The following is a 57,671-nucleotide window of genomic DNA, read 5'->3' on the forward strand; positions in this document are numbered from 1 at the left end:
CGGTATTGCCAAAATGGGCGATGCCAAAACTCTGGGACGTATATTTTCTAAAACTTTTTTCCTGTTTATTTGCGCCTCACTGGTGTCAATTGCACTGGGCTTGGTTATCGTCAATATCTTCCAGCCAGGTGCGGGCATTAACTTTGTTCCGCATGACGTAGGCGCTGTTGCTGCCGTTAAGTCAGAGCCGTTCACGCTGAAAGTGTTTATCTCTCATGCGGTGCCGACCAGTATCGTTGACGCGATGGCACGTAACGAAATCCTGCAGATCGTGGTGTTCTCAATTTTCCTCGGTTGCAGCCTGGCCGCCATTGGCGAAAAAGCCGAGCCTATCGTGAAGGTTCTGGATTCACTGGTACACGTGATGCTGAAGCTGACTGGTTACGTCATGCTGTTTGCACCGCTGACCGTTTTTGCTGCTATTTCAGGTCTGATTGCCGAACGTGGTCTGGGTGTGATGGTGAGCGCCGGGATCTTCATGGGTGAGTTCTACCTGACACTGGGTATGCTGTGGGCCATCCTGATTGGCCTGTCGACAATGATTGTCGGTCCTTGCATCAGCCGTCTGACCAAATCCATTCTTGAACCGGCGCTGCTGGCCTTTACCACCTCCAGTTCTGAAGCCGCCTTCCCGGGCACGCTGGATAAACTGGAGAAGTTTGGCGTCTCTTCCAAAATTGCCAGCTTCGTGCTGCCTATCGGTTACTCGTTTAACCTGGTCGGCTCCATGGCCTACTGCTCCTTCGCCACTGTCTTTATTGCCCAGGCGTGCAACATCGAACTGAGCATGGGCGAGCAAATCACCATGCTGTTGATCCTGATGCTGACCTCCAAAGGGATGGCGGGTGTACCGCGTGCGTCAATGGTCGTTATCGCCGCTACGCTGAACCAGTTCAACATTCCGGAAGCCGGTCTGATCCTGCTGATGGGCGTCGATCCGTTCCTTGATATGGGTCGTTCTGCCACCAACGTCATGAGTAACGCCATGGGCGCTGCCATTGTCGGTCGCTGGGAAGGTGAACACTTCGGCCAGGGTTGTCGTGGCACTGCACCAGTGAAAACCCCGGAACAGGAACGTCCGGTTACTGAAACGGAAGTTGCTTTGTCTTGATAGTTTTATAACTGCGATCTGTAGACCGGATAAGGCGTTTACGCCGCTATCCGATAAGAGAGCCACACCTGATGGCGACGCAAAGCGTCTTACCAGGTCGATAAGGTTTTTCCGGTCTACGGATCTTTTTTCACAACACCAACAGGAATACACAATGAACAAAACACTTCTCGGCGTGAGTCTTTTTTCTTTCAGCGTCTTGTTTAGCGCAACCACGTTCGCGCAAACCACGCCGGATTACGCCAAACTGATTGAACAGGCACACCAGAAATATAAAAGTAACAATGATGGAAAAGTCGCCGACTACATCCCTGCCCTGGCGACCTATAGCCCGAAAAATTTTGCCATCACCATCGCCACGGTTGACGGTAAAATCTACCAGGTTGGCGATGTCAACAAACCCTTCCCGATGGAATCCCTGAGTAAAGTCTTCACCATGGCGCTGGCCATGGAGCAGCACGGCCCGCAGGTGGTTCTGGATAAGCTCGGCGCTAATGCCACCGGTATGCCATTCAACTCAGGTTTAGCCGTTGAACTGACCAAAGGCGCACCGGAAAACCCACTGGTTAACGCCGGCGCGATGAGCACCGTTAGCCTGATTGAAGCCAAAGACAAAACCGATCGCTGGAACAAAATTCTCGACAACCTGAACGTCTGGGCAGATGCCACGCTCACCGTTAACGAACCGGTTTTCAAATCTGAGATGGAAACTAACCAGCACAATCAGGCGCTGGCGAAGCTGATGGAATCCTATAACAGCTTCTATGGCAACACCGACGAAGCCGTTGAAATTTATACCCGTCAGTGTTCAGTCGATATCACTGTGGAGCAACTGGCCAAAATGGGTGCGGTACTCGCCAACAAAGGCAAATCTCCGTTCAACGGCAAGCAATTACTGAATGAAAAATATGTTCCGCAGGTGCTGGCAGAAATGGCCATTGCCGGATTGTACGACGGCAGCGGTAAGTGGCTGTACACCGTCGGCATCCCTGCGAAAAGCGGCGTCGGCGGCGGAATGGTTGCTGTTGTCCCGGGTGAATATGCAATTGCCGTCTATTCTCCGCCACTGGATGAAGCCGGTAACAGCGTTCGCGCCCAGCAAACTATCGAATATGTCGCCGAAGCGACAAAAGCCAACGTCTTTTTAGCGAAATAAGCTCGCGCCGGAGGTATCCGGCCTACTCGCTGAAGCTTCTCCGGCCTGCAAATTGTGCATTTTTGTAGGCCGGAACCGACGTTACCTAAAAACCTAAAGGTGAGAAGTAAAAATGTCTAAACCATTTGTCTGGCAGGAGCTCTTTGTTCAGAGTAAAGATAATACAGAATATGAATTACTCACTAACCAATACGTTACGGTAACAGAGTTAGACGGAGAGGAAGTGATCAAGGTGGCACCTGAGGCGTTAACCTTGTTAGCACAGCAGGCATTTTATGAAGCATCTTTTTTCCTGCGCGCCGGACATTTGAAACAGGTAGCCAGCATTCTGCACGATCCTCAGGCCAGCAGTAACGATAAATACGTCGCGCTCCAGCTGCTGCGCAATGCAGAAGTCTCCGCCAAAGGCGTACTGCCCAACTGCCAGGACACCGGCACCGCGACCATTGTCGCCAGCAAAGGACAGCAGGTATGGACCGGCGGCGATGACGCCGAAGCATTAAGCAAGGGCGTGTATACCACCTTCACGGAAAACAACCTACGCTACTCACAAAACGCCGCGCTGGACATGTACACCGAGGTCAATACTCAGACTAACCTGCCTGCACAAATTGACATCAGCGCCACGCCGGGTAACGAATACCGATTCCTGTTCGTCAACAAAGGCGGCGGCTCAGCCAATAAAGCAGCGCTGTTCCAGGAAACCAAATCCATTCTACAGCCGGAAAAGCTTACCGCCTTCCTGATCGAAAAAATGAAATCGCTGGGAACCGCTGCCTGCCCGCCGTATCACATCGCGTTCGTGGTCGGGGGACTCTCCGCCGATCAATCGCTGAAAGTGGCGAAGCTGGCCTCAACCAAATATTACGATAATCTGCCGACCTGCGGGAACGAACTGGGTCAGGCGTTCCGCGATACGGCGCTGGAAGCCGAGTTGCTCAATGCCAGCCGTGAGTTTGGTATTGGCGCACAGTTTGGCGGTAAATACTTCGCGCATGACATTCGCGTGATTCGCCTGCCACGCCACGGAGGCTCCTGCCCTATCGCCATGGCCCTCTCCTGCTCGGCCGACCGCAACATTAAAGCCAAAATTAATAAGCACGGTATCTGGCTAGAAAAACTTGAACACAATCCTGGCAAATTTATTCCCGATTCTCACCGTGTAGAAAACAGCGGCCAAACCGTGCAGCTCAATCTCGATCGTCCGCTGCGAGAGATCATGCACGATCTCTCGCAACTGCCGATAGGCACTCGGCTGTCGCTCAGTGGCCCGATTGTTGTCGCCCGCGATATCGCCCACGCCAAGATCAAAGAGCGTCTGGATAACGGCGAACCCATGCCGGAGTACATGAAAAATCATATCGTTTATTACGCAGGTCCTGCCAAAACGCCTGGCAATATGGCCTGCGGCTCAATGGGCCCCACTACCGGCGGGCGCATGGACGGTTACGTCGATGCTTTCCAGGCAGCGGGCGGCAGTCTGATCATGTTGTCAAAAGGCAATCGCAGCAAGCAGGTGACCGATGCTTGTCACACGCATGGCGGGTTTAACCTTGGCAGTATCGGCGGCGCGGCGGCCCTCCTGGCCCAACAGTATGTGAAGAGTCTGAACTGCCTTGAATATCCGGAACTGGGTATGGAAGCGGTCTGGATGATGGAAGTCAAAAATATGCCTGCCTTCATATTAGTGGATGACAAAGGCAACAACTTCTTTAGTCAGTTTGAGCAGCAACATCGCTGCACAACCTGCCCTGCCGGTCATTAAGGAGCAACAATGGAAGCGCGAGCCAACAATGACAGACACCGCCAACGTCAGCAGAAGCTGAAAGAGCAGGTTGATACCCGCGTGGCGGCGGCAACGGAGAAGAAAGGCATTTTGATCGTCTTCACCGGCAACGGTAAAGGTAAATCCACCGCCGCCTTTGGTACGGCAACGCGCGCGGTCGGTCACGGAAAAACCGTTGGCGTCGCGCAGTTTATTAAAGGCCAGTGGGATAATGGCGAGTACAACACGCTACATCCGCTCGGTGTAGAATTCCACATTATGGGTACCGGCTTTACCTGGGAAACCCAGAATAAGGAAGCTGACATCGCGGCAGCGACAGCGGTCTGGCAGGAAAGTAAGCGCATGCTCGCCGATGCACACTATGACCTGGTGGTGCTGGATGAACTCACGTATATGTTGGCTTATCACTATCTGGATACGCAGGAGGTGATCAGTGCCATCGAGAATCGTCCCGCCGAACAGAGCGTGATCGTCACGGGACGCGGATGCCACGCGCTTTTACTGGAACTTGCCGATACAGTTAGTGAGATGCGCCCAGTCAAGCACGCGTTTGATAGCGGTATTCAGGCACAGGTTGGTATCGACTGGTAGGAACAACATTCCGGCCTACAAGACTGTAGGCCGGAGTATCCATCAACTTATTGACACTACGGATTTACTGAGTAACCAGTTACGGAATGTCTGTAAATGTGGGGATTCCGCTTTCTCTTCTCGCAACGTCATGATGAAACGATTCCCGGTACGCATCGGGACATCGCAGGGAATGACCATATCACCGCAGTCCAGATCGTGCTGAATGGCAAATCGGGGTAACAGTGCGACCCCCAAATTCGAGCGTACCGCCGCGATCAGCATCGAGAGTAAATCAAATCGCGGGCCTTTATTGACCAGCGGACTGCTGACATCAGACAGTGCAAACCATTCCTGCCAGCCTTTGATGCGCGTACTTTGGTGTAACAGGGGAAATTCATTCAGCAGATCGTTTACTGCCAGCTTCCGTTCGGCTTCGTTCAGCAAGCTGCTGCTGCATACAGGTAAAATTTCCTCTTCAAACAGATACTCCACCCCTGACCATGGCGAGTAAAAATCTTCGCGCATGATTGCCGCATCATACTCACGGTTGAGGAAATCACCGATATTCGCCAAAGAATGGATATTAACGATAATATCAGGGTTAAGTTTATTGAACTCACGCAAGTTAGGGATCAGCCAGTGCGTGCTAAATGTCGGATTCACCGCCAGCTCAATAACCTGTACGGTTGGCTGCCAGGTCATTATCGTCGTCGTATCTCGTTCGAGTTTATTTAACGTTTCTTTAACGATATTTAAATAGTGTTTACCTGCCGCATTTAAAAAAATACGCTTTTTGGCATGATTAAATAGTGCGGTATTTAGGAAATCCTCCAGCGCATTCACCTGGCGGAAAACAGCACTTTGTGTCAAAGCAAGTTCTTCTGCTGCCCGGGTATAACTTTCGTGACGCGCAACTACTTCAAAAGTTACCAGCAACTCCGTCTTCGGTATTTTTCCTCTCATAACCTCTTCCATATGCAGCGTACAAAAATAGTTTAATTTATAAAAAATAATTCAAGCTACCCAGATAAGCACCGAGAGTTATATTTTATTTTGTCCATTGATGTCATTGATCCAATCCATGATTTACTCATACTGATGGCGGATAAATATTAACCAATAATACTCAAGCACAACAATAAACACAATTTAAATAAGGTTAAATCCAAGCAAATGGTGCCAATAAGTTCTTAATAATTTTTCAAGTTATCTTGTTTATTGCAGAAAAAACTTTGCGAGATTAATCAATATTACCCATGCAATAATTTTGGATAATTTCACGTTATAACTTACGGGCAAACGACTGCTTTAAATCATTCCCTGATGTAGTTTCTGCCTTTTTTTGATAGATGTGATAAAGGATACAATGTGAAAACTTTCGGAAAGGTCTGGCTCGTTGGCGCAGGTCCCGGTGATATATCGTTACTCACCCTCAAAGCGATGATGTGCATTAAGCAGGCTGATGTCATTATTTACGATCGGCTGGTCAACCCTAAAATTTTGGAATGGGCCGCTCCTGACTGCCAGCTTATCAATGTTGGCAAAAATCCAGGCTTCCATTGTGTGCCGCAGGATGAAATCAACGCGCTGCTCGTCCAGTATGCCCAAACCCATCACCGCATCGTTCGTTTAAAAGGCGGCGATCCTTACGTGTTTGGCCGCGGGGCTGAAGAAGTTGAGGATCTCGTTGAAATCGGCATTCCTTTTGAAGTCGTGCCCGGCATCAGCTCCACCATTGGCGGCCTGACCTGCGCAGGTATCCCGGTCACACATCGTGATTACGCCTCCGGATTTCACGTGGTGACTGGCCATACGCGGGAAGGCAATCAGCAGCAGGACTGGCGCCAGTTGGCCAAACTTAACGGTACGTTGGTCATCGTAATGGGGATCGCCAATCTGGCGTTTATCTGCGAGGAGTTGCTAATGGGAGGGAAATCAGCAGACACCCCCGCCGCCATTATCATGTCTGCCACGCGGGAGAATCAGCGTCGTCTGACCTGTACGCTGGGTTCATTATTGAACAAAGCACAGGAGGCGAACATCGTGCCGCCTGCGCTTATCGTCATTGGTGATGTCGTGACGCTGAGCGACAGACTGTCTTTTATTCCAGAAGCCCTCTCGATCCCGCAAAGCCTCTACTGCGAAAGCCTTGCGTGACGAAAAGACTGGGGTGACGTTTGATGCGCCGCCCGGAAGACACGGCAAAAGTAGCTGGTTTGCGCGTATTGAAGTTTCCGGGCAATGCTGTCTATTGAATGCACAGGATCATGCAATAATTCGCCCGCTTTTTGCATTTTCTTCTGATTCACCCATGTTTTAAAATTCACCCCCTGACGTTTTTTAAAGAAACGGCTGAAATAATTAGCGCTCAGGAAAACATGCGCCGCCACGGATTCCAGAGATAACTCACCATATAGATTATCATCAATATAACGTAACGCTTCCATGAGCTTTTTCTCGTGACGGGAAAGTTCTGTAGAATATGATTTCGGGTTTCTTACTTCAGGAAAGCTAACTGTTTCAGCAGCATTATTGTGTTCAAAATTATCAACAATAAAATTAAGCAAGTTCGCAGACGCGGTCAGCACATTATTATCTACAACAACCACCTGGTCCCACTCTCTTTTTATTTCAGAATTATTCATCCATTGTTGCTGTCCATTAGCCACGATCGTTTTGTATTCCTGATATTTTGCCCGCACCTGACCACAGATAATAAAACCGTAAAGGTTTCCTTCACGAATGAGTGGCATTGAGAACAGGCTTAATCCTGCATAACAGCAGAGTATTCTGGGTTTAACCTGTTTTAACCCTTCAAATGCGCAATACTTATCACATTTTTGACAACTCGCGCGATACAGTTCATTCTTACGCATTAGTGTGCAGAATGAATTAAAATTATGGCAATCAGATATAACCTTGCCCGTAACATCAATCACTACTGTCGCTAACCCTGTCGCACGAGCAAAAACTTCGGCGATGGAGAAAAAACTCTGTAAGTAGTCATCCTGAATTTTCAGCGACACGCCATCCTCCGGCAAAGTTGATATTTAAGCCGGTAATATGCAGAATTTACCCTAAAGAAAGAATGATGCTTACCGCAAAAAATAATCTCATTTGTGAAGATGATTATGATCAAATTGCAAGAGGCATAATGCGTCTTCTTAGCCACGAAGACCCGGTGAGCACAGCGGCGTCACCGGGCAATCTTGTAATTTATTATATTTTGTCTTTTACCCGTGTAATGGCATTTTCATACACTGGCTTATTCTTTTGCACATTGGCGAGTTGGTAATGCTGCAATGCCTCAGCATACTGTCCGGCATTTTCGTAAATCTTCGCAATATTGTAATACGAATTGGCGCGGGTGGTCGCCGCATTTGCGCCACTGGCTAACGAGATAGCTTTCCGGTTGGCCCAGATGGCTTCGGCAATTTTACCGTCTTTCTGATACACCAGCCCCAGGTTGCTGAAAGCCTGGCCGTAACCGTTGTCTGCTTCCGTCGCCTGCTGGAAGGCCTGAATCGCGTTCTCCAGCTCCCCAGCCTTATAGTACGCTTCACCGTCGCGGTTATATTCTTTCGCCAGCATCACGTTACCGTCTTCCAGAACAACCGGCATAGCACGGCTGTTCGCTTCGGCGATAATGGCTGCTAAGTCATTGACGTCACGCCCCATGGTATTGAAATCATTGCCGGTAATGCTGTTAATATCTTCAAACTCGCCGTTGGGATTCAGCTTAAACACCGTCCAGATATTCCCCGCCATCCCCACCGGAACGGAGTAGGTTCTCACCAGTGAACTGCCCACATAGACAAACACTCGCGCCTTACTTTCAGAGAGCATTTTACGCGTCGGTTGTCCCTTATGACTGTAATCCACGACGGCGTAGGTATAACTCTCGCCAAAATGCTTTTTACTGATAGTGATGGTTTCCGGGCCATAGCTGTCGGTATCATCGACGTCGAGGTTCGCATCCTGCCCCTTTTTATTGACAAAATAGACGTGTCCGCTGGGGAACATCAGATGCGAGTCCAGATCGGCCGGGAATTTTGCCCAGGTCAACACCACGCGCATACCATCAAGGTTGGTCATCACCGGGCTTATAGCATAGGTCATCCCTGCGCATGGACATTGCGCCACCAGATTCGAATACCCCTCTTTTTTCACAATCAGTAACGCATCCTTATCGTCAGGAAAAGACGATGTCAGTATCGCCTGACCCGAAGCATTAGTGCTGCTGGTTACGGATTGCTCGCCATTACGCTGTAGCGTTACCGTTGCGCCGTCAATGCGTTGATCCTTAACGGTAGCGCCCAGTACATCAACATGAACAGGTTCGGCATAACTGTTTGCGCAGACGACAGCCAGCGCAATGGCAGCGGGTACGAAAATCTTTTTCATAAATAATTCCTTTTAATTAACAGCATTACGCCGCTGATAAATATTACGGGCTGGATAATAACGTCACGTTTTCAGAGAACGGGTGACAGATTACAGATATTCCCCAGAAACAAAAGACGAATGACAGACACAAAAAAGGCCATCATCAGATGGCCAACCATGTCGAAACTAACCAGCCCTGCGTCCTTCGCGCCACGCGCAGTGATTGTTGCGTGAAGGAGGTCGGGCTTTATTACTGCTTTTTGAGAATTACTTAATCACCGACTTCAACGCTTCACCGATGTCAGCCAGGCTGCGCACGGTTTTCACGCCAGCCGCTTCCAGTGCAGCGAATTTCTCATCCGCCGTACCTTTACCGCCAGAGATAATCGCGCCCGCGTGTCCCATACGTTTGCCTTTCGGCGCAGTCACACCGGCGATATAGCCGACGACCGGTTTGGTCACGTGATCTTTAATGTAGGCCGCAGCTTCTTCTTCCGCGCTACCGCCGATCTCACCGATCATAACGATCGCTTCAGTCTGCGGATCTTCCTGGAACAGCTTCAGGATGTCGATGAAGTTGGAGCCCGGGATCGGGTCGCCACCGATACCCACGCAGGTAGACTGACCGAAACCGTAGTCGGTGGTCTGCTTAACAGCTTCATAGGTCAGCGTACCGGAACGGGACACGATCCCCACTTTACCCGGCTTATGGATGTGACCCGGCATGATGCCGATTTTGCATTCGCCCGGAGTGATAACGCCTGGGCAGTTCGGGCCAATCATACGTACGCCAGCTTCATCCAGCGCCACTTTCACGGTCAGCATATCCAGCGTCGGAATACCTTCAGTGATGGTGATGATAAGCTTAATGCCCGCGTTGACAGCTTCCAGAATGGAATCTTTGCAGAACGGTGCCGGAACGTAGATAACAGACGCGGTCGCGCCGGTCGCTTCAACGGCTTCACGCACGGTGTTGAACACCGGCAGGCCCAGATGAGTCGTGCCGCCTTTGCCCGGCGTTACGCCGCCAACCATTTGCGTACCATAAGCGATAGCTTGTTCAGAGTGGAATGTCCCCTGGCTGCCGGTGAAACCCTGGCAAATGACCTTGGTATTTTTATTAATTAAAACAGACATTATTTCCCCTCCACTGCGGCAACAACCTGCTGAGCTGCATCCGTCAGACTTTTCGCTGCAATAATATTCAGGCCGCTGTCAGCCAGTTTTTTCGCGCCGAGTTCGGCGTTGTTACCTTCCAGACGTACAACAACCGGGACGTTAACGCCCACTTCCGCTACCGCGCCGATGATACCGTCTGCGATCAGGTCGCAGCGTACAATACCGCCGAAGATGTTAACCAGAACGGCTTTAACATTGTCGTCAGAGAGGATGATCTTGAACGCTTCAGTAACGCGCTCTTTAGTTGCGCCGCCGCCAACGTCAAGGAAGTTAGCCGGTTCGCCACCGTGCAGCTTAACAATGTCCATGGTGCCCATTGCCAGGCCTGCGCCGTTAACCATACAACCGATATTGCCATCCAGTGCGACGTAGTTCAGTTCCCACTGTGCTGCCTGCGCTTCACGCGGATCCTCCTGAGACTGGTCGCGCATTTCACGCAGATCCGGCTGGCGGAACAGTGCGTTACCGTCAGCACCCAGTTTGCCGTCGAGGCAGATCAAATCACCCTGCTTGGTGACAACCAGCGGGTTGATTTCGATCAGCGCCAGGTCGCGCTCAAGGAAAATAGCCGCCAGGCCCATGAATATCTTGGTGAACTGCTGAACCTGTTTACCTTCCAGACCCAGTTTGAACGCCAGATCGCGGCCCTGATACGGCATTGGACCGGTCAGCGGATCAAGCGCCACTTTGTGGATCAGGTGCGGGGTTTCTTCCGCCACTTTTTCGATTTCCACGCCGCCTTCGGTCGAGGCCATAAAGACCACGCGACGGGAGCTACGGTCAACTACGGCGCCAAGGTAAAGTTCTTTACCAATGTCGGTCGCAGCTTCAACCAGAATTTGATTTACCGGTTGGCCATTGGCGTCTGTCTGGTAAGTGACCAGACGTTTACCCAGCCAGTGTTCAGCAAAAGCGCGAATGTCTTCTTTGCTGTTAACCACCTTCACACCGCCCGCTTTACCACGGCCACCAGCGTGAACCTGACATTTTACTACCCATGGACCTGCGCCGATTTTAGAGGCAGCTTCTTCGGCTTCACGCGGAGTAGTACAGGCATAACCCACCGGTGCCGGTAAGCCATAGCGGGCAAAAAGTTGTTTTGCCTGATATTCATGTAAGTTCATGTGTTCTGTCCATCCTTCAGGTAATCGTTATCTTATAACCCGTAGGCCTGATAAGGCCTACAGACCTACGGGGCAGGTGATACTCTTTATATTTACACGTCCAACAGCAGACGCGTTGGATCTTCCAGCAACTCTTTAATGGTTACCAGGAAGCCTACTGACTCACGACCATCGATCAGACGGTGGTCATAAGACAGCGCCAGATACATCATCGGCAGGATTTCAACCTTACCGTCTACTGCCATCGGACGATCTTTGATGGCATGCATACCCAGGATGGCGCTCTGCGGCGGGTTGATGATCGGCGTAGACATCAGGGAACCGAACACACCACCGTTGGTGATGGTGAAGTTACCGCCAGTCAGATCTTCGACCGTCAACTTGCCGTCACGACCTTTGACTGCCAGTTCTTTGATACTCTTCTCGATGTCAGCCATACCCAGCAGATCGACATCACGCAGAACCGGGGTCACCAGGCCGCGCGGCGTGGAGACCGCCATGCTGACATCAAAGTAGTTGTGGTATACCACGTCGTCGCCATCGATAGAGGCGTTGACTTCCGGGTAGCGTTTCAGCGCTTCAACCACCGCTTTCACGTAGAAAGACATAAAGCCCAGACGGATACCGTGACGTTTTTCAAACGCATCACCGTACTGCTTACGCAGATCCATAATCGGCTTCATGTTGACTTCGTTGAAGGTGGTCAGCATCGCGGTAGAGTTTTTCGCTTCCAACAAACGCTCGGCCACGCGCTTACGCAGACGGGTCATCGGAACACGTTTCTCGCCACGCGCACCCAGCGCAGGCTGAGCTGCAGGTGCGGCTGCTGGCGCTTTGGCCTCAGCTTTTGCTGCCGGAGCTTTAGCCAGATGTTTTTCAACATCTTCGCGAGTGATACGGCCGCCGACGCCGGTACCGTTAATAGCACTGGCTTCGAGGTTATGCTCACCCAGCAGGCGACGAATAGCCGGGCTCAGGGCATCGTTGTTCTGCTCAGTCAGAGACGCCTGCTGACGCTGTGCCGGAGTAGAATCTTTTTCTTCAGACTTAGCGCTGGTCTCTTTACCGGCGCTGTTGCCTTCACGCAGGCGACCGAGAATCTGGCGAGAAGTGACGGTGGTCCCTTCATCTTCCAGAACCGCATCAAGAATACCGTCCGCTGATGCCGGTACTTCCAGTACCACTTTGTCAGTTTCGATTTCTACCAGTACTTCATCACGACGTACTGCATCGCCCGGTTTTTTGTGCCAGGTTGCAACCGTTGCATCCGCGACGGATTCAGGCAGGTCGGGAACAAGAATATCTACGCTACTCATTATTTATCCTTTATTTAATCGACGTTCAGCGCGTCATTAACCAGATCTTGTTGCTGCTTCTGGTGAACGGACATATATCCTACTGCCGGCGAGGCAGAGGCCGGGCGACCTGCGTAACGCAGAGCAGACCCAAATGGAATCACTTCACGGAAATGATGCTGGCTGCAGTACCATGCGCCCTGGTTGAGCGGCTCTTCCTGGCACCAGACAAAATCATGTACGTGAGCGTACTGTTTCAACACGTCCTGCATCGCTTTGTGCGGGAACGGATAAAGCTGTTCGATGCGCACAATGGCAACATCTTTCTGACCATTCTTGCGGCGCTGCTCCAGCAGGTCGTAATAAACCTTACCAGAACACATCACGACGCGCTTCACGCCCTTCGGATCCAGGTCATCTACTTCACCAATGGCTGGCAGGAACGCACCGTTAGCCAGTTCGTCCAGCGTAGACACCGCCAGCGGATGACGCAGCAGTGACTTCGGTGACATCACCACCAGTGGACGGCGCATACCGCGCAGCGCCTGACGACGCAGCATGTGGTAAACCTGTGCCGGGGTAGACGGGACGCAAACCTGCATGTTCTGCTCAGCGCAAAGTTGCAGATAACGTTCCAGACGTGCGGAAGAGTGCTCCGGACCCTGACCTTCATAGCCATGCGGCAGCAACATCACCAGACCACACATGCGGCCCCATTTCTGTTCGCCAGAAGAGATGAACTGATCGATAACTACCTGTGCGCCGTTGGCGAAATCGCCAAACTGCGCTTCCCAGATGGTCAGCGTGCGCGGTTCAGCCGTGGCATAACCATATTCAAACGCCAGCACCGCTTCTTCAGACAGGACGGAGTCCCATACGCGGAACGGGCCCTGACCGTTATGGACATGCTGCAGCGGCGTGTAAGTTGAACCGTTCGCCTGGTTATGAATCACCGCGTGGCGGTGGAAGAAGGTTCCGCGACCGGAGTCTTCACCGGATAAACGCACCGGAATACCTTCGTCTACCAGCGTGGCGTAAGCCAGATTTTCTGCGCCACCCCAGTCGAACAGCTTCTCGCCTGCGGCCATGGCCTGACGGTCACCGTAAATCTTGGCGACGCGCGACTGCATTTCAACCGCTTCAGGTACGGTACTGATGCGTTTTGCCAGCTCTTGCAAACGCTTCATTTCAACCTTACTTGGGTAGTTTTCGTCCCATTCGTGGTTGAGGTACGGTGACCAGGTGAAAGAGTGCATATTCATTGGGCGCCACTCTTTCACCACGCATTCACCCGCATCTAACGCGTCGCGATACAGGTTGACCATTTCGGTCGCGTCTTCCAGCGTAACGACTTTATCTGTTTCCAGCTTGTCAGCGTAGATTTTGCGCGGCGTCGGGTGCTTTTTGATTTTCTGATACATCAACGGCTGGGTTGCGCTCGGCTCGTCGGCTTCGTTATGGCCGTGACGGCGGTAGCACACCAGATCGATGAACACATCGCGTTTAAAAGTATTACGGAAATCCAGCGCCAGACGCGTCACGAAAGCGACCGCTTCCGGGTCATCCGCGTTGACGTGGAAAATCGGTGCCATCACCATCTTACCGATGTCGGTACAGTACGGTGTAGAACGCGCATCCAGCGGGTTGGAGGTGGTGAAACCAACCTGGTTGTTGATCACGATGCGAACGGTACCGCCCACTTCGTAACCGCGCGCTTTCGACATGTTCAGGGTTTCCTGAACCACGCCCTGCCCGGTCACCGCCGCGTCACCGTGAATGGTGATCGGCAGAACTTTATTGCTGCTCGGCTCGTCCAGTCTGTCCAGACGCGCGCGAACGGAACCGATAACCACCGGGCTAACGATTTCCAGATGCGACGGGTTAAACGCCAGCGCCAGATGCACCAGACCGCCTTCGGTTTCGATATCCGATGAGAAGCCCATGTGGTACTTAACGTCACCGGTACCGAGGTGTTCTTTATGTTTGCCCGCGAACTCGTCAAACAGTTCCTGTGGGCGTTTACCCAGCACGTTCACCAGTACGTTCAGACGACCACGGTGCGCCATGCCCAGAACCACTTCGCGCGTGCCGCTGTTACCGGCATGGCGAATCATCTCTTTGAGCATCGGAATTAACGCATCACCGCCTTCCAGCGAGAAGCGTTTCGCCCCCGGGAACTTCGCACCCAGGTAGCGTTCCAGACCTTCTGCTGCAGTCAGTTCGCTAAGGAAGCGTTTTTTCTCTTCGCCGCTGAACGCCGCGCGACCGGATTCGATACGCTGTTGCAGCCAGCGTTTCTCTTCAGTACTGGTGATGTGCATGTACTCGGCGCCAATCGGGCCGCAGTAGGTTTGTTTGAGCGCAACGACCAGGTCGCTCAGCTTCATCGTATCTTTGCCACCGGCAAAAGAACCGACGTTAAAGCTTTCCTGGAAATCCGCATCGGTCAGATCGTGAAAAGACGGGTCCAGATCGGCCACGTTTTCTTGCTGCCACAGTCCCAGCGGATCGAGATTCGCATGCTGATGGCCGCGGAAACGGTAGGCGTTAATGAGCTGCAGGACTTTAACCTGCTTCACATTGGCATCAGGGTCGGAAATAGAAGAAGAGTAACGTGGGGTAACCAACGCCTGTCGACGGAAATAATCACGCGTTTTTGAATGGAGTTGATCCGGTTTGACTCCGGTACCAGGTAACTGCTGGAACGTCGAACGCCAGTTAGCATCTACCGAGTCAGGGTCGGTTAAGAAGTCTTCATAGAGCTGTTCTATCCAACTCTGGTTCGAACCAGAGAGGTAAGAAGAGTCCAACCAGGCTTTCAAAGCGCTGTTCTGCATCGTGATCCCTTAAGCATTTGTATGCTTACTTCGCCGTGGATACTACCACGCACACCCGGTGTGCGTGCCGGGGTTCACTTGTTGCGGACTGTCGTGTCATCTGCGTCCGCTAAGGAACCTTTAAAAACTGTCAGAGATAAAGGGCAGTTTTTAGAGGTTTCCTGCACTACCGGGGAATCGCTTCCCCGGCAACAACTACTTACGCACTGCGTTTCAGCAGCATCGACTTAATATGGCCGATGGCGCGCGTCGGGTTCAGCCCCTTAGGACAGACACTGACGCAGTTCATGATGCTATGGCAGCGGAATACGCTGAAAGCGTCACTTAATCCATCCAGGCGGCTGTCGGTTTCGGTATCGCGGCTGTCAATCAGGAAGCGATACGCGGCCAGCAGACCTGCCGGGCCAATAAACTTGTCCGGATTCCACCAGAATGACGGGCAAGACGTTGAGCAGCATGCACATAAAATACATTCATACAGCCCATCGAGCTTCTCACGCTGCTCTGGCATTTGTAAATGCTCGCGAGCCGGTGGATTTTTCCCATTATTCAACAAGTAAGGCTTAATCTTCTCATACTGTGCGTAGAATTGCCCCATGTCTACCACCAAATCACGCACTACCGGTAAACCAGGAAGCGGGCGGATGACAATTTTCTTGCCCGGCTGATTCAGCGCAGAAATAGGTGTGATACAGGCCAGACCATTTTTGCCGTTCATGTTCAGACCGTCGGAGCCACAGACCCCTTCACGGCAAGAGCGACGGAACGACAGCGACGGGTCTTTTTCTTTCAGCTGCATCAGCGCATCCAGCAGCATCATGTCGCGACCTTCTTCCGCTTCCAGGGTGTAATCCTGCATATGCGGAGCATCGTCTACGTCCGGGTTATAACGATAAACTGAAAACTCGAGTTTCATTTTCCTGTCTCCGCATTAATAAGTACGAATCTTCGGCGGGAATGCCGGGCGCAGTTTCGGTTCCATATTGACCTGACGTCGCGTCATGGATTCCGATTCTGGCAGGTACAGGGAATGGCACAGCCAGTTTTCATCATCGCGTTCCGGGAAGTCGAAGCGGCTATGTGCGCCACGGCTTTCGGTACGGAAGTTCGCAGACACCGCCGTGGCGTATGCAGTTTCCATCAGGTTATCCAGTTCCAGACACTCTACGCGCTGGGTATTGAACTCGCTGGAAGTATCATCCAGACGGGCATTTTTCAGACGCTCGCGAATCGCCTTCAACTCTTCCAGACCCTTCGCCATCGCGTCGCCTTCGCGGAACACCGAGAAGTTATGCTGCATACATTCCTGCAGCGCTTTACGAATGACGACCGGATCTTCACCGTCACGGTTACCGTTCCAGCGGTTCAGACGCGCCAGAGAGGCATCGATTTCTTCTTCAGTCGCATCCTTCAGATCGCCCTGCTCTGCGATAGACTCCTGCAGATGCAGACCCACCGCACGACCAAACACCACCAGGTCCAGCAGCGAGTTGCCGCCCAGACGGTTGGCACCGTGAACCGATACGCAGGCGATTTCGCCCACCGCAAACAGTCCCGGAATAACCACGTCTTCGCCCTGCTCGTTCACGGTCAGCGCCTGGCCGCTCACTTTGGTCGGCACACCGCCCATCATGTAGTGACAGGTTGGGATAACCGGAATCGGCTCTTTCACCGGGTCAACGTGAGCAAAGGTACGCGACAGTTCAAGGATGCCCGGCAGGCGGGATTCGAGAACGTCTTTACCCAGATGGTCAAGCTTCAGCTTGGCGTGTGGGCCCCACGGGCCGTCACAGCCGCGACCTTCACGGATTTCGATCATGATGGAACGTGCCACCACGTCACGACCCGCCAGATCTTTCGCATTCGGGGCATAACGCTCCATAAAGCGCTCGCCGTGTTTGTTCAGCAGGTAACCACCTTCACCACGACAGCCTTCGGTAACCAGAACCCCTGCCCCGGCGATACCGGTCGGGTGGAACTGCCACATTTCCATATCCTGCACCGGCACACCGGCACGGATCGCCATGCCAACGCCGTCGCCGGTGTTGATGTGCGCGTTAGTGGTGGACTGATAAATACGGCCTGCGCCGCCGGTTGCCAGTACGGTGGCACGGGCTTTGAAATAAACCACTTCACCGGTTTCGATACACAGGGCGGTACAACCGACAACAGCACCATCGGCGTTTTTCACCAGATCCAGCGCGTACCACTCAGAGAAAATGGTGGTGTGGTTTTTCAGGTTCTGCTGATACAGCGTGTGCAACAGCGCATGACCGGTACGGTCAGCTGCTGCTGCGGTACGTGCCGCCTGTTCGCCGCCGAAGTTTTTCGACTGACCACCAAACGGACGTTGATAGATAGTGCCATCGTCAAGACGTGAGAATGGCAGCCCCATATGGTCCAGCTCCAGAATCGCTTCCGGGCCGGTCTTACACATATATTCAATCGCGTCCTGGTCACCAATGTAGTCCGACCCTTTGACGGTGTCGTACATGTGCCATTCCCAGTTATCTTCATGGGTATTACCGAGCGCGACGGTGATGCCACCTTGCGCGGAGACGGTATGGGAACGGGTTGGGAACACTTTGGAGAGCAGCGCACAGGTCTGACCGCTCTGGGAAATTTGCAGCGCCGCGCGCATACCTGCGCCACCGGCACCAATCACAACAGCATCAAATTCTCTGACTGGCAGTTTCATTACACACCCCACACCACAACGAATCCATAAATGACGTAAACCACCAGTGCAACGACAATCGCCAGTTGCAGAATCAGGCGCACGGCCAGCGGTTTAACGTAGTCGGTCAACACCTGCCACATGCCAATCCAGGCATGGATCAAGATAGAAAACAGTGCCAGCAGGGTGAAGACTTTGGTGAATGCCGATGAGAAGAAACCGGTCCAAATTTCCCAGGTCAGTTCGCCACTGGTGGCGAAGAAGCCGACCATATAGATGATGTATAACGTCAGAACGATAGCGGTAGCACGGACCAGAATGAAGTCATGTACGCCGTTGCGTCCTAATGCGGAGGCGTTGCTTACCATACGAGGACTCCTGCGAGAAGTGAAAGCACGACAATGATAACAAAAGAAATTTTGGCAGAACGCGTCCCTGCTTCGAGGGTTTCTTCGATGTAGCCAAAATCCATCAACAGATGGCGAATGCCCATGACGGCGTGATAGGCCAGCGCGACCAGAATTCCCCACAGAATTAACTCCACAAAGAAGTTATTCATAATGGAAGACGCCGCGAGGAAACCTTCAGGGGAGGAAAGGCTGGTACCCAATAACCACAACAGTATCCCGACCGCCACGAAGGTGATCACTCCAGATACGCGATGGAGAATGGACGCTATCGCCGTGATTGGGAACCGAATCGTTTGCAGATCCAGATTGACAGGTCTTTGTTTTTTCACATTTCTTATCATGAATAACGCCCACATGCTGTTCTTATTATTCCCTTTGGACTTCGGGTACAGAAGATGAAGACTCCTGTTGCCTGAAAGACGACGGGGTTTCCTTCCTCCGGTCTGCGTGCGGGTCAGACAGCGTCCTTACTATAACTACGCGTCATATAAAACACTGCTTCCAGTTGCTAAAACGACACGTTACAACGCTGGTTGGCTCGGGATTGCAGGGTATTCCGGAGACCTGGCGGCAGTATAGGACGTTCACAAAATCATTACAATTAACCTACATATAGTTTGTCGGGTTTTATCCCGAACAGTGACATAGGTCACGATAACAACATTATTTTAATTTTTAATCATCTGATTTGACAATCATTAAACAAACTTGTTACAAACGACACCAGAAAAAGCATATAATGCGTAAAAGTTATGGGGTCACTCTTTCACCGATGAGTAAGTTATGTAACAGTGTGAAAAGGTTGACCAATAAATTCAGTACAGTTATTAGTGTAGACAGGTTTAATAATTCGGATTGCTAAGTTGTTGATTTGTTGCTAATTCACCATGAGTTAACTGATTTACCTGCAAGCGCCCATTGCTCTGTACCCTGGTTTCTCCTCTACCACAGAGTGGCGAGCCGAATAACAAACTGGTAACGGTTAATTGATGAGTTGAAGCAGATCTCACCTGAGTAGTCTTAAGCAATAAGGCGCTAAGGAGACCGTAAATGGCTGATACTAAAGCAAAACTCACTCTAAACGGTGATGCTGCTATTGAACTGGATGTGCTGAAAGGTACGCTCGGTCAAGACGTTATTGATATTCGTAGCCTTGGTTCAAAAGGCATGTTCACTTTTGACCCTGGTTTTACCTCTACCGCATCCTGCGAATCCAAAATTACGTTCATCGACGGTGATGAAGGTATTTTGCTGCATCGCGGCTTCCCGATTGATCAGCTGGCTACCGAATCCAACTATCTGGAAGTGTGTTATATCCTGCTGTACGGCGAAAAACCGACGCAGAAAGAGTACGACGAGTTCAAAACTACGGTCACTCGCCATACCATGATCCATGAGCAGATCACGCGTCTGTTCCATGGTTTCCGCCGCGACTCCCACCCGATGGCCGTCATGTGCGGTGTTACCGGTGCGCTGGCAGCGTTCTATCACGACTCGCTGGATGTGAATAATCCGCGCCATCGCGAAATCGCCGCCTTCCGTCTGTTGTCCAAAATGCCGACCATGGCCGCGATGTGCTACAAATACTCCATCGGTCAACCGTTTGTTTACCCGCGTAATGATCTCTCCTACGCCGGCAACTTCCTGCGCATGATGTTCTCCACGCCGTGTGAAGAGTACGTTGTAAATCCGGTGCTGGAACGCGCTATGGACCGTATCCTGATCCTGCACGCTGACCACGAACAGAACGCGTCAACCTCCACCGTCCGTACCGCAGGCTCTTCAGGCGCGAACCCATTCGCCTGTATCGCTGCGGGTATCGCTTCCCTGTGGGGACCGGCGCACGGCGGCGCGAACGAAGCCGCGCTGAAAATGCTGGAAGAAATCAGCTCAGTTAAACACATTCCGGAATTTGTTCGCCGCGCGAAAGATAAGAATGACTCTTTCCGCCTGATGGGCTTTGGTCACCGTGTTTACAAAAACTATGACCCGCGCGCCACCGTGATGCGTGAAACCTGCCATGAAGTGCTGAAAGAACTGGGTTCGAAAGATGACCTGCTGGAAGTAGCGATGGAACTTGAGCACATCGCGCTGAACGACCCGTACTTCATCGAGAAGAAACTGTACCCGAACGTAGACTTCTACTCCGGCATCATTCTGAAAGCGATGGGGATCCCGTCTTCCATGTTCACCGTGATCTTCGCCATGGCGCGTACCGTTGGCTGGATTGCGCACTGGAACGAAATGCATACCGACGGCATGAAGATCGCTCGTCCTCGTCAGCTGTACACCGGCTACGACAAACGCGATTATAAGTCTGACATTAAGCGTTAATTATCTGCCGGATAGCACTAACGCCTGTCCGGCCTACAGTCATTAACTCCTCTGGCCGGACAAAGCATTAATGCCCACATCCGGCCTGTTTTTCTTGATCTACGTTATTTTATTCTCATCACGCTTTCTCTATGATTTACTGAGATTTCCCTCATTTCACTCAGGAGCATGGGATGCCTGTTTTGCAGTGGAGCCTGTTATTTCTGTTATCGCTCCTGCTTTCCCTGCTCTTTCTGTTTGTGCATCTCCCGGGCCCCTTACTGCTCGGGTCAATGATCGTCGGCATTATTTTCAGTCTGCGCGGTATCTCGCTGCGCCCTCCCCGCTGTACGTTTCTTGCCGCGCAGGCCATTCTCGGCTGCATGATTGCGCAAAACCTCACGGGGTCCATTTTTACTACGCTGGCGGCGCACTGGCCGATGGTCATTGCCATCCTGTTGGCGACCCTTCTCTCCAGTACTGCGATAGGCTGGCTGTTGGTACGCTACAGTAAGTTACCGGGTAATACTGGCGCGTGGGGGTCATCACCAGGCGGGGCTGCAGCGATGGTTGCGATGGCGCAGGAATATGGCGCGGACATCCGTCTGGTAGCGTTTATGCAGTATCTGCGGGTGTTACTTGTAGTGGCCGCTGCGGCGCTGGTCACCCGACTGATAATGGGCGAGCAGACACAGGCGGTCAGCGAGCAACTGGTCTGGTTTCCGCCACTGAGCATCAACCTGTTCAGCACCCTGCTGCTGGCCGTCGTTGCCGGGACAGCCGGGCGCTTACTGCGTATTCCCTCGGGTGTGATGCTGTTGCCGATGCTGGCTGGCGCACTGCTTAACGCGGGCGGTGTGATGGTGATTGAACTGCCTGAATGGCTGCTGGCGATGGCGTATATGGCCATCGGTTGGCAAATTGGCCTTGGCTTTGATAAGCAGATCTTTTTAATGGCGCTGCGCCCCTTACCACAGATCCTGCTGTCCATTTTTTCACTGATGACAATCTGCGCCGTCATGGCGTGGGGGCTGGCGCATTACATGCAGATAGATTTTCTCACCGCCTATCTGGCGACCAGTCCTGGAGGGGTAGATTCTGTTGCGGTGATTGCCGCAGGAAGTCACACCGATATGGCGCTGATCATGGCGATGCAAACCCTGCGGCTGTTCAGTATTTTGCTCACCGGGCCTGCTATCGCCCGGTTTATATCGGCACATGCGCCGAGAAAAGCGCATTCTTAAGGCAACACGTTAATCCGGGTGCCCAATCTCCGTCACGGTCGTTCCCGATTTATCCGCGGCAAATATAAATTCCGTCATGCCACCCGGAAAATTCTGCGTAATATATAAGGCGTTAGTGCCCTTCCAGACATATTCCACCTGCTCCGTATCCCCGAGATTTTCTATTTTAACATCCTTGCCCACGGTCAGCGTCGGCAGCAGATTTTCACGGTCTGAACGCGCTTTTCTGAGAGCCTGATACGTCTCCTCCAGGGTCATAGCCGGATAAAAACAACGGGTCTGGGCACCATGCTCATAGACATATTCCATATCCTGCGGCCCGGACTCGCATTTAGGCGCTACCGGCTCAACGGCGGTAGCAAGCGCGGAAAAGGAACCCGTTGCTACGACAAGTAAGGCGGTACAACAAAAACGGTTAAAATCCATATCTCACTCCTTCTCATCTCCTTGAGAGATTCAGGCGACGTTATTCGAATTGCCCCTCTGCATCGTCGGGACCGCACCATGCTATGTTATTTCTGACAGCCTGGACACCAGTAAAACGGACGTGAAGAGAGGGTTGTTTTCTCGATAATCCCACCGCATCGCTCGCAGGCTTCGCCGTCGCGGTGAAAGACCTTAAAGCGAAACAACGCGCCATGATGTTTATTCTCATCGACCTGACCGCGGGTGTTATAGGACAGACGCGGAATCTCGAGCAGCGCCTGCGCCAGCCTATCAAGCTGTTGATCGCTCAGTTGCGACGCTTTATGTTGCCCTGTTACCCCCACCTGCCAGAGAATTTCTACCCGCAAGTAGTTACCTAATCCCGCGAGAAATGCCTGATCGAGCAGCAGGCCAGAAAACTGCCGGTTACGAAAACGGGGCGACAGCAGACGCGCTTTTACCTCATTGGGCGTTAAACGCAGATCCAGTACGTCAGGCCCCACCCGCTGCAGGAATGGATGGGTGGTGAGCTGTTCTGGCGTCAGCATTTCAATATCCGACGCGCTATAGAGCAGGATGGTTTTATCGGATGTTTGCAGCCTGACGCGCAATACCCGGGTGGTATCCGGGATATTCCCCGTGTCCACGACCCGCCAGACGCCGTAAAGCTGATTGTGACTATACAGCGTCAGACCATTGGAAAAATGGGTCAGCAATGCTTTACCCCGTGTTTCGAGCTGGGTAACACGCTGCCCAATCAGTTGCGATTGATACGGTTTTAACTGCTCAAAGGCAAACCAGACATCCGTCAACGGTTTGCCTTTGACTGCCGCCTCCAGGTTATCCGCCGCGCGGCGGATCTCCGGGCCTTCAGGCATAATACTGTCCTTTGTTAATGAGTTGCACCACCCGTCACTGCGATATCGCGTTCCACCTGTAAGGCGGTGACAATCGCGACTTCCAGCGCACGACGCACCGTATCACTCGCCATACTTGGCGCACCAGGGTGCTCTGCGGCTTGTTGTGGCAGATAAGGGATATGAATAAACCCACCCTTTACTGCCGGTGTGTCTCGTAGTTTGTGCAGCAAGCCATACATCACGTGGTTACAGACGAAGGTACCTGCGGTTTGCGAAACCGATGCTGGAATACCGGCGCTGCGCATGGCCGCAACCATTGCTTTGATCGGCAGTGTACTGAACCACGCCGCCGGACCATCGCTCACGATCGGTTCATCTACCGGCTGCTGACCTTGGTTATCCGCAATACGCGCATCGTCTACGTTGATGGCGACGCGCTCTACGGTGATGTCCGGACGACCTCCGGCCTGACCAACTGCGAGCACCAGCGACGGTGACAGCGCGTCAATCGCGGTATTAAGTACCGTAAGAGACTCACCAAATACGCACGGCAACTGACGCGCCACGACGCGATATCCCGCGATGATAGCATTGTCGAGACCCGAGACCACTTCCCAGGAAGGGTTAACTGACTCGCCGCCAAAGGGTTCAAATCCGGTGATTAATACCGTTTTCATCCTTCCTCCTTACAGGAACATCAGGAAATACATCAGGAATACGTTGACCAGCAGCAGCAGTATGCCGGTCGGCACCTGCGCTTTAATCACCGCATTTTTGTCCGGCAACTCCAGCAGCGCTGCAGGGACGATGTTAAAGTTTGCCGCCATTGGCGTCATCAGCGTGCCACAATAGCCGGAGAACATGCCGATTGCCGCCATTACCGCCGGATTACCGCCGTGCTGCAATACCAGGATCGGGATTCCAATTCCGGCAGTCACAATCGGGAAGGCAGCAAACGCATTGCCCATAATCATCGTCAGCAACGCCATACCGATGGTGTACACCGCCACCGCGATAAAGCGGCTGTCCACCGCCAGGTATTCCTGCGTCAGATACGAAATGCCGGTGCCTACGCCCGCCGCCGTAAACAGCAGCCCTAACGTGGCGAGAATTTGCGGCAGGATGAATGCCCAGCCAATGGAGTCCAGCAGGCGACGCGCTTCCTGGATCGGTTGATGTGCTCGCTCATGGGTCATTTTAACCGCCATTACCAGACCGATTAACGAACCTGCCGTCATCGAAAACAGCGTCACCAGCGTGGCGTGATTTCCTGGTCCAAACAACGCATTCTGTAAGCCCGGAATATGATTAAACATCAACACGCCGATAACGGTCACAACCGGGATCGCCAGCGCCGGGAAAAACAAGCGGTTGCCCAGCCGGTTGGCACTCTCTTCACGCTGTTGTTGTGTACGTTGATGGTAGCTACCAAGCTTCACGCCGCCAAAACCGGCGATTAGCGCCAGTAACACTACCGCGATACCGACCGCGATATGCACCGTTCGTTTGTCACCAAACAGCGAATAGGTCCAGTCGCCCAGCAGAAACAGCAGACCGTACACCCCCCAGAACAGACCGGTGGTTAAACGCCGGGGGTTCGTTTTGTCCTGCCAGGACATGACGGCCACAATCAGTAATACCGCACCCGCCAGCCAGTAGAGATAGCTTTGCTGAAAATTCATTTCGCTTCTCCTTTCACTGCGGCATTCGCTTTCGCCACTTCGCGTTGCAGGTAGTTATCCAGTCGCCACAAGCGTGCACCGTGGATCAGGAAGGCACAAATCGCCGTTGGGATCCCCCACAGGGCAATATGTAGCGGCTCCGTCTGGATCCCGCCGGACTCCAGCATAAAGTTGTGCATGAAGATGATTGCCCCGAAGGCAACAAAGATATCTTCGCCGAAAAACAGCCCGACGTTATCGGTCGCGGCCGACATCGCACGCAGGCGATAGCGCACCGAACCCGGTAATTCGCCATGGTTTTTCTCAGCGGCCCCTTCCGCCATCGGTGCCAGCAGCGGACGCACCATTTGCGGATGGCCCCCCAGACTGGTCAGCCCCAGCGCGGCGGTTGCCTCACGAATAAACAGATAGACAATTAGTAGACGACCGCTGGTGGCGCTGCGAATTTTGGCGATCCACGTCTGCGCACGTTCTTTCAGGCCGTGACGCTCCAGCAGACCGATTACCGCTAGTGGGATCAATAAGATAAACGGCAGGTTGCGGGTGTTGAGAAAACCTTCACCCAACTTTTCGAGAATGGTGGCGATCGGCATATGTGCCGCCAGTCCGGTGACAACCCCGGCAATAATCACCACCAATACCGGGTTAAAACGTAAAAGAAATCCGACCACAATGACAGCAATCCCCGTCAATGGCCAGAGAGAAATGACCTCTCCCATAATATATTCCCGTCTATGTTGTTGTGTAATATGTTATTGTTTTGTATGTGAAAAATTATGCACTAATTTGAATCTTCTCTGCTTCGAACGCGGTACGTAAGCGGCGGGCAAAAGCGAGTGCGTGCTCACCATCACCATGAATACATACCGTCTGGGCAATGACGTTCGCCCATTCTCCGGTCTGGCTTTTTACTCTCCCTGACTGCACCATTTCTAAGGTTTGCGCCAGTGCCAGCGCTTCGTCTTCAATCAGCGCCCCCGGCTGGTTACGCGGTACCAGACTGCCATCCGCCAGATAACCTCGATCGGCGAAAACCTCCTGACGCGTCACCAGACCATAATGCTTCCCGGCACGGATCAGTTCGCTTCCGGCAAGCCCGACCAGGATGAGCGACGGATCGCAGGCATGCACTGCTCTGGCGATGGCATCCGCCAGTTGCGGGTCTTTCGCCGCCTGGTTGTAAAGCATGCCGTGAGGTTTGACGTGGCGCATGACACCGCCTTCCGCCCGGGTTATCGCCGCCAGTGCGCCGATTTGATACAACGTCTGGGCATAAACTGTTTCCACTGGCAGGTTCATGGCGCTACGGCCGAAGTTTTCCCGATCCGGAAAGCTGGGATGAGCCCCTACGGCCACGCCATTTTTTAGCGCCTCACGCACGCTTGACAGCATGGTTTGCGCATCTCCGGCGTGAAACCCACAGGCGATGTTGGCTGATGACACCAGTTGCAGCAGCGCGGCGTCATTTGCGCAACCTTCACCGAGGTCTGCATTAAGATCAATTTTCATCGTTAAGTCGCCATGTTAACTGTTCAAGATAACGCTGCTGATCGTGACGCGCTTTCAGCGCCTCCTCCAGCGAACACTGAACAAAATGAATCGGCTGACCGAGGGGGATTTGCGCCAAATGGTACATATCCGCCTCAATGATACAGGCGATACGCGGATAGCCGCCCGTGGTCTGGGCGTCGTTCATCAATACAATCGGCTGGCCGTTGTGCGGCACCTGCACCACGCCGGGAAGCAGACCGTGTGACAGCAGTTCGCGATCGGTGGTACGCGTCAGTGGTTGCCCCTGCAGACGATATCCCATGCGGTTACTCTGTGGGCTGAGCTGCCACGGTGAGCGCCAGAACGACGCCTGCGAAGCTTCATCAAACTCATGATACTCAGGCCCGGGTAACGCACGAAGGCGGTTGCCCCACATCAGCTGTTTTACCCCCTGCGGTCCGCTGAACTGTCGCGTTGAAACGCCCACCGCCAGCCGGTCGCCATCCCGTAACAGACGTCCTTCCAGGCCGCCGATACCGACTTTCAGGTCAGTGCTGCACGAGCCCATTACGTCGGGAACATCAATGCCGCCTGCCACCGCCAGATAACTGCGCATGCCATGTAGCGGACGTTTTAGCGTCAGGCGTTGTCCTGCTTTCACCGGCAATCGCCATCCGCTCCACACGGGGCTGTCGTCTAAATGCGCGTCACATCCCGCACCGGTCAGGGCAAACCAGCTATCTACTTCAAATTCCACCACCAGCTGCCCGAGCGTTATCTCCAGCGCGGCGGCATCCGCATCATTTCCCACCAACAGGTTAGCAACGTTCAAGGCGGGTTTATCCAGCGCCCCACAGTGGCTGATTCCTGACTGGCGAAAACCGTGACGACCACCGTCCTGTACGGAGGTGTACATGCCCGCACGAATGATCGTTAACATACTCCCTCCTTCTGCGGTACAAAGCGTACAGTATCTCCAGGTCGTAACAGGATGGGTTCATCCCGTTGCGGATCAAACAGCTGAATACAGGTATGCCCTATCAGCTGCCATCCACCTGGCGTGGCGAGCGGGTAGATGCCCGTTTGCGAACCGCCAATACCGACAGAACCTGCTGGAACAATCAGACGCGGTTCCGCACGTCTTGGAGTATGCAGTTGCTCCGGCAAGTTTCCGAGATACGGGAACCCCGGCTGAAAGCCTAAAAACCAGACCACATAGTCAACGGATGCATGCAGTTCAACAACCTGCTTCTCGCTTAATCCACTGTGCTGCGCGACGTCGGCCAGATCTGGTCCCTGCTCTCCTCCATAGATAACCGGGATTTCAATAAAGCGCGAGTCCGGTTCCAGCGCCTCACTCTCCTCCCACCAACGCTGCAGACGCTCAATGGCATCCAGCGCCAGGGTTTGAGGATTACGCAGCGTCACTGTGATATTGTTCATGCCCGGAATGACTTCAAGTACATTCGGGGCATCAACCAGGCGCTGAGTCAAACCCCAGATACGTTTCTGACTCGCCAGCGTAATAGGGGGTTCCAGCTCCAGAACCACCGCAGTTTCACCTAACAGATAACAACGCGCTCGCTGCACTTTCGTCCCTCTTTAATTACGCTGGATTGGGTATATCAATGAAAGAAACATCCAAATCCGTATTTTCATTCAACCATTCACTTAACGCCCGAATACCGCCTCGTTCAGTGGCATGGTGCCCGGCGGCATAAAAATGCAGGCCTTGCTCACGGGCAGAGTGAATGGTTTGTTCGGAGACTTCGCCGGTAATAAACGCATCGACGCCAAAACGAGCCGCGCTATCAATGAAACTTTGGCCACCACCGGTACACCAGGCAACGCGCTGAATTTTTTCCGGTCCACTATCACCGCACCATAACGGTTTGCGGCCCAAGCGTGCCTCGATCCAGGATGCCAGCTCTAACCCTGGAACCGGCATGGCGAGTTCACCCCACGGTACCAACGGCTCGATTTCCCCCATCACGGTAATACCCAACAGTGCCGCCAGCTGTGCGTTATTGCCCAGATCCGGATGCGCATCCAGCGGCAGATGCCAGCCATACAGGTTAATGTCATTTTCCAACAGCGTTTTAAGACGATGGCGCTTCATGCCGCGAATCACCGGAGATTCTCCTTTCCAGAAGTACCCGTGATGAACGATGACCGCATCAGCCCCGAGGCGAACAGCCTCGTCAAGCAATGCCTGGCTTGCGGTCACACCAGTCACGATTTTATGCACCGTCTCTTTGCCCTCAACCTGCAAACCATTCGGCGCATAATCGCTAATTGCGGCGCTGTTCAGTTTGTCGTTGATCAGTTGTTCCAGTTCGGTGTTTTTCATCATCGCCCTCGTTGTCATAAATTCTGCCTGTCCAATCAGCACTACTGCTTATGTAAAATAGCGTCCCCGCCGCCATTCGTCGATAACCATTTCACTGACACATCAAGAAACAATCACGGGCTCTTTGATCGTAAATTGCTTACCACTACGCGATTTTATTCATGTATATTTATGCAATCAGACAGCATATTGCATAAATAATCAGATCTGTATCAAAGTTACAACGTCAAGGAAACTCACTCACGCAGTACATTCATCCTGCCGTGAGGCATTCACTTCGAGAATAGAATGAATAAACAATCATCTCAGCCACGCGCCATTTATTACGTCGTCGCGCTGCAAATTTGGGAATACTTCAGTTTTTACGGCATGCGCGCCCTGCTGATCCTGTATCTCACCAACCAGCTTAAGTACAACGATACTCATGCGTATGCGTTGTTCAGCGCCTATTGTTCGCTGGTGTACGTCACGCCCATTCTCGGGGGATACCTGGCAGATAAGGTACTTGGCAACCGTATGGCGGTGATGATTGGCGCATTGTTAATGGCGGTCGGGCACCTGGTACTGGGTGCCAGTGAAATAGCGCCGGCATTCCTTTATTTATCTCTGGCGATCATTGTCTGCGGCTACGGTCTGTTTAAATCCAACATCAGCTGTCTGCTCGGCGAGCTGTATCAAACCGACGATCCGCGTCGCGACGGCGGATTCTCACTGCTCTACGCCGCCGGGAATATCGGTTCGATTATCGCCCCCATCGCCTGTGGCTATGTGCAGGAAGAGTACAGTTGGGCCATGGGTTTTGCGCTGGCCGCTATTGGCATGCTGGCAGGCCTGGTGATTTTCCTGTGCGGCAATCGGCATTTCGCCCACACCACCGGCGTCAACAAAGCCGTCCTGTGCGCCAGAACGTTTATTCTGCCAAACTGGGCCTGGCTTCTCGTTCTGCTGGTCACCGCACCGCTGTTGATTACCGTATTGTTCTGGAAAGAGTGGTCCGTTTATGCGCTGATCGTCGCCACCGTCATTGGCCTGGCCGTTCTGGCGAAAATTTACCGCCAGGCACAGACGCAGAAACAGCGCAAAGAACTGGGTCTTATCGTTACTCTGACCTTCTTCAGCTTGTTGTTCTGGGCCTTTGCTCAACAGGGCGGCAGTTCTATTAGCCTGTATATCGACCGTTTTGTTAATCGCGACATTCTGGGATATTCCGTTCCTACCGCGATGTTCCAGTCGGTCAACGCGTTCGCCGTGATGCTGTGCGGCATCGTGCTAGCCTGGGTGGTTAAAGAAAGCGTGGGTGGCAACCGCACTGTGCGTATCTGGGGTAAATTTGCCCTCGGCCTGGGGTTGATGAGCGCCGGATTCTGCATTCTGACATTAAGCGCCCGTTGGTCCGCAACTTACGGCCACTCCTCAATGCCGCTGATGGTACTGGGGCTGGCAGTAATGGGATTTGCCGAATTATTTATCGACCCGGTCGCCATGTCGCAGATTACGCGCATTGAGATCCCGGGCGTCACCGGCGTGTTAACCGGTATCTATATGCTGCTTTCCGGCGCCATTGCCAACTACCTGGCAGGGGTGATTGCTGACCAGACGTCACAAGGCGCATTTGATGCCTCCGGGGCCATCAACTATTCCATCAACGCGTATATTGATGTCTTCAGTGAGATTACCTGGGGCGCTCTGGCCTGTGTTGCGCTGGTCCTGCTAATTTGGCTGTATCAGTCACTTAAGTTTAGAAATCGTCCGCTGGCGGTAGAGTCCTGAATGTATGGGCCCGATGATGTAATAAGACTCGGGCCTGTTTTTTCAGGAGATTACAACTTTTTAGCGGCTAAATCCTGTTCAGTCAAACCTGTAACCAATAACACCATTTCACGGTCGATTCCTTGCTCCAACATTGTTTGCGCTATACGTAATGCGACTTCTTGTTTTCCTTATCCGGCACCACCGTGATATCCACCGGTGGAAATGTGCTGGCGTTGTCATCGTGTTCCGTCACCTGAAAGAAGAAGTCGTAACTTTACTGCTGAGTGATAACGCGTGCAGCAAGGCATTAACAGTCTTGAGCGCACCCTTCAGCGCTAAATGTGCTCGACTGCAACACATTCATTATGCTGGAAAGCATTACGCAGAAATCCGCTATACGCTCATCCCTTACGCGCCGCTTCATACGCTGCCAACGTTGCTAGCCTTGCCTGTTTGTGATCGACAATCGGGCGCGGATAATCGAGGAAAATCTGTGCTTTATCCGCCCACGTCAACGGGTCGTGGATAGCTTTACCTGGTACGTCGCGCAGTTCCGGTACCCAGTGACGGATAAACTCGCCGTCGCGGTCGAATTTTTCCCCCTGGGTTGTCGGGTTAAAAATGCGGAAATACGGTGCCGCATCGGTGCCTGTGGAAGCCGCCCACTGCCAGCCACCGTTATTGGCTGCAAGATCGCCGTCGATCAGTTTTGACATGAAGTACCGCTCCCCTTTACGCCAGTCAATCAGCAGATCTTTCACCAAAAAGCTGGCAGTAATCATACGTAAACGGTTATGCATCCAACCGGTCGCATTAAGCTGGCGCATCGCGGCATCCACAATGGGGTATCCCGTATTTCCCGTCTGCCATGCCTGAAGATGTGCCATATTGTTCTGCCATTGCACGCGGTCAGTCCAGCGAATAAACGGTTGATGCCGACACAGCGTCGGATGCCAGGTCATTAAATGACGGTAAAACTCGCGCCAGATAAGTTCATTCAGCCAGACGCTCCCGACTCCACCCTCAAGCGCCTGCGGTTGCTCCGCTAACAGACGGTGCAGGCATTGACGCGGCGACAGCCCACCTGTTGCCAGACTCGCAGATAAGCGACTGGTGCCTTCAATTGCCGGGTAATCACGCTGTTGTTCATATTCACTCGCCGCCTGCTGACAAAACTGGCGTAACTGCGCGATTGCCTGTTTTTCTTCTGCAGGAAAAAGCTCAGCATCAAAATCTTGCTGCGGATAATTCAGCGTTAGTGACGTTAACGGCGATGTGAGTGCCCCACTGTCCCGTACCTTTGGCGCGCTAACACATTCAGGAATGCCCTCTTTAATCCGTTTCAACCAGGCATTCTTAAACGGCGTAAAGACTTTATACATTTCATGATTGCCGGTCATAACCGCGCCTGGAGGCAGGATCACGCTGTCGTCAAAGCCTTCGCACACAACGTCTAGCAACAGCTTCTCTACCCTTGCATCACGCTGCCGCTCGTTGATTTCATACTGATAGTTATAAAACAGTCGGCTGACGCCATACTTGGTACAGACACTTTTTACAATCTCCACACTGGCGGTGAAATCTGCGACTTCATGAAACAAAATCGGGATGCCTTTATCTGCCAACGCCGCTTGCAACACATTCAACTGCGTGCTGATAAACGCAGCCTGACGCGGCGCCATATCATGAGCCGCCCACTGGTCAGGCGTGGCAATATATAGCGCGATCACGCGTACAGCGCGATTTCGGCAAGCGGCAGCTAAAGCGAGATTATCATGCAGACGCAAATCACGACGAAACCAGACCAGATGGGTGGTCATAACACTCCTGAAGACAAAAAATTTAGCGCCCGTAGCGCAGACGAAGAGTTTCGGGCCAGGGATTAAAATAACGCTGCCCGGATAAATAAGCATCCGGGTATTCAGCCATATAGTGTTTGAGCAACGTTATAGGTGCAAGCAGCGGTTGCGTTGCACGTCGATAACCGTCGATGAGAGAAGCCAGCTCCCGCCGCTGACGAGTATTTAGCTGTTTGCGAAAATAGCCCTGAACATGCATCAAAACGTTGGTGTGGTTACGACGGGAGGAAGGATGTGACAATAAATCCATCAGTCTCTGGCGATATTCCACGAAAAAGGTCTCCAGGCTCTGCCATTCACCAATCGCCGCCACAAATCGCCCCAGTTCACGATATTCCGGCTGGGAGTGAGCCAACAGCAGCAACTTGTAGCGACTATGATAATCAATCAGCGCACCACGCGTTAATCCTTGCTCCCGGATGCCATTTAGCTCGTGCAGCGCATAAATTCTCTCAACAAAATTTTCACGGAGCTGCAGATCGTGCAGACGCCCGTCTTCTTCAACCGGCAGCCACGGAAAAGCCGCCATGAGTACCGAGGTAAAAATACCCCGCCCCACTTTATCGCTATTTTTTCCTTCTGCATCGTAGACACGAACGCGCTCCATACCGCAGCTTGGCGATTTCGCACAAACAATGTAGCCACACAAATGCTCAAACCGATCAACCTGCCTGTGACTGAAAGTCGTCATCGCCCCCGTCAGATCTTTTTCTCGTTTATCGCTAAAGCGCAAAGAGATCTCACCGTTCTCTTTGACAAGGCGAAGAACGGGACGGGGGGATGGCAATCCTATCGCCATTTCAGGGCAAACCGGTTCAAAATTAACCCATGGCGATAATTCTTCAACAGCAAAGGCTAACCGCTTGTGCCCACCGTCAAAGCGAACCGCCTCCCCCAACAGACAGGCACTGATTCCAACAGGGATTTTCTCGCTCATGACATCTCCTTTCTCATTCCTGAGGTAAGTGTAGCTATCATGGGCCAAAATGTTTCCCGAAGCTCTTTATCCTTCTTTCGCTGCGGCCATCGTTTTTGGCATAAACGCCCCCATCAACTCGTTAAAATCAGATCAAAATTAAATGCCCGAATCACCCCAGAAAAAAGGCCCCATAGTGTAGGCCAGGATTGCGCTGGAATAATCCGGTCATAAGTTTGCATTGAGTAGGTAATACCCGCCAGACCGATGATGTTAATGAATAACGATCCCAGAATTACATAATAATAGGGCCGCATATCCTGAAAAATAATTTGCCATGCCCAGTGCAAAACGCCCATCACGCATTTCGACAACCACCGGCAAGAGCCAACTATTGAACTGAAACTGCGTCACCGGCGTGCTCTTCATCATTAATCCGGCCTGCCTGGCCATCGTTTTTAAGACCTCCTTTTTTTTCCTTCACGATACCATTGCGAGGCAATCAAAATGTTCCGTTCAGAAATATCAAGGCGATAATGATGCGCAGTTTGTACAATTGTTTCTTCCGATAACTGGAAATAATAATGTTCAACTTCGCTGCCTTGAGTGTCATAAGACATACTAACGTCGCTGGATGACGTCATCCTATTACATCCCTTTATTGAGTGAAATAACGCACAAGGTTTCCAGAATAATAGATACAGTCAATTGACAGTGTTGACACCCCTTTTATCCATTTATCATTTTATGAAAAGCAAAACAGCCATATTTTAGAGAAAGGAAATAGTAATGTAATTAATTTAGAAATGATATACATCACCCATTAAATAAGAAACCATTCATTCAGCATTCACCACACCGTACAATACCCATCAATTTCAACTGGTTAATGTATTTTTCTTTAGGATTTCACCTAGATTTCACCTTTAATATTATATTAGAAAGTCTATAGCTAGACTAGCTCACCCCGCGTATCACTGGAGTCAGTCATGAAAATTACTGTAATCTACAAGTGCTGATACAATCATATCTATGGATGGGGTAATTATGAAAAAAAAGACTGCAAACACAATTATCATCGTTGGCACTTGCCAATATACCTCTCTGGGCATTGCCTCGCTTCTTGATTATTTCTTTTACAGCAGAATTGTTTTTTACCAACGTTTTAGTGAGGTAAATGAAAATAGCAACGAGTTACTTATCATTGCTGCAATAGATGAAAATGATATCACCTATGATGATATCATTTATCTGAAGAATAGGATGGTAAAGAATGGTGGTAAGAACTTGATTATTCTTAGCAATTCGATGTTGATGAACGTACTTTATTCCATTTTTAACATTTCATGCATATACTTGCCGCGAAAGATCACTCTAAAAGAGTTCCATCCAGTGATCGTCAACACATTACTGCATAATAATGCTGAAGAAGCATACAGTATAAAACCGCAGTTAACGGGCCTGGAGTCACAAATTTTGATTCTGCTTTCCGAGGGATTTACCGTTACTGAAATCTCACGAATTAAAAATAAAAACAGTAAGACGATCAGTAGTCACAAATGCAATCTGATGAAAAAAATGGGGATGCCAAACACTTCGAAGTCAGTATCGGTTCTATCATTGTACCTGAAATCAATCAGGATGCCCGGTAGCAGGCCTCCACTTTCAGCCTAAAAACATCACGGTAGCCATTGCTGATTCAAAAAAAAGCCGCTGATATCGACGATATCTGCGGCTTTCGCGAATCTGTAAATACTTAGTAGAAATCGCAGGTAGCTTTTTCAGCCTGATCCATCCACACCGGCTTATCGCTGGTTTTCGACCAGACGCGGTGCAGGTAGCTGTAGAAACGGGCTCGATCTTTCCAGAACAGCATCACTGGCAGCGCCAGCACGCCCGCCACGACGGCGAAAGTACGGCGTAAAAAGACAATGTGCGCTGGATATTCTTTATAGAGTTCCATACTTTTCTCCCCTTAATTTGTTCGGTGAATCGCACCGGAAAAATAAACTTGGTTAACTGGTGTAAATAATACCGCCTTGCGTGTAATTTTACCACTCATCCGACCACTTATTTTTTGTCTATTGATGCTTCGTTTACCCTAAAACCGTAATTAAGTTACATAAAAGTTAAATTAATACTAACCATTAGTTAAATGATGGTTTTTGTCATTTTTATACTTTTTTTACACCCCATCCGCCGATTTTTGCAAAATCTTTGCAACCAAATATCTACGCTCTGGTTATCACATTGATGTCACTGGAGGTGCACCGTGGGTGCAGGCGTGATAACCGGCATTGTGCTGGTTTTTTTATTATTAGGTTATTTGGTGTATGCCCTGATTAATGCGGAGGCGTTCTGATGGCGGCACAAGGATTTTTACTCATCGCCAGTTTCTTGCTGGTGTTATTTGTCATCGCCAGGCCGCTGGGCGCTGGGCTGGCACGGCTTATAATCAACACGCCCCTGCCTGGCCTCGCAGGTGTAGAGCGTATTCTCTGGCGCGGGTTAGGGATTTCACAACATGAGATGAACTGGAAACAGTATCTGCTGGCGATCCTGACGCTCAATGTCCTGGGTCTGCTGATACTGTTTTCGCTGCTGATGGCGCAAAATCTGCTGCCGCTGAATCCTCAGCAGCTTCCAGGGTTGTCGTGGCATCTCGCACTGAATACCGCCGTGAGCTTTGTCACCAATACAAACTGGCAGTCTTACAGTGGCGAAACCACCTTAAGCTACTTCAGCCAGATGGCCGGATTAACCGTGCAGAACTTCCTGTCTGCCGCCACCGGTATTGCGGTGATTTTTGCTCTGATCCGCGCCTTTACACGCCAGAGTATGAGCACGCTGGGGAACGCCTGGCTGGATCTGGTACGTATTACCCTGTGGATCCTGTTCCCTCTTGCTCTGCTCATCGCCCTGTTTTTCATTCAGCAAGGTGCGTTGCAAAACCTGCTGCCCTATCAATCATTCACCACCCTCGAAGGGGTCAAACAACTGCTGCCAATGGGACCCGTCGCCTCACAAGAGGCCATTAAGATGCTCGGCACTAACGGCGGCGGCTTCTTTAATGCTAACTCATCGCATCCGTTTGAAAACCCAACCGCGCTGACCAACCTGGTGCAGATGCTGGCGATCTTTTGCATTCCCACCGCCCTATGCTTTGCCTTTGGCGACGTGGTGGGCGATCGCCGTCAGGGGCGCACCCTGTTGTGGGCCATGTCGCTGATTTTTGTCATCTGTGTGGCGGTCGTGATGTGGGCGGAAGTGCAGGGGAACCCGCACCTGCTGGCGTTTGGCGCAGACAGCAGCATCAATATGGAAGGAAAAGAGAGTCGGTTTGGCGTACTGGTGAGTAGCCTGTTTGCGGTCGTCACGACAGCGGCATCCTGTGGGGCGGTCATCGCCATGCATGACTCCTTCACCGCGCTGGGCGGGATGGTGCCGATGTGGTTGATGCAGATTGGCGAAGTGGTGTTCGGCGGTGTGGGTTCTGGTTTATACGGCATGCTGCTGTTCGTACTGCTGGCAGTGTTTATAGCCGGGCTGATGATCGGCCGCACGCCGGAATATCTGGGTAAGAAGATCGACGTGCGCGAAATGAAAATGACTGCGATGGCGATCCTGGTCACCCCTGCGCTAGTGCTGCTCGGTACGGCGATAGCCATGATGAGCGATGCAGGACGCAGCGCTATGCTCAACCCCGGTCCGCACGGTTTCAGCGAAGTGCTGTACGCTGTCTCGTCTGCCGCCAACAACAACGGCAGCGCTTTTGCCGGGTTAAGCGCCAACAGTCCTTTCTGGAACTGTCTGCTGGCGTTCTGCATGTTCATTGGCCGCTTCGGCGTCATTATTCCGGTGATGGCAATTGCGGGTTCACTGGTCGGTAAAAAGAGCCAGCCAGCAAGCCCCGGCACGCTTCCTACCCACGGAGCCCTGTTTGTCGGGTTGTTGATCGGTACGGTGTTGCTGGTTGGCGCCCTTACCTTTATTCCTGCACTGGCGCTTGGTCCGGTCGCAGAATACCTCTCTTTACGTTGAGCGATGCGGAGCACATTGTTATGAGTCGCAAACAACTGGCACTGTTCGAACCTTCTCTGGTCGCACAAGCGCTGATGGACGCAATCAAAAAGTTAAGCCCACATACTCAGTGGCGCAATCCGGTGATGTTTATTGTCTGGCTGGGCAGCCTGCTGACAACCCTGCTAACCGTCGCAATGACAACCGGTCACATGACAGGAAACCCACTGTTTACCGGCGCAATTAGTCTCTGGTTATGGGTGACCGTTCTGTTCGCCAACTTTGCCGAAGCGCTAGCAGAAGGACGAAGTAAGGCTCAAGCCAACAGCCTGAAAGGGGTTAAAAAAACCGCTTTTGCCCGCAAATTGCGCGAGCCTAAGTACGGGGCAGAAATGGATCATGTTCCCGCTGAGGAGTTGCGCAAAGGCGATATCGTGCTGGTGGAAGCAGGCGATATTATCCCCTGTGACGGCGAGGTGATCGAAGGTGGCGCATCGGTGGACGAAAGCGCCATTACCGGGGAGTCCGCACCGGTTATCCGCGAGTCTGGCGGTGACTTTGCCTCTGTGACTGGCGGGACTCGCATCCTCTCCGACTGGTTGGTTGTCGAATGTAGCGTGAACCCCGGTGAAACCTTCCTTGACCGAATGATCGCTATGGTTGAAGGCGCGCAGCGGCGTAAAACGCCCAATGAAATCGCGCTGACGATCCTGCTGATTGCCCTGACCATCGTCTTTTTACTGGCGACTGCCACCCTGTGGCCGTTCTCCGCCTGGGGCGGCAACGCAGTCAGTATTACGGTGCTGGTTGCCCTGCTGGTGTGTCTGATCCCTACCACCATTGGCGGACTGCTCTCGGCGATTGGCGTAGCCGGCATGAGCCGCATGCTCGGCGCGAACGTCATCGCCACCAGCGGACGTGCGGTTGAAGCTGCGGGTGACGTGGACGTGTTGCTGCTGGATAAAACCGGCACCATTACGCTGGGTAATCGTCAGGCTTCGGATTTTATGCCCGCCCACGGCGTGGACGAAAAAACGCTGGCCGACGCCGCGCAGCTTTCATCGCTGGCCGATGAAACGCCGGAAGGCCGCAGCATCGTCATTCTGGCAAAACAACGCTTTAATCTGCGCATACGCGACGTGCAATCGCTGCATGCTACCTTTGTGCCATTTACCGCGCAAAGCCGAATGAGCGGCATCAATATCGACAACCGTATGATCCGCAAAGGGTCGGTCGATGCCATTCGTCGTCACGTCGAAGCCAACGGTGGCCACTTCCCTGCCGATGTCGAGCAGAAGGTCGAAAACGTGGCTCGTCTTGGCGCGACGCCGCTGGTGGTTGCCGAAGGTTCGCGCGTTCTGGGTGTGATTGCCTTGAAAGATATCGTCAAAGGCGGGATCAAAGAACGTTTTGCCCAGCTACGCAAAATGGGCATCAAAACGGTGATGATCACCGGCGATAACCGTCTGACCGCCGCCGCGATCGCGGCAGAGGCCGGAGTGGACGACTTTTTAGCCGAAGCGACACCGGAAGCCAAGCTGGCGCTGATTCGTCAGTACCAGGCGGAAGGTCGTCTGGTGGCGATGACCGGCGACGGCACTAATGATGCACCCGCACTGGCGCAAGCAGACGTCGCGGTCGCCATGAACTCCGGGACTCAGGCAGCGAAAGAAGCGGGCAACATGGTGGATCTCGATTCTAACCCCACCAAGCTGATTGAAGTGGTACACATTGGTAAACAGATGCTGATGACGCGCGGCTCACTCACCACTTTCAGTATTGCCAACGACGTAGCCAAATATTTTGCCATTATCCCGGCGGCGTTTGCCGCAACCTACCCGCAGCTCAATGCGCTTAACGTGATGCGCCTGCATTCGCCGGACTCGGCGATCCTCAGCGCGGTTATCTTCAATGCCCTGGTAATCGTCTTTCTGATACCACTGGCGTTGAAAGGGGTGAGCTACAAACCGTTGTCTGCCTCCGCCATGCTACGCCGCAATCTGTGGATCTACGGTCTGGGTGGCCTGGTTGTGCCGTTTATTGGCATCAAAGTGATTGATTTACTGCTGACCCTGCTGGGTCTGGTGTGAGGTTTAAGATGAGTGGATTACGTCCTGCATTATCAACATTACTTTTCCTGATGCTCATTACCGGCGGGGTTTACCCGCTGCTGACCACCGCATTGGGGCAGTGGTGGTTTCCCCATCAGGCTAACGGTTCGCTGATCCGTGAAGATCAGGTCGTTCGCGGCTCTGAGCTCATTGGGCAATACTTTACCGCTGCCGGATATTTTCAGGGACGCCCATCAGCAACGGTGGAAATGCCCTATAATCCAATGGCTTCGGGTGGCAGTAATCTGGCAGCAAGCAACCCGGAGCTGGACAAGCAATTGCAAATCCGGATTGCCGCGCTGCGTGCCGCCAACCCGCAGGCCAGCTCTGCAGTTCCGGTTGAGTTGGTTACCGCATCCGCCAGCGGGCTGGATAATAATCTGACACCGGAGGCCGTTGTCTGGCAAATCCCACGCGTTGCGCAAGCGCGTAACCTCAGCGTTGAAGAGGTTACGCAGCTCGTTGCACAATATACGCAAAAGCCGTTGGTGAGTTTTATCGGTCAGCCGATAGTGAACCTTGTGGAACTTAATTTAGCGCTGGATAGGCTCTAATGATTGATGAACCTGTACGCCCCAACCCCGATCGCCTGCTGGAACAGACTACCGTTCCACATCGCGGAAAACTGAAGATTTTCTTCGGTGCCTGCGCAGGCGTGGGTAAAACCTGGGCAATGCTGGCAGAAGCCCAGCGGCTGCGGGCGCAAGGTCTGGATGTGTTAATCGGTGTGGTAGAAACCCACGGACGCAAAGAGACCGCCGCGCTACTGGACGGTCTCGCCGTGTTGCCGCTAAAACGTCAGGCTCACCGTGGGCGACACATCAGCGAGTTCGATCTTGATGCTGCCTTAGCCCGCCGTCCAGCGCTAATATTGATGGACGAACTGGCGCACAGTAATGCGCCAGGCTCGCGCCATCCCCGCCGCTGGCAGGACATTGAAGAGCTGCTGGAAGCCGGTATTGACGTCTTTACCACCGTTAACGTGCAGCATCTGGAAAGTCTGAACGACGTGGTCAGCGGCGTGACCGGTATTCAGGTGCGCGAAACCGTCCCCGATCCCTTTTTCGATGCCGCCGATGATGTCGTGCTGGTCGATCTGCCGCCTGACGATTTACGCCAGCGTCTGAACGAAGGCAAGGTCTATATCGCCGGTCAGGCAGAGCGGGCAATCGAACATTTCTTTCGCAAAGGTAATTTGATCGCCCTGCGCGAGCTGGCCCTGCGCCGTACCGCCGACCGGGTAGACGATCAGATGCGTGCCTGGCGGGGACATCCTGGGGAGGAAAAAGTCTGGCACACCCGCGACGCTATTTTGCTGTGTATTGGACACAATACCGGCAGCGAAAAGCTGGTACGTGCCGCCGCACGTCTGGCGGCGCGTCTCGGCAGCGTGTGGCATGCTGTGTATGTCGAAACCCCGGCGCTGCATCAGCTCCCGGAAAAACAGCGCCGCGCGATCTTGAGCGCTCTGCGACTGGCGCAGGAACTAGGCGCAGAAACCGCCACCCTCTCCGATCCCGCTGAAGACAAGGCGGTTGTTCGCTACGCCCGAGAGCATAATCTGGGAAAAATTGTCCTCGGACGCCCGGCAACGCGTCGCTGGTGGCGCAGCGATTCCTTTTCCGACAAGCTGGCCCATCGCGCCCCGGACCTTGACCTGATGATTATCGCGCTGGACGAACCTCCGTCACGCCCGGCACTCCAAACTGCGGATACTCGCACCTTTAAGGATAAATGGCGTGTACAAATTCAGGGCTGTCTGGCTGCCGCCGCACTGTGCGCCGTTACCACGCTGATCGCCATGCAGTGGCTGGTTGCCTTTGATGCAGCCAACCTGGTGATGCTCTATCTGTTAGGCGTGGTGGTTATCGCCCTGTTTTATGGCCGCTGGCCCTCGGTGGTGGCGACCGTGATTAACGTCGTCAGCTTCGATCTGTTTTTTATTGCTCCGCGCGGGACGCTTGCCGTATCAGACGTCCAGTATTTGCTCACCTTTGCAGTGATGCTAACAGTCGGTCTGGTTATCGGTAATCTGACCGCCGGGGTACGTTATCAGGCGCGGGTCGCCCGCTATCGAGAACAGCGCACGCGCCATCTGTATGAGATGTCTAAAGCGCTGGCCGTAGGACGCAGCCAGACAGATATCGCCGCTACCAGCGAACAGTTTATCGCCTCCACCTTTCAGGCCCGCAGCCAGGTATTATTACCTGATGAGAAAGGTAAGCTGGCCCCCCTCACCCATCAGCAGGGCATGACGCCGTGGGATGATGCCATTGCCCAGTGGAGTTTTGATAAAGGGCAACCGGCAGGTGCTGGTACCGATACCTTACCCGGTGTGCCATATCAGATCTTGCCGTTAAAAAGCGCTGACAAAACGCACGGACTGCTGGTGGTAGAGCCGGGAAACCTGCGTCAGTTAATGATCCCGGAACAACAGCGTCTGCTGGAAACCTTTACCCTGCTGGTTGCCAGCGCGCTGGAACGCCTAACACTAACGGCCAGCGAAGAGCTGTCGCGGTTTGCCAGTGAACGAGAGCGCATTCGCAATGCCTTGCTGGCGGCCCTCTCCCATGATTTACGCACGCCGTTGACGGTGCTGTTCGGTCAGGCGGAGATTTTAACGTTGGACCTGGCCAGTGAAGGTTCCCCCCACGCCCGCCAGGCCAGCGAAATTCGCCAGCACGTGCTCAATACCACCCGGCTGGTCAATAATTTGCTGGATATGGCGCGAATTCAGTCTGGCGGCTTTAATCTTAAGAAGGAGTGGTTAACGCTGGAAGAAGTCGTGGGCAGCGCCCTGCAAATGCTCGAGCCAGGACTGGCCGCGCCGATTAACCTGTCGCTTCCAGCTCCGTTGACGCTGATCCATGTTGACGGTCCACTGTTTGAACGGGTACTGATTAACCTGCTGGAAAACGCCATCAAATACGCGGGCCCGCAGGCGAAAATTGGTATTGATGCACAGGTTGAAGGTGAGCATTTGCTATTGGATGTGTGGGATGACGGCCCCGGTATTCCGGCGGGTCAGGAGCAACTTATTTTCGACAAATTTTCCCGAGGAAATAAAGAGTCATCAGTCCCCGGCGTTGGGCTGGGGCTGGCAATTTGTCAGGCGATTGCAGACGTCCACGGCGGCACGATTTCTGCCCACAATCGCCCACAGGGAGGTGCGTGTTTCCGTGTTACACTGCCGCAGGAAGTCCCCCCTGAACTTGAAGATTTTCATGAGGATATGTGACAAACGTACTGATTGTTGAAGATGAACAGGCCATTCGCCGCTTTCTGCGCACCGCGCTGGAAGCCGATGGTCTGCGCGTTTACGAAGCAGAAACGCTGCAACGCGGTCTGCTGGAAGCAGCCACGCGAAAACCCGATCTCATCATTCTCGATCTCGGTCTGCCGGACGGTGACGGCATCGATTTTATTCGCGACCTGCGACAATGGAGCGCCATTCCAGTGATTGTGCTTTCTGCCCGCAGTGAGGAAAGCGACAAAATCGCCGCACTGGATGCCGGTGCCGATGACTATCTCAGCAAACCGTTTGGTATTGGCGAGCTGCAGGCTCGTTTACGCGTGGCATTGCGTCGCCACGCAAGCGGACAGACGCCCGAACCGGTAGTCCACTTCTCCAATATTAAAGTGGATATTGCCGCGCGGCTGGTACACCGTGGTGAAGAAGAGATTCATCTGACACCAATCGAATTTCGCCTCTTAGCAGTCCTGCTTAACAACACCGGTAAAGTGCTCACCCAACGCCAGCTGTTGAATCAGGTCTGGGGGCCGAACGCCGTCGAACATAGTCATTACCTGCGAATTTATATGGGGCACCTGCGCCAGAAGCTGGAGCAAGATCCCGCCCGCCCCCGCCATTTCATTACCGAAACCGGCATTGGTTATCGTTTTATGCCGTGAATCGTTATTCATTTATTTTGATTAAAAAATAATTATACTTTTCATCACTTTTCTGGCTGCATAATAATAATTATGCAGCCAGCCATTATGAAACCCAACTGCGCCCACCGTTCTTCCGTGCGCTGGTCGACTACGTCAACCAGGGTAACAGCGCATTTGACTGCCCGGGGCATCAGGGCGGCGAGTTTTTCCGTCGTCACCCGGCGGGCAACCAGTTTGTTGAGTACTTTGGCGAAATGCTTTTCCGCGCTGACCTGTGCAACGCGGACGTAGCAATGGGCGATCTGTTGATTCACGAAGGCGCGCCATGCATCGCCCAGCAACACGCAGCAAAAGTATTTAACGCGGATAAAACTTACTTTGTACTGAACGGTACTTCCTCTTCCAACAAGGTCGTCCTTAACGCACTGCTTACCCCTGGCGATCTGGTGCTGTTTGACCGTAATAACCACAAGTCTAACCATCACGGTGCATTATTACAGGCAGGTGCGACGCCGGTGTATCTGGAAACTGCGCGCAATCCCTACGGCTTCATCGGTGGAATCGACGCGCACTGCTTTTCAGAAAGTTATCTGCGTGAACTGTTGAGCGAGGTAGCACCACAACGTGCGCGAGATGCCCGTCCATTCCGACTGGCGGTGATTCAGTTAGGCACCTACGATGGCACCATTTATAACGCCCGTCAGGTAGTGGACAAGATTGGTCACCTATGCGACTACATCCTGTTTGACTCCGCGTGGGTGGGATACGAGCAGTTTATCCCAATGATGGCCGACTGTTCTCCGCTACTGCTGGATCTGAACGAAAACTCCCCTGGCATTCTGGTGACTCAGTCCGTTCATAAACAGCAGGCCGGTTTCTCCCAAACCTCACAGATCCACAAAAAAGACAGCCATATCAAAGGCCAGTCACGCTATGTGCCGCATAAGCGTATGAATAACGCGTTTATGATGCACGCCTCCACCAGCCCATTTTATCCGCTGTTTGCCGCCCTGGATATCAACGCCAAAATGCACGAAGGCGTCAGCGGTCGTAACATGTGGATGGATTGCGTCGTGAATGGCATCGATGCTCGCAAACTGATTCTTGATAACTGCCATCACATACGTCCATTCGTACCGGAAACGGTCGATGGTCAACCCTGGCAGTCTTACGACACATCAGAAATCGCCAGCGATCTCCGTTTCTTCCACTTTGTGCCTGGCGAACACTGGCATGCGTTCGAAGGTTACGCCGAACACCAGTATTTCGTTGACCCATGCAAACTGCTGCTCACGACTCCGGGCATTAATGCACGCAACGGTGAATACGATACCTTTGGCGTTCCAGCCACCATCCTCGCCAATTTTTTACGTGAAAACGGTGTCGTCCCAGAAAAATGCGATCTCAATTCCATTCTGTTCCTGCTGACCCCGGCAGAAGACATGGCAAAGTTACAGCAACTGATCGCCCTGCTGGTACGTTTCGAAAAACTGCTGGAGACCGATGCGCTGCTGGCGGAAGTTTTACCGTCAATTTATAAGCAGCACGAGCAACGTTATGCAGGCTACACCCTTCGTCAACTGTGCCAGGAAATGCACGATTTGTATTCCCGTCACAACGTGAAGCAACTGCAAAAAGAGATGTTCCGTAAATCACATTTCCCACGTGTCGGTATGAATCCGCAGGAGGCTAATTACGCCTACCTGCGCGGCGAAGTCGAGTTGGTTCGTCTGTCGGATGCCGAAGGCCGTATCGCGGCGGAAGGCGCGCTTCCCTACCCTCCTGGTGTGCTGTGTGTCGTACCTGGCGAAGTATGGGGCGGTTCGGTGTTGCGATATTTCAGCGCACTGGAAGAAGGCATCAACCTGCTGCCAGGTTTTGCGCCAGAACTGCAGGGCGTATACATCGAAGAACACGACGGTCGTAAACAAGTGTGGTGCTACGTCATTAAGCAAAAAGACGCGCAACACGCTCTGTTGAAAGGGGAAATGTTATGAGCAAAGCCAAATCGAATAAAATGGGCGTCGTCCAGCTCACCATCCTGACCATGGTCAATATGATGGGTTCCGGGATCATTATGCTGCCTACCAAACTGGCAGAAGTCGGGACCATCTCGATCATCTCGTGGCTGGTGACCGCTGTCGGCTCGATGGCGCTGGCGTGGGCATTCGCCAAGTGCGGAATGTTCAGCCGTAAATCCGGCGGCATGGGCGGCTACGCGGAGTATGCATTCGGCAAATCCGGCAACTTTATGGCGAACTATACCTATGGCGTATCGTTGCTCATTGCCAACGTGGCGATCGCAATTTCCGCCGTCGGTTACGGTACCGAGTTATTGGGCGCTACGCTTTCGCCGGTGCAGATTGGCCTTGCGACTATTGGCGTGCTGTGGCTGTGTACTGTCGCTAACTTTGGTGGTGCGCGCATCACCGGGCAGATCAGCAGCATCACCGTCTGGGGCGTCATTATTCCGGTTGTAGGCTTGTGCATTATCGGCTGGTTCTGGTTCAGTCCGACCCTGTACGCCAACTCCTGGAACCCACATCATGTACCGTTCTTCACGGCTGTCGGTTCCTCGATTGCTATGACGCTATGGGCATTCCTCGGTCTGGAATCCGCCTGCGCCAACGCCGAAGTGGTAGAAAATCCGGAGCGAAATGTGCCCATCGCCGTACTCGGTGGGACCCTGGGCGCGGCGGTGATTTACATCATCTCAACCAACGTCATTGCCGGTATTGTGCCAAACATGGATTTGGCCAACTCCACGGCGCCGTTCGGTCTGGCTTTCGCCCAGATGTTTACCCCGGAAGTCGGTAAAGTGATCATGGCATTGATGGTAATGTCCTGCTGCGGCTCGCTGTTGGGCTGGCAATTCACCATCGCCCAGGTCTTCAAATCGTCTGCCGACGAAGGTTATTTTCCGAAGATCTTCTCTCGTGTATCTAAAGTCGACGCGCCGGTGCAGGGGATGCTGGCTATCGTGGTCATCCAGAGCGGATTATCGCTAATGACCATCAGCCCGTCGCTGAATAGCCAGTTTAATGTGCTGGTCAATCTGGCGGTCGTGACCAATATCATTCCGTACATTCTGTCGATGGCCGCGCTGGTTATTATTCAGAAAATGGCGAACGTGAATCCATCAAAAGCCAAAATCGCTAACGCCGTTGCATTTATTGGTGCACTGTATAGCTTCTACGCGCTCTACTCTTCCGGAGAAGAAGCTATGCTGTACGGTTCGATCGTGACTTTCCTTGGCTGGACGTTATATGGTCTGGTTTCGCCGCGTTTTGAACTAAAAAATAAACACGGTTAAACAGTCAGAAGAGTAAGAAGAAATAAAGATGTTAAAAAGGAGCCTTGCGGCTCCTTTTTAATGCTGACATTTTACGCGTTTTTCAGCACTTCACTGACAATCTCTACCGCTTCTTTCTCAATCTGCTGGCGATGCTCAGCGCCAAGGAAGCTTTCGCAGTAAATTTTGTAGGCGTCTTCGGTACCGGATGGACGTGCAGCGAACCAGCCGTTGTCGGTCATCACTTTCAGACCGCCAATCGATGCGCCGTTACCTGGTGCCGCCGTCAGACGTGCGGTGATCGGGTCGCCCGCCAGGGTGCTGGCGCTTACCATTTCAGGAGACAACTTAGACAACGCCGCTTTCTGCGCAGAGGTCGCGGAAGCCTGTAAACGGTTATAGCTCGGCGCACCAAAGCGAGCTGCCAGTTCGTTGTAGTGCTCCTGCGGATTCTTACCGGTAACGGCGGTAATTTCTGCCGCCAGCAGGCACATGATGATCCCGTCTTTGTCAGTCGACCACGGCGTACCGTCAAAGCGCAGGAATGACGCGCCCGCACTCTCTTCACCGCCAAAGCCAAAGCTGCCATCAAACAGACCATCAACGAACCATTTAAAGCCAACCGGGACTTCCACCAGTTTACGGCCCAAATCATTCACCACGCGGTCAATCATCGCCGAGGACACCAGCGTTTTACCGACAGCAACATCTTTACCCCATTGCGGACGATGCTGGAACAGGTAGTTGATCGCCACCGCCAGATAGTGGTTCGGGTTCATCAGCCCTGCCGGGGTAACGATACCGTGACGGTCATAGTCCGGGTCGTTGGCAAACGCCAGATCGAATTTGTCACGCAGCGCCAACAGACCCGCCATGGCACACTCGGAGGAGCAGTCCATACGGATCGCACCGTCTTTATCCAGGTGCATAAAGCGGAAGGTCTGATCGACGTGATCATTCACGATGGTCAGGTTCAGGTTGTAGTGCTTAGCGATACGCTTCCAGTATTCAATACCAGAGCCACCCAGCGGATCGACGCCCAGCGTCAGGCCCGCTTTTTGAATCGCTGCCATATCGACGATATCTGCCAGCCCCTCTACGAACGGCTGCACAAGATCCTGTTCTTTCACGTGACCGGATGCCAGCGCGGCATCCAGCGACATACGCTTCACGCCTTTCAGGTCATCAGCTAGCAGCGCGTTGGCGCGGTCTTCCACCACTTTCGTGACGTTAGTATCTGCCGGACCACCGTTTGGCGGGTTGTATTTAATGCCACCATCTTCCGGCGGGTTGTGAGACGGCGTGATCACAATGCCATCAGCCAGCGGGCCGCCTTTTTTGTTGTGGACCAGGATAGCATTAGACACGGCAGGCGTTGGCGTAAAGCCGTTATTTTCCTGCACGATGACGTCAACACCGTTTGCCGCCAGCACTTCCAGTACAGAGATAAAAGCCGGTTCAGACAGCGCGTGGGTATCCTTGCCCACATAGCACGGGCCAGTAATCCCGTTTTTCGCACGCTCTTCAGCAATCGCCTGAGCGATAGCCAGAATATGCGGCTCGTTAAAACTATGACGGCCAGCGCTGCCGCGATGTCCGGACGTACCGAACTTGACGGCGTGCTCAGCATTCCCGGCTGTTGGTTTCAGTACATAGTACTGTGCCGTCAGTTGGGCGACGTTAATCAAATCACTCTGTTGCGCAGGTTGACCTGCACGATTGTGGATTGCCATTGCCTGGTCCTTCTAATGCAAGGATTAAATTGTTCCGCAAACCTTTTCAATCAATTCCGCAGGGAACTGCATTGACTGCATGATGTGTTCAACCATGCTGCATTTACGGCCGGTATTCGTGTTGGTGATCACCCAATACGGCGTGCCTGGCACGTGTTTCGGCTTGGTTTGATTACCATTTTTCAGCAGCGTCTGTTCATCTGCCGCAAAATAGACGCGCGTGCGGCCATGCAACGATTCCGTAGCCTCAGCGAACGCGTGTTGATCCAGTGAATAGAGTGTAGACAGCACCAGCATAAAGCGGTTCACTGCCTTTTTCTGTTCCGCATATTCATCGGAAAGCAGCAGTTCACGCACGGCGCGCACTTTATCTTTTACGGGGTTGACCGGCTTAGCTTCCACAACAGGTTGCACGGCGCGAACTTCTTTCACCACCGGTGTGGCAGGTTGTGATGCGGCGGAAAACTTCAACATACGCCGTAAAATGTCGGATGCGCTCTCGCCGATATGCTTGGTGTGGCTGGCAATATAGCTATAGAGTTCATCATCAACTTCAATCGTTTTCATCTTAATCCAGTACGGTGTCTTTGCTGAATACAAGTCGTTGGGATTGTACACCGGTAGTGTAAAGGCAAATCCCAACAGCGGATAGCGTCAAGCCCGATGGCTGGAAAAACTCGGAGTAACCGTAGTTGTTGCAGCCGTGTGGCAGAATGGTCAACATGATACCCTAACCCGCTAGCGTGAAAAAAAGAACTTTGCCATGAAATTGAATATCCGAGCGCAATCTGCACAAAACCTGCACAATAATTCTCCCATCGTCCTGGTCCATGGTCTGTTTGGCAGTCTGGACAATCTGGGCATACTGGCACGCGATCTGGTCGTCGATCACGATATCATCCAAGTTGATATGCGAAATCATGGCCTTTCTCCCCGTTCCCCCGAGATGAATTACCCGGCGATGGCGCAAGATCTGCTGGATACGTTGGATGCCCACCAAATAGAAAAAGCCACCTTTATTGGCCACTCGATGGGGGGCAAAGCCGTCATGGCACTCACCGCCCTCGCACCGGAACGGATCGATCAGCTTGTGGCTATCGATATCGCCCCGGTTGACTATCATGTCCGCCGTCACGATGAGATCTTCGCTGCAATAAATGCCGTGACGGATGCGCAAGCTGCCTCACGCCAGCAGGCGGCAAGCGTGATGCGCCAATTTCTGAAAGAAGAAGGCGTTATTCAGTTTCTGCTGAAATCCTTTGTTGACGGTGAGTGGCGCTTTAACGTCCCGGTGCTATGGGAACAGTACCCACATATTGTCGGCTGGGAAACCATTCCGGCATGGGACCACCCGGCACTGTTTATCCCCGGCGGCAACTCGCCTTACGTGAGCGAAGCGTATCGCGCCCCACTGCTGGCGCAATTTCCGCAGGCGCGGGCGCACGTTATTGCCGGAGCAGGTCATTGGGTGCATGCAGAAAAACCCGATGCCGTGCTGCGCGCCATCCGTCGTTATCTGACAGAACGCACTAACTGATTAAAAACTCAGCGTCCGCGCGCGAATACGTGCGTGGGCGTTGGCGCGCCTCCCCTGCTGATGTATGATGGCGCGCTATCCATCCGGGCAGACGCCTGGCTGATTGTTTCCCCGAAGTCACCAAGATCATGGCCAAAGAACAAACGGACCGTACGACATTAGATCTGTTCGCGCAGGAGCGTCGCCCGGGACGACCCAAAACCAATCCGCTTTCGCGTGATGAACAGTTACGTATTAATAAACGTAATCAGCTTAAACGCGACAAAGTTCGTGGGCTTAAGCGTGTCGAACTGAAACTGAACGCCGACGCCGTTGACGCGCTGAATGAACTGGCGGACGCGCGTAACATGAGTCGCAGCGAGCTCATCGAAGAGATGCTGATGAACCAACTCGCCGCATTGCATGGTCAGGCATAGTCTGAATTTCTGCTCTAAATCATAAATCGTGTAGCACAGAGTGCAGTCCAGCGTGTTTGCTGTTTCCGCATGCCTGACTGTTCTGCTATGATTGCCCTTATCCGTGGGCATTGCGCCACCACCATTTCAATAAGTTTCAAGAGGTTATTTTACTCATGGCAATCACTGGCATCTTTTTCGGCAGCGACACCGGCAATACCGAAAACATCGCAAAAATGATTCAAAAACAGCTTGGTAAAGACGTTGCCGATGTACATGACATTGCAAAAAGCAGCAAAGAAGACCTGGAAGGGTATGACATTTTGCTGCTCGGCATCCCTACCTGGTACTACGGTGAAGCGCAGTGTGACTGGGACGACTTCTTCCCGACTCTCGAAGACATTGATTTTAACGGCAAACTGGTTGCGTTGTTTGGCTGCGGCGACCAGGAAGATTACGCAGAATATTTCTGTGATGCGTTAGGTACAATTCGCGACATCATCGAACCACGTGGTGCAACTATCGTCGGCCACTGGCCAACGGCAGGTTATCACTTTGAAGCGTCCAAAGGTCTGGCGGACGACGATCACTTTGTTGGCCTGGCTATCGACGAAGATCGCCAGCCGGAGCTGACCGCTGAACGCGTAGAAAAATGGGTTAAGCAGATTTCATCCGAACTGCATCTCGACGAAATCATTAACGCCTGATTTCATGAGGCGCTGATCTTCATCGGCGCCTCATCTATAGATAAAACCAATCAAAATAATTGCTACAAATTTTTAACTTTTTCGCCTGACCCTGTACAATGGCTGGATGCCAATCGGGTATTGCACAGTGTGATTGTTGGCGATACCACGTTTTGATTAACAATATTTGCCAGAGACTTGCTGTTTTCATTTAGCCATGGCAGTTCTATAATGATACGCATTATCTCAAGTGCAATTTCTGTCACTTCTTTTAATGAAGTGAACCGTTTAGCTACAGGACAGATTCCGCATGACTGACAACAATACCGCATTAAAGAAGGCTGGCCTGAAAGTAACGCTTCCTCGTTTAAAAATTCTGGAAGTTCTTCAGGGACCGGATAACCATCACGTCAGTGCGGAAGACTTATACAAACGCCTGATCGATATGGGTGAAGAGATTGGTCTGGCGACCGTGTATCGTGTGCTGAACCAATTTGACGATGCTGGTATCGTGACCCGCCATAATTTCGAAGGGGGTAAATCCGTCTTCGAACTGACCCAGCAACATCATCACGATCACCTGATCTGCCTCGACTGTGGCAAAGTGGTCGAATTCAGTGATGACTCCATCGAAGCGCGCCAGCGTGAGATTGCGGCTAAACATGGTATTCGTCTAACCAACCATAGCCTCTATCTTTACGGCCACTGTGCTGAAGGCGATTGCCGCGAAGATGATCATGCACACGATGCCAAGTAATGTGATGCATTCTGAAAAGCCAACCTTACGGTTGGCTTTTTTTATACACATAAAAAAGACCCGCTGCATCAGCGAGTCCTTTTAGGATAACAACGGTGACGTTTTACTGAGCCGTATTCTTGCTGCGAATTTCCTGCCAGACCTTGTCGCAATCGGCCGAAACGGCCTGATCGTTGCCTGTACGCGTCGCCTGGATACACTGCTGGTAATCCAGTACCCGTACGCTTTCTTCATTGGCAAACTGCTGATGCTGTTTTTCTTTCTTCAGCACGTTTAACACGCTTTGGCAGGCCTCGATTTTCTCTGGCGATCCCTGGGCGGTGTTAATACAGGCGCTGTAGGCTTCTTTCAAACGGCTGTCTTCTTTTGGTGCAGGCGATTGCGCACAGGCCACCAGCCCGGTTGCCATAATGGCGATGAGTATCAGTTTTTTCATAGAACGGTCCTCAACGTTGCGGCAGACACCAAGCCCGCCGCTGTTGGCATTAGAAGATGGTGAATGGTGCAATCACGATAAACTTCACGTCACGCTCATCCTGGAAGATGTTGCCGTAACCACCGCTCCAGCTCGGAATGTCTGAATGGTTGTCGTACTGGGTGAAGTGCAGTTTAAACATGGTGCCTTTCGCACGACCATCCTGCAGGGTGTAGACCGCATCCAGGCTGTAAGACGACTCTTCGATGGTACGATTTTTGTCGTAGTACGCATCCGGGTTAGTCTGCCAGGTCGATGGCTTAGCGTCCCAGGCGTAAACATAGGAGGCACCCACAGCCCAACCTGGCAGGTTCCAGTTCTTCAGGTCATACATTGCGCCAAAGAAGACCGCTTTTTCACCGTTGGCGTTGAAGTCAGAACGGTTATCCCACCACACGTCCAGGCGACCGTTTGAAGAAGCATAAGTTGGGGTCATACGCTGCAGGAAGTAGCCCTGCTGTCCGTCCGCTTTAACCCAGGTTCCTTCCAAACGCAGGTCAACCACTTCCGCCACTTTGTAGCCAAAAGTCAACGCCTGCAGCCAGGCGGTGCCGTCATAAATGTTGTTAACCGTACGGTCATCAACCTTGTCACGTGCGCCGTAGAACTGATAGCTGGTGGTAAACGGGTTGCCGCCTAAATCAAATTTGTAACTGGCTTTCGCGAAATATTGATCGACATAGCCTTCGGACTGACCAAATGCCGCTTCCAGTAACAGGTTATTTTTAAAGTCGTATTTCGCGCCAACCGAATGGAGGTAATCCACCTTGGTTTTTTTATCGGCCTGATAAAATTTATCGACTTCGGTGTGCCACGGTGCTTTATATTCGTTGGCCCACATGTAGGAGAAGCTCAATGCGCCCGCGTCACCATAGTCAAAATTGGCTCCGGCTTCAGCACCCTGATAGGTACCCGGCATAAAGCTCCAGTGCGGAGCCAGCAAAGTCTGCCCGGTGGGTTGAATATAACCGGCGCGTGCCCAGGTTGGGCCATACTTAAATTTCGCTGCCGCTTTATAAAGGCTAATCCCGCTCTTATCGCCGGAGTAATCTTCGTCATAACCTTTATTTTTTGAAGAGAATGCGATTTCGTTTGGATGACCACTTTCGCTACTTTCGTTCATTTCAATAGCGGTAAATGCTGCGATATCAATACCAAACATATCAGCCGCGTAACCGGACTGGAAATCAAGGTTAGCGTTCCAGGTGGAGTGAGAAAGGTTGGTTTTGTATTTATCATGATCGGTAACATCTTTACGGTCACGCTCACGCTGCCAGTAATAGATGCCGCCAGTTAAGGTAGAATCATCAATAAAACCTTCGGCGTGTACCTGGGGAGCGACAACGAAACCCGACATTGCTGTGATACCGGCGATAGCCAGCGCCAGCGTACTACGTTTGCCACTAAACGTACGCATATGTTAATCCTCTTTGACGTATAAAATGCTGTCACCAAAGGCAAACAGCGAAAAAACAAAAAGTAAAAAAAGTAGCGCTGAGAAAACCTCATTGACTACAATGAATAGACTATTTTTCGCGACGCGAATTATCAATCTCTTTTTGTAACCAGTATGTAAGAACATGAGCAACCGCACATATTTGATTGCTTTTTGTTACATTTTCATGCGTAGATAAAAAAGCGTTGAAAAATGAAAAAAATCACTTGCTTTCCATATGGATGAAAACGGTTACAGCCAAAATCATCACGGAATAAAACGTTTTGATACGCAATTAATTTATTCTAAATACCAGGCTGAATAATAATTAATTCGCTCTGCAAACAGAGCCTATGATGCGGGTTGTAGAGATAAAAAAAACGCCGCAGAGCGCGGCGTTTGACAGGATGTATATAGTGCGACTTATTCGCCCGCTTTAGCCCACGTATCACGCAGACCCACGGTACGGTTAAACACCAGCTTGTCCGCCGTTGCATAGCGGCTATCGAGGCAGAAGTACCCTTCACGTTCAAACTGGAAGGCTTTACCCGCTACAGCAGCCTGTAGCGACGGTTCACCGTAGCCCTGTTTAATCACCAGTGAATCTGGGTTAATGACAGACAGGAAGTCGTCCGCCGCACCTGGGTTCGCTACGCTGAACAGACGATCGTACAGGCGGATTTCAATCGGCAGCGCATGTGCCGCGCTGACCCAATGAATAACGCCTTTCACTTTACGCCCATCGGCAGGATCTTTGCTCAGGGTGTCAGCGTCGTAGGTACAGAAAATGGTAGTGATATTCCCTTCTGCATCTTTCTCTACGCGCTCGGCTTTAACAACATAAGCATTACGCAGACGGACTTCTTTGCCCATTACCAGACGCTTATACTGCTTGTTGGCTTCTTCACGGAAATCTGCGCGATCGATCCAAATTTCACCGCTGAACGGCACTTCACGGCTACCCATTTCCGGTTTATTCGGATGGTTAGGCATAGTGACCAGTTCGCTTTCACCCTGCGGATAGTTTTCGATAACCAGTTTCACCGGATCGATAACTGCCATCGCGCGCGGCGCATTTTCGTTCAGGTCTTCGCGAATACAAGATTCCAGAGAGGCGATCTCAATGGTGTTATCCTGTTTGGTCACGCCAATGCGTTTGCAGAACTCACGGATCGCGGCAGCGGTGTAACCGCGACGACGCAGGCCAGAGATGGTCGGCATACGCGGGTCGTCCCAGCCTTCAACGTGCTTGTCGGTCACCAGCAGGTTCAGCTTACGCTTGGACATCACGGTGTATTCCAGATTCAGGCGCGAGAATTCGTACTGGCGCGGATGAACCGGAATGGTGATGTTGTCCAGCACCCAGTCGTACAGACGACGGTTGTCCTGGAATTCCAGCGTACACAGTGAATGCGTGATGCCTTCCAGCGCATCGCTGATGCAGTGGGTGAAGTCGTACATCGGGTAGATGCACCACTTATTACCAGTCTGATGGTGTTCCGCGAACTTAATGCGATACAGCACCGGGTCGCGCATGACGATAAACGGCGAGGCCATATCGATCTTCGCACGCAGGCAGGCTTTACCTTCTTCAAAACCGCCAGTACGCATTTTTTCGAACAGCGTGAGGTTCTCTTCAACGCTACGATCGCGGTACGGGCTGTTTTTACCAGGCTGCGTCAGGGTGCCGCGATATTCACGGATTTCGTCAGCAGACAGTTCGTCAACGTACGCCAGACCTTTGTTGATAAGCTCTACCGCATAGGCATGCAGTTGATCGAAGTAATCCGACGAGTAGCGAATGTCGCCAGTCCAGTGGAAACCTAACCATTCAACGTCATTTTTGATCGATTCAACGTACTCGATGTCTTCTTTGACCGGGTTCGTATCATCAAAACGCAGGTTGCACTGGCCCTGGTAATCTTGCGCAATACCAAAGTTCAGACAAATGGATTTCGCGTGGCCAATGTGCAGATAGCCATTTGGCTCCGGCGGAAAACGGGTATGGATAGTGGTGTGCTTACCACTGGCCAGATCTTCATCGATGATCTGACGAATAAAGTTACTCGGGCGGGCTTCAGCCTCACTCATCGTGGATTCCTCAAAGCGTAAACAACGTATAACGGCGTATGATCTTATAAGCAGGGCTGACTGACAACCTTTAGTTACGCAAAATACGTATCAGACAGTCATTATGAGGGTATTTGCTGCAAAAAAAAGCGGCGGAGGAATGTCCCCCGCCGCTTAAGGCACTTACTCTACTCAGGAGCGATTACTTACCTTTAATCTCGTACAGTGGCGTTTGGCCAGCCACCACATGACCTTCGGCTTTAATGACCAGACCACCGAAGTCATCACTGTTGCTGCAAACAACCGGGCTAATCATTGAACGTGCATTGGCGTTCAGGTACTCCAGATCCATTTCCAGAATAGGTTGACCTGCCGTAACTTCCGCACCTTCTTCAACCAGACGTTTAAAGCCCTTGCCTTCCAGCGCTACAGTATCGATGCCCATGTGGACCACGATCTCCGCGCCTTTCACGGTTTCCAGACAGAACGCATGGTTGGTATTGAAGATTTTCACAATGGTGCCCGCTGCCGGAGAAACCACGATTTTATCCGTCGGTTTCACCGCGATGCCGTCACCGACCGCTTTGCTAGCGAAGGCTTCATCAGGCACCTGTTCCAGCGCAACCACATCACCGGTAATCGGAGAAACCAGCGTTTCAACGGTGACAGCATTCGCGACTGCCTGCGGTTTGGCTACCGGGGCTGCTGCTGGTGCACTTTCTGTAGATGCTGCAGAAACCGGACCACGCGCTACAACTTTCTTCATCTCGTCGCCGATGGATTCTGCTTTCGCACCCACGATGACCTGGATAGTTTGTTTGTTCAGTTTCACCACACCGGATGCGCCTAAACGTTTACACATCGCATCGTTGACGCGACCAGAGTCGACAACGGTCAGACGCAGACGAGTGATACAGGCGTCAATCGCTTTCAGGTTATCCGTACCGCCAACCGCAGCAATGTAGTTGGTGGCCAGTTGCGCTAAACCTTCTTCGGTATTGCTGTTGGCTTCGTCAGTAACAATTTCGTCTTCTTTATCTTCGCGGCCCGGCGTTTTCAGGTTAAACATGCGAATAACCGCGCTGAACAACACAAAGTAGATGACGAAGAACACCAGCCCCATCGCTACCAACATCCAGACGTTCTTACTTGCAGCCGGCAAGTTGTACATCAACACGTAGTCGATAGCACCTGCGGAGAAGGAGAAGCCCGCGTGGATCCCCAGCAGCGTTGCAACGAACAGGCTGATACCCGTTAACAGTGCGTGCAGGAGGTACAGCAATGGCGCCAGGAACATGAACAGGAATTCCAGCGGCTCGGTAACACCGGTCAGGAACGCAGTGATCGCCACAGACAGCAGCATACCGCCAACCATCGGACGACGTGCTTTCGGTGCTGCGAAGTACATCGCCAGCGCCGCACCCGGCAGACCAAACATCATGATCGGGAAGAAGCCTGACATGAACATACCCGCAGTGCCGTCACCCGCATAGAAGCGGTTAATGTCACCGTGGAAGACCGCGCCTGCCGCGTTGGTGAATTCACCAATCTGGAACCAGGCAATGGTGTTCAGAACCTGATGCAGACCAGTTGGGATCAGCAGACGGTTGATGAAACCAAAAATACCAGAACCCAGCGCGCCAGCGCCCACGATCCACTCACCACCTGCATGGATAGCGTTCTGCACCGGCGGCCACACGTAGCCGAAGATAGCAGCCAGCACCAGGCAGAAGAAACCGGTGGCGATTGGCACAAAGCGTTTACCGCCGAAGAAGCTCAGGAAGTCAGGCAGTTTGATGCCAGACCAGCGGTTATACACCGCACCGCCGACCAGACCGG

The 57,671-nt window shown here is 52.4% G+C and carries 53 protein-coding genes and 2 pseudogenes (2 of these 55 running past the window's edge); 23 read left to right on the forward strand and 32 right to left on the reverse strand.

Annotated features, from left to right (window positions below):
* The 4 genes from E4Z61_RS09970 to cobO all read left to right on the forward strand — a co-directional run.
* Positions 1–1,111, forward strand: partial view of a dicarboxylate/amino acid:cation symporter gene (locus E4Z61_RS09970; protein WP_135322623.1) — the 3' portion only. Its footprint begins 194 nt before the window's first position; the window shows 1,111 of its 1,305 coding nt (coding positions 195–1,305); its start codon lies off the left edge, out of view; the stop codon is at positions 1,109–1,111.
* Between the two features lie 154 nt (positions 1,112–1,265).
* Positions 1,266–2,267: a glutaminase A gene (gene glsA, locus E4Z61_RS09975; RefSeq protein WP_135322624.1), complete on the forward strand. Its 1,002-nt coding sequence runs from the start codon at positions 1,266–1,268 to the stop codon at positions 2,265–2,267.
* A gap of 112 nt (positions 2,268–2,379) precedes the next feature.
* A complete protein-coding gene (locus E4Z61_RS09980; protein ID WP_135322625.1) occupies positions 2,380–4,032 on the forward strand; it encodes a class I fumarate hydratase in 1,653 nt (550 codons plus the stop codon).
* Between the two features lie 9 nt (positions 4,033–4,041).
* The gene (gene cobO / locus E4Z61_RS09985) at positions 4,042–4,644 is read left to right on the forward strand and encodes a cob(I)yrinic acid a,c-diamide adenosyltransferase (protein ID WP_135322626.1); all 603 of its coding nucleotides are present in this window, start codon (positions 4,042–4,044) and stop codon (positions 4,642–4,644) included.
* Positions 4,645–4,686: 42 nt separating this feature from the next.
* Here cobO and E4Z61_RS09990 read toward each other — a convergent pair whose 3' ends face one another.
* Positions 4,687–5,589, reverse strand: a complete 903-nt coding sequence (locus E4Z61_RS09990) for a LysR substrate-binding domain-containing protein (protein ID WP_135322627.1) — start codon at positions 5,587–5,589, stop codon at positions 4,687–4,689.
* A 405-nt stretch (positions 5,590–5,994) separates the two neighbouring features.
* Between E4Z61_RS09990 and cobA the strand changes: the two genes are divergently transcribed.
* On the forward strand, positions 5,995–6,783 hold the full coding sequence (cobA, locus tag E4Z61_RS09995; protein ID WP_135322628.1) for a uroporphyrinogen-III C-methyltransferase: 789 nt from the start codon (positions 5,995–5,997) through the stop codon (positions 6,781–6,783).
* Here the strand turns inward: cobA and E4Z61_RS10000 are convergent.
* From E4Z61_RS10000 to sdhC, 10 genes are all read right to left on the reverse strand, one after another.
* A complete protein-coding gene (locus tag E4Z61_RS10000) occupies positions 6,762–7,652 on the reverse strand; it encodes a PocR ligand-binding domain-containing protein (protein WP_135322629.1) in 891 nt (296 codons plus the stop codon). The genes cobA and E4Z61_RS10000 overlap by 22 nt on opposite strands.
* Positions 7,653–7,845: 193 nt before the next feature.
* Positions 7,846–9,030 carry a tetratricopeptide repeat protein gene (locus tag E4Z61_RS10005; RefSeq protein ID WP_135322630.1) on the reverse strand — a complete coding sequence of 395 codons (1,185 nt, stop codon included), beginning with the start codon at positions 9,028–9,030 and terminating at the stop codon, positions 7,846–7,848.
* Between the two features lie 249 nt (positions 9,031–9,279).
* On the reverse strand, positions 9,280–10,149 hold the full coding sequence (sucD, locus tag E4Z61_RS10010; RefSeq protein WP_135322631.1) for a succinate--CoA ligase subunit alpha: 870 nt from the start codon (positions 10,147–10,149) through the stop codon (positions 9,280–9,282).
* Positions 10,149–11,315: an ADP-forming succinate--CoA ligase subunit beta gene (gene sucC, locus E4Z61_RS10015; RefSeq protein ID WP_135322632.1), complete on the reverse strand. Its 1,167-nt coding sequence runs from the start codon at positions 11,313–11,315 to the stop codon at positions 10,149–10,151. The genes sucD and sucC overlap by 1 nt, the downstream gene beginning before the upstream one ends.
* 92 nt (positions 11,316–11,407) lie before the next feature.
* Entirely contained in the window at positions 11,408–12,631 is a 1,224-nt protein-coding gene (gene odhB, locus E4Z61_RS10020; protein WP_135322633.1) for a 2-oxoglutarate dehydrogenase complex dihydrolipoyllysine-residue succinyltransferase, read from the reverse strand.
* A gap of 14 nt (positions 12,632–12,645) precedes the next feature.
* Positions 12,646–15,447, reverse strand: a complete 2,802-nt coding sequence (sucA, locus tag E4Z61_RS10025; RefSeq protein ID WP_135322634.1) for a 2-oxoglutarate dehydrogenase E1 component — start codon at positions 15,445–15,447, stop codon at positions 12,646–12,648.
* Positions 15,448–15,646: 199 nt separating this feature from the next.
* Positions 15,647–16,363, reverse strand: coding sequence for a succinate dehydrogenase iron-sulfur subunit SdhB (gene sdhB, locus E4Z61_RS10030; protein ID WP_135322635.1), 717 nt, complete (start codon positions 16,361–16,363; stop codon positions 15,647–15,649).
* Positions 16,364–16,378: 15 nt separating this feature from the next.
* Entirely contained in the window at positions 16,379–18,145 is a 1,767-nt protein-coding gene (gene sdhA, locus E4Z61_RS10035) for a succinate dehydrogenase flavoprotein subunit (RefSeq protein WP_135322636.1), read from the reverse strand.
* Positions 18,145–18,492 carry a succinate dehydrogenase membrane anchor subunit gene (gene sdhD / locus E4Z61_RS10040; protein WP_135322637.1) on the reverse strand — a complete coding sequence of 116 codons (348 nt, stop codon included), beginning with the start codon at positions 18,490–18,492 and terminating at the stop codon, positions 18,145–18,147. The genes sdhA and sdhD overlap by 1 nt, the downstream gene beginning before the upstream one ends.
* On the reverse strand, positions 18,486–18,890 hold the full coding sequence (sdhC, locus tag E4Z61_RS10045; protein WP_167817543.1) for a succinate dehydrogenase cytochrome b556 subunit: 405 nt from the start codon (positions 18,888–18,890) through the stop codon (positions 18,486–18,488). Before sdhC ends, sdhD begins: the two co-directional genes overlap by 7 nt.
* Positions 18,891–19,306: 416 nt before the next feature.
* Between sdhC and E4Z61_RS24395 the strand changes: the two genes are divergently transcribed.
* The 3 genes from E4Z61_RS24395 to E4Z61_RS10055 all read left to right on the forward strand — a co-directional run bounded on the left by E4Z61_RS24395 (position 19,307) and on the right by E4Z61_RS10055 (position 22,091).
* A complete protein-coding gene (locus E4Z61_RS24395; protein ID WP_420808713.1) occupies positions 19,307–19,396 on the forward strand; it encodes a hypothetical protein in 90 nt (29 codons plus the stop codon).
* 188 nt (positions 19,397–19,584) lie between these two features.
* Entirely contained in the window at positions 19,585–20,868 is a 1,284-nt protein-coding gene (locus E4Z61_RS10050) for a citrate synthase (protein ID WP_135322639.1), read from the forward strand.
* A gap of 173 nt (positions 20,869–21,041) precedes the next feature.
* On the forward strand, positions 21,042–22,091 hold the full coding sequence (locus E4Z61_RS10055) for an AbrB family transcriptional regulator (protein ID WP_135322640.1): 1,050 nt from the start codon (positions 21,042–21,044) through the stop codon (positions 22,089–22,091).
* A gap of 9 nt (positions 22,092–22,100) precedes the next feature.
* Here the strand turns inward: E4Z61_RS10055 and E4Z61_RS10060 are convergent, their stop codons facing one another.
* The 9 genes from E4Z61_RS10060 to ybgI all read right to left on the reverse strand — a co-directional run bounded on the left by E4Z61_RS10060 (position 22,101) and on the right by ybgI (position 28,900).
* Positions 22,101–22,517, reverse strand: a complete 417-nt coding sequence (locus tag E4Z61_RS10060; RefSeq protein ID WP_135322641.1) for a hypothetical protein — start codon at positions 22,515–22,517, stop codon at positions 22,101–22,103.
* Between the two features lie 86 nt (positions 22,518–22,603).
* The gene (nei, locus tag E4Z61_RS10065; RefSeq protein WP_135322642.1) at positions 22,604–23,395 is read right to left on the reverse strand and encodes an endonuclease VIII; all 792 of its coding nucleotides are present in this window, start codon (positions 23,393–23,395) and stop codon (positions 22,604–22,606) included.
* Between the two features lie 14 nt (positions 23,396–23,409).
* Positions 23,410–24,054, reverse strand: coding sequence for a pyroglutamyl-peptidase I (gene pcp, locus E4Z61_RS10070; protein ID WP_135322643.1), 645 nt, complete (start codon positions 24,052–24,054; stop codon positions 23,410–23,412).
* 9 nt (positions 24,055–24,063) lie between these two features.
* Entirely contained in the window at positions 24,064–25,059 is a 996-nt protein-coding gene (locus E4Z61_RS10075; RefSeq protein WP_135322644.1) for a DUF979 domain-containing protein, read from the reverse strand.
* On the reverse strand, positions 25,056–25,778 hold the full coding sequence (locus tag E4Z61_RS10080) for a DUF969 domain-containing protein (protein WP_135322645.1): 723 nt from the start codon (positions 25,776–25,778) through the stop codon (positions 25,056–25,058). Before E4Z61_RS10080 ends, E4Z61_RS10075 begins: the two co-directional genes overlap by 4 nt.
* A 55-nt stretch (positions 25,779–25,833) precedes the next feature.
* On the reverse strand, positions 25,834–26,568 hold the full coding sequence (gene pxpA / locus E4Z61_RS10085) for a 5-oxoprolinase subunit PxpA (protein WP_135322646.1): 735 nt from the start codon (positions 26,566–26,568) through the stop codon (positions 25,834–25,836).
* Positions 26,558–27,490, reverse strand: coding sequence for a 5-oxoprolinase subunit PxpC (gene pxpC / locus E4Z61_RS10090; protein ID WP_135322647.1), 933 nt, complete (start codon positions 27,488–27,490; stop codon positions 26,558–26,560). The genes pxpA and pxpC overlap by 11 nt, the downstream gene beginning before the upstream one ends.
* A complete protein-coding gene (gene pxpB / locus E4Z61_RS10095) occupies positions 27,484–28,140 on the reverse strand; it encodes a 5-oxoprolinase subunit PxpB (RefSeq protein ID WP_135322648.1) in 657 nt (218 codons plus the stop codon). The genes pxpC and pxpB overlap by 7 nt, the downstream gene beginning before the upstream one ends.
* A 16-nt stretch (positions 28,141–28,156) precedes the next feature.
* A complete protein-coding gene (ybgI, locus tag E4Z61_RS10100; protein ID WP_135324916.1) occupies positions 28,157–28,900 on the reverse strand; it encodes a radiation resistance protein YbgI in 744 nt (247 codons plus the stop codon).
* Positions 28,901–29,188: 288 nt separating this feature from the next.
* Between ybgI and E4Z61_RS10105 the strand changes: the two genes are divergently transcribed.
* Positions 29,189–30,670: an MFS transporter gene (locus E4Z61_RS10105; RefSeq protein WP_135322649.1), complete on the forward strand. Its 1,482-nt coding sequence runs from the start codon at positions 29,189–29,191 to the stop codon at positions 30,668–30,670.
* A gap of 50 nt (positions 30,671–30,720) precedes the next feature.
* Here E4Z61_RS10105 and E4Z61_RS24135 read toward each other — a convergent pair.
* From E4Z61_RS24135 to E4Z61_RS10125, 4 genes and pseudogenes are all read right to left on the reverse strand, one after another.
* Positions 30,721–30,840 (reverse strand): annotated as a pseudogene (locus tag E4Z61_RS24135) (ISNCY family transposase); the annotation flags it as partial.
* 213 nt (positions 30,841–31,053) lie between these two features.
* Complete coding sequence (phrB, locus tag E4Z61_RS10115; RefSeq protein WP_135322650.1) at positions 31,054–32,472, reverse strand: deoxyribodipyrimidine photo-lyase; 1,419 nt, start codon at positions 32,470–32,472, stop codon at positions 31,054–31,056.
* 22 nt (positions 32,473–32,494) lie between these two features.
* Positions 32,495–33,448, reverse strand: coding sequence for a YbgA family protein (locus E4Z61_RS10120; protein ID WP_135322651.1), 954 nt, complete (start codon positions 33,446–33,448; stop codon positions 32,495–32,497).
* A gap of 252 nt (positions 33,449–33,700) precedes the next feature.
* Entirely contained in the window at positions 33,701–33,880 is a 180-nt protein-coding gene (locus E4Z61_RS10125) for a hypothetical protein (protein WP_135322652.1), read from the reverse strand.
* Positions 33,881–34,474: 594 nt separating this feature from the next.
* Here E4Z61_RS10125 and E4Z61_RS10130 point away from each other — a divergent pair.
* The gene (locus tag E4Z61_RS10130; protein ID WP_167817544.1) at positions 34,475–35,101 is read left to right on the forward strand and encodes a LuxR C-terminal-related transcriptional regulator; all 627 of its coding nucleotides are present in this window, start codon (positions 34,475–34,477) and stop codon (positions 35,099–35,101) included.
* A gap of 82 nt (positions 35,102–35,183) precedes the next feature.
* On the opposite strand, the gene E4Z61_RS10135 is transcribed toward E4Z61_RS10130, so the two are convergent.
* Positions 35,184–35,390 (reverse strand): YbfA family protein, encoded by a 207-nt coding sequence (locus E4Z61_RS10135; protein WP_135322654.1) that lies wholly within the window; start codon positions 35,388–35,390, stop codon positions 35,184–35,186.
* Between the two features lie 309 nt (positions 35,391–35,699).
* Here E4Z61_RS10135 and kdpF point away from each other — a divergent pair, with 309 nt between their 5' ends.
* The 8 genes and pseudogenes from kdpF (at position 35,700) to potE (ending at position 46,765) form a co-directional block, all read left to right on the forward strand.
* Entirely contained in the window at positions 35,700–35,789 is a 90-nt protein-coding gene (gene kdpF, locus E4Z61_RS10140) for a K(+)-transporting ATPase subunit F (protein WP_023204346.1), read from the forward strand.
* On the forward strand, positions 35,789–37,468 hold the full coding sequence (gene kdpA / locus E4Z61_RS10145; protein ID WP_135322655.1) for a potassium-transporting ATPase subunit KdpA: 1,680 nt from the start codon (positions 35,789–35,791) through the stop codon (positions 37,466–37,468). The genes kdpF and kdpA overlap by 1 nt, the downstream gene beginning before the upstream one ends.
* 20 nt (positions 37,469–37,488) lie before the next feature.
* Positions 37,489–39,537: a potassium-transporting ATPase subunit KdpB gene (kdpB, locus tag E4Z61_RS10150; protein ID WP_135322656.1), complete on the forward strand. Its 2,049-nt coding sequence runs from the start codon at positions 37,489–37,491 to the stop codon at positions 39,535–39,537.
* A gap of 8 nt (positions 39,538–39,545) precedes the next feature.
* Positions 39,546–40,112, forward strand: coding sequence for a potassium-transporting ATPase subunit KdpC (gene kdpC / locus E4Z61_RS10155; RefSeq protein ID WP_135322657.1), 567 nt, complete (start codon positions 39,546–39,548; stop codon positions 40,110–40,112).
* On the forward strand, positions 40,112–42,796 hold the full coding sequence (kdpD, locus tag E4Z61_RS10160; protein WP_135322658.1) for a two-component system sensor histidine kinase KdpD: 2,685 nt from the start codon (positions 40,112–40,114) through the stop codon (positions 42,794–42,796). Before kdpC ends, kdpD begins: the two co-directional genes overlap by 1 nt.
* Complete coding sequence (gene kdpE, locus E4Z61_RS10165; RefSeq protein ID WP_135322659.1) at positions 42,793–43,470, forward strand: two-component system response regulator KdpE; 678 nt, start codon at positions 42,793–42,795, stop codon at positions 43,468–43,470. The genes kdpD and kdpE overlap by 4 nt, the downstream gene beginning before the upstream one ends.
* A 74-nt stretch (positions 43,471–43,544) precedes the next feature.
* A pseudogene (locus tag E4Z61_RS10170) lies at positions 43,545–45,449 on the forward strand (ornithine decarboxylase); the annotation flags it as partial.
* Positions 45,446–46,765, forward strand: coding sequence for a putrescine-ornithine antiporter (gene potE, locus E4Z61_RS10175; RefSeq protein WP_135322660.1), 1,320 nt, complete (start codon positions 45,446–45,448; stop codon positions 46,763–46,765). The pseudogene E4Z61_RS10170 and the gene potE, both read left to right, overlap by 4 nt.
* 71 nt (positions 46,766–46,836) lie before the next feature.
* On the opposite strand, the gene pgm is transcribed toward potE, so the two are convergent.
* Genes pgm through E4Z61_RS10190 form a run of 3 tightly spaced genes read right to left on the reverse strand, consistent with a single transcriptional unit; the run spans position 46,837 to position 49,201 of the window.
* Complete coding sequence (pgm, locus tag E4Z61_RS10180) at positions 46,837–48,477, reverse strand: phosphoglucomutase (alpha-D-glucose-1,6-bisphosphate-dependent) (RefSeq protein ID WP_135322661.1); 1,641 nt, start codon at positions 48,475–48,477, stop codon at positions 46,837–46,839.
* Between the two features lie 24 nt (positions 48,478–48,501).
* Complete coding sequence (gene seqA / locus E4Z61_RS10185; protein ID WP_135322662.1) at positions 48,502–49,044, reverse strand: replication initiation negative regulator SeqA; 543 nt, start codon at positions 49,042–49,044, stop codon at positions 48,502–48,504.
* A 1-nt stretch (position 49,045) separates the two neighbouring features.
* The gene (locus tag E4Z61_RS10190) at positions 49,046–49,201 is read right to left on the reverse strand and encodes a hypothetical protein (RefSeq protein WP_167817545.1); all 156 of its coding nucleotides are present in this window, start codon (positions 49,199–49,201) and stop codon (positions 49,046–49,048) included.
* A gap of 39 nt (positions 49,202–49,240) precedes the next feature.
* Between E4Z61_RS10190 and ybfF the strand changes: the two genes are divergently transcribed.
* The 5 genes from ybfF (at position 49,241) to fur (ending at position 51,852) form a co-directional block, all read left to right on the forward strand.
* Entirely contained in the window at positions 49,241–50,014 is a 774-nt protein-coding gene (gene ybfF / locus E4Z61_RS10195) for an esterase (protein WP_135322664.1), read from the forward strand.
* 128 nt (positions 50,015–50,142) lie between these two features.
* Positions 50,143–50,430: a LexA regulated protein gene (ybfE, locus tag E4Z61_RS10200; protein WP_135322665.1), complete on the forward strand. Its 288-nt coding sequence runs from the start codon at positions 50,143–50,145 to the stop codon at positions 50,428–50,430.
* A gap of 155 nt (positions 50,431–50,585) precedes the next feature.
* The gene (fldA, locus tag E4Z61_RS10205; RefSeq protein ID WP_167817546.1) at positions 50,586–51,116 is read left to right on the forward strand and encodes a flavodoxin FldA; all 531 of its coding nucleotides are present in this window, start codon (positions 50,586–50,588) and stop codon (positions 51,114–51,116) included.
* Between the two features lie 210 nt (positions 51,117–51,326).
* The gene (locus E4Z61_RS10210) at positions 51,327–51,413 is read left to right on the forward strand and encodes a ryhB-regulated fur leader peptide (protein ID WP_115259075.1); all 87 of its coding nucleotides are present in this window, start codon (positions 51,327–51,329) and stop codon (positions 51,411–51,413) included.
* Positions 51,406–51,852, forward strand: a complete 447-nt coding sequence (fur, locus tag E4Z61_RS10215) for a ferric iron uptake transcriptional regulator (protein WP_135322667.1) — start codon at positions 51,406–51,408, stop codon at positions 51,850–51,852. The genes E4Z61_RS10210 and fur overlap by 8 nt, the downstream gene beginning before the upstream one ends.
* A gap of 103 nt (positions 51,853–51,955) precedes the next feature.
* Here fur and E4Z61_RS10220 read toward each other — a convergent pair whose 3' ends face one another.
* From E4Z61_RS10220 to nagE, 4 genes are all read right to left on the reverse strand, one after another.
* Positions 51,956–52,288 carry a ChiQ/YbfN family lipoprotein gene (locus E4Z61_RS10220; protein WP_135322668.1) on the reverse strand — a complete coding sequence of 111 codons (333 nt, stop codon included), beginning with the start codon at positions 52,286–52,288 and terminating at the stop codon, positions 51,956–51,958.
* Positions 52,289–52,337: 49 nt separating this feature from the next.
* Positions 52,338–53,744 (reverse strand): chitoporin ChiP, encoded by a 1,407-nt coding sequence (chiP, locus tag E4Z61_RS10225; RefSeq protein WP_135322669.1) that lies wholly within the window; start codon positions 53,742–53,744, stop codon positions 52,338–52,340.
* A gap of 441 nt (positions 53,745–54,185) precedes the next feature.
* Positions 54,186–55,853: a glutamine--tRNA ligase gene (glnS, locus tag E4Z61_RS10230; RefSeq protein ID WP_135322670.1), complete on the reverse strand. Its 1,668-nt coding sequence runs from the start codon at positions 55,851–55,853 to the stop codon at positions 54,186–54,188.
* Positions 55,854–56,034: 181 nt separating this feature from the next.
* A protein-coding gene (nagE, locus tag E4Z61_RS10235) for a PTS N-acetyl glucosamine transporter subunit IIABC (protein WP_135322671.1) crosses the window boundary here: on the reverse strand, positions 56,035–57,671 show its 3' portion. 310 nt of this gene lie beyond the right edge of the window; the window shows 1,637 of its 1,947 coding nt (coding positions 311–1,947); its start codon lies off the right edge, out of view; the stop codon is at positions 56,035–56,037.

It is taken from the genome of Citrobacter tructae (assembly GCF_004684345.1).
In the GTDB taxonomy this organism is placed as follows: domain Bacteria; phylum Pseudomonadota; class Gammaproteobacteria; order Enterobacterales; family Enterobacteriaceae; genus Citrobacter; species Citrobacter tructae.

What these genes read in the sequence shown, in the direction of transcription:
- glsA (WP_135322624.1), top strand. Translation starts at nt 1,266, where the DNA reads ATGAACAAAACACTTCTCGGCGTGAGTCTTTTTTCTTTCAGCGTCTTG.
- E4Z61_RS09980 (WP_135322625.1), top strand. Translation starts at nt 2,380, where the DNA reads ATGTCTAAACCATTTGTCTGGCAGGAGCTCTTTGTTCAGAGTAAAGAT.
- cobO (WP_135322626.1), top strand. Translation starts at nt 4,042, where the DNA reads ATGGAAGCGCGAGCCAACAATGACAGACACCGCCAACGTCAGCAGAAG.
- E4Z61_RS09990 (WP_135322627.1), bottom strand. Translation starts at nt 5,589, where the DNA reads ATGAGAGGAAAAATACCGAAGACGGAGTTGCTGGTAACTTTTGAAGTA.
- E4Z61_RS10005 (WP_135322630.1), bottom strand. Translation starts at nt 9,030, where the DNA reads ATGAAAAAGATTTTCGTACCCGCTGCCATTGCGCTGGCTGTCGTCTGC.
- sucD (WP_135322631.1), bottom strand. Translation starts at nt 10,149, where the DNA reads ATGTCTGTTTTAATTAATAAAAATACCAAGGTCATTTGCCAGGGTTTC.
- sucC (WP_135322632.1), bottom strand. Translation starts at nt 11,315, where the DNA reads ATGAACTTACATGAATATCAGGCAAAACAACTTTTTGCCCGCTATGGC.
- odhB (WP_135322633.1), bottom strand. Translation starts at nt 12,631, where the DNA reads ATGAGTAGCGTAGATATTCTTGTTCCCGACCTGCCTGAATCCGTCGCG.
- sucA (WP_135322634.1), bottom strand. Translation starts at nt 15,447, where the DNA reads ATGCAGAACAGCGCTTTGAAAGCCTGGTTGGACTCTTCTTACCTCTCT.
- sdhB (WP_135322635.1), bottom strand. Translation starts at nt 16,363, where the DNA reads ATGAAACTCGAGTTTTCAGTTTATCGTTATAACCCGGACGTAGACGAT.
- sdhA (WP_135322636.1), bottom strand. Translation starts at nt 18,145, where the DNA reads ATGAAACTGCCAGTCAGAGAATTTGATGCTGTTGTGATTGGTGCCGGT.
- sdhD (WP_135322637.1), bottom strand. Translation starts at nt 18,492, where the DNA reads ATGGTAAGCAACGCCTCCGCATTAGGACGCAACGGCGTACATGACTTC.
- sdhC (WP_167817543.1), bottom strand. Translation starts at nt 18,890, where the DNA reads ATGTGGGCGTTATTCATGATAAGAAATGTGAAAAAACAAAGACCTGTC.
- E4Z61_RS24395 (WP_420808713.1), top strand. Translation starts at nt 19,307, where the DNA reads ATGAGTAAGTTATGTAACAGTGTGAAAAGGTTGACCAATAAATTCAGT.
- E4Z61_RS10050 (WP_135322639.1), top strand. Translation starts at nt 19,585, where the DNA reads ATGGCTGATACTAAAGCAAAACTCACTCTAAACGGTGATGCTGCTATT.
- E4Z61_RS10055 (WP_135322640.1), top strand. Translation starts at nt 21,042, where the DNA reads ATGCCTGTTTTGCAGTGGAGCCTGTTATTTCTGTTATCGCTCCTGCTT.
- E4Z61_RS10060 (WP_135322641.1), bottom strand. Translation starts at nt 22,517, where the DNA reads ATGGATTTTAACCGTTTTTGTTGTACCGCCTTACTTGTCGTAGCAACG.
- nei (WP_135322642.1), bottom strand. Translation starts at nt 23,395, where the DNA reads ATGCCTGAAGGCCCGGAGATCCGCCGCGCGGCGGATAACCTGGAGGCG.
- pcp (WP_135322643.1), bottom strand. Translation starts at nt 24,054, where the DNA reads ATGAAAACGGTATTAATCACCGGATTTGAACCCTTTGGCGGCGAGTCA.
- E4Z61_RS10075 (WP_135322644.1), bottom strand. Translation starts at nt 25,059, where the DNA reads ATGAATTTTCAGCAAAGCTATCTCTACTGGCTGGCGGGTGCGGTATTA.
- E4Z61_RS10080 (WP_135322645.1), bottom strand. Translation starts at nt 25,778, where the DNA reads ATGGGAGAGGTCATTTCTCTCTGGCCATTGACGGGGATTGCTGTCATT.
- pxpA (WP_135322646.1), bottom strand. Translation starts at nt 26,568, where the DNA reads ATGAAAATTGATCTTAATGCAGACCTCGGTGAAGGTTGCGCAAATGAC.
- pxpC (WP_135322647.1), bottom strand. Translation starts at nt 27,490, where the DNA reads ATGTTAACGATCATTCGTGCGGGCATGTACACCTCCGTACAGGACGGT.
- ybgI (WP_135324916.1), bottom strand. Translation starts at nt 28,900, where the DNA reads ATGAAAAACACCGAACTGGAACAACTGATCAACGACAAACTGAACAGC.
- E4Z61_RS10105 (WP_135322649.1), top strand. Translation starts at nt 29,189, where the DNA reads ATGAATAAACAATCATCTCAGCCACGCGCCATTTATTACGTCGTCGCG.
- phrB (WP_135322650.1), bottom strand. Translation starts at nt 32,472, where the DNA reads ATGACCACCCATCTGGTCTGGTTTCGTCGTGATTTGCGTCTGCATGAT.
- E4Z61_RS10120 (WP_135322651.1), bottom strand. Translation starts at nt 33,448, where the DNA reads ATGAGCGAGAAAATCCCTGTTGGAATCAGTGCCTGTCTGTTGGGGGAG.
- E4Z61_RS10125 (WP_135322652.1), bottom strand. Translation starts at nt 33,880, where the DNA reads ATGGCCAGGCAGGCCGGATTAATGATGAAGAGCACGCCGGTGACGCAG.
- E4Z61_RS10130 (WP_167817544.1), top strand. Translation starts at nt 34,475, where the DNA reads ATGAAAAAAAAGACTGCAAACACAATTATCATCGTTGGCACTTGCCAA.
- E4Z61_RS10135 (WP_135322654.1), bottom strand. Translation starts at nt 35,390, where the DNA reads ATGGAACTCTATAAAGAATATCCAGCGCACATTGTCTTTTTACGCCGT.
- kdpA (WP_135322655.1), top strand. Translation starts at nt 35,789, where the DNA reads ATGGCGGCACAAGGATTTTTACTCATCGCCAGTTTCTTGCTGGTGTTA.
- kdpB (WP_135322656.1), top strand. Translation starts at nt 37,489, where the DNA reads ATGAGTCGCAAACAACTGGCACTGTTCGAACCTTCTCTGGTCGCACAA.
- kdpC (WP_135322657.1), top strand. Translation starts at nt 39,546, where the DNA reads ATGAGTGGATTACGTCCTGCATTATCAACATTACTTTTCCTGATGCTC.
- kdpD (WP_135322658.1), top strand. Translation starts at nt 40,112, where the DNA reads ATGATTGATGAACCTGTACGCCCCAACCCCGATCGCCTGCTGGAACAG.
- potE (WP_135322660.1), top strand. Translation starts at nt 45,446, where the DNA reads ATGAGCAAAGCCAAATCGAATAAAATGGGCGTCGTCCAGCTCACCATC.
- pgm (WP_135322661.1), bottom strand. Translation starts at nt 48,477, where the DNA reads ATGGCAATCCACAATCGTGCAGGTCAACCTGCGCAACAGAGTGATTTG.
- seqA (WP_135322662.1), bottom strand. Translation starts at nt 49,044, where the DNA reads ATGAAAACGATTGAAGTTGATGATGAACTCTATAGCTATATTGCCAGC.
- E4Z61_RS10190 (WP_167817545.1), bottom strand. Translation starts at nt 49,201, where the DNA reads ATGTTGACCATTCTGCCACACGGCTGCAACAACTACGGTTACTCCGAG.
- ybfF (WP_135322664.1), top strand. Translation starts at nt 49,241, where the DNA reads ATGAAATTGAATATCCGAGCGCAATCTGCACAAAACCTGCACAATAAT.
- ybfE (WP_135322665.1), top strand. Translation starts at nt 50,143, where the DNA reads ATGGCCAAAGAACAAACGGACCGTACGACATTAGATCTGTTCGCGCAG.
- fldA (WP_167817546.1), top strand. Translation starts at nt 50,586, where the DNA reads ATGGCAATCACTGGCATCTTTTTCGGCAGCGACACCGGCAATACCGAA.
- E4Z61_RS10210 (WP_115259075.1), top strand. Translation starts at nt 51,327, where the DNA reads ATGATACGCATTATCTCAAGTGCAATTTCTGTCACTTCTTTTAATGAA.
- fur (WP_135322667.1), top strand. Translation starts at nt 51,406, where the DNA reads ATGACTGACAACAATACCGCATTAAAGAAGGCTGGCCTGAAAGTAACG.
- E4Z61_RS10220 (WP_135322668.1), bottom strand. Translation starts at nt 52,288, where the DNA reads ATGAAAAAACTGATACTCATCGCCATTATGGCAACCGGGCTGGTGGCC.
- chiP (WP_135322669.1), bottom strand. Translation starts at nt 53,744, where the DNA reads ATGCGTACGTTTAGTGGCAAACGTAGTACGCTGGCGCTGGCTATCGCC.
- glnS (WP_135322670.1), bottom strand. Translation starts at nt 55,853, where the DNA reads ATGAGTGAGGCTGAAGCCCGCCCGAGTAACTTTATTCGTCAGATCATC.